General features: G+C 69.9%; 52 protein-coding genes (1 of these 52 only partly in view). 29 read left to right on the top strand and 23 right to left on the bottom strand.

Annotated features, from left to right (window positions below; all coding sequences use genetic code 11):
* On the bottom strand, nt 1-1,004 hold the 5' portion of the coding sequence (locus ACZ6ZP_RS33590) for an amino acid deaminase (RefSeq protein ID WP_469409547.1). Its footprint begins 304 nt before the window's first position; only the first 1,004 of its 1,308 coding nucleotides appear in the window; its start codon is at nt 1,002-1,004; its stop codon lies beyond the left edge, outside the window.
* A gap of 218 nt (nt 1,005-1,222) precedes the next feature.
* Between ACZ6ZP_RS33590 and ACZ6ZP_RS33595 the strand changes: the two genes are divergently transcribed.
* From ACZ6ZP_RS33595 to ACZ6ZP_RS33610, 4 genes are all read left to right on the top strand, one after another.
* Nucleotides 1,223-2,221 (top strand): sugar kinase, encoded by a 999-nt coding sequence (locus tag ACZ6ZP_RS33595; RefSeq protein ID WP_469409622.1) that lies wholly within the window; start codon nt 1,223-1,225, stop codon nt 2,219-2,221.
* Nucleotides 2,218-2,976 (top strand): IclR family transcriptional regulator, encoded by a 759-nt coding sequence (locus ACZ6ZP_RS33600; RefSeq protein ID WP_351170511.1) that lies wholly within the window; start codon nt 2,218-2,220, stop codon nt 2,974-2,976. Before ACZ6ZP_RS33595 ends, ACZ6ZP_RS33600 begins: the two co-directional genes overlap by 4 nt.
* 7 nt (nt 2,977-2,983) lie before the next feature.
* Nucleotides 2,984-3,403: a RidA family protein gene (locus ACZ6ZP_RS33605; protein ID WP_351170509.1), complete on the top strand. Its 420-nt coding sequence runs from the start codon at nt 2,984-2,986 to the stop codon at nt 3,401-3,403.
* Between the two features lie 129 nt (nt 3,404-3,532).
* Complete coding sequence (locus ACZ6ZP_RS33610; protein WP_351170506.1) at nt 3,533-5,023, top strand: GntP family permease; 1,491 nt, start codon at nt 3,533-3,535, stop codon at nt 5,021-5,023.
* A gap of 64 nt (nt 5,024-5,087) precedes the next feature.
* On the opposite strand, the gene ACZ6ZP_RS33615 is transcribed toward ACZ6ZP_RS33610, so the two are convergent.
* On the bottom strand, nt 5,088-6,434 hold the full coding sequence (locus ACZ6ZP_RS33615) for a M14 family metallopeptidase (protein WP_469409549.1): 1,347 nt from the start codon (nt 6,432-6,434) through the stop codon (nt 5,088-5,090).
* Nucleotides 6,435-6,582: 148 nt separating this feature from the next.
* Between ACZ6ZP_RS33615 and ACZ6ZP_RS33620 the strand changes: the two genes are divergently transcribed.
* The gene (locus tag ACZ6ZP_RS33620; RefSeq protein ID WP_469409550.1) at nt 6,583-7,914 is read left to right on the top strand and encodes an Nramp family divalent metal transporter; all 1,332 of its coding nucleotides are present in this window, start codon (nt 6,583-6,585) and stop codon (nt 7,912-7,914) included.
* 96 nt (nt 7,915-8,010) lie between these two features.
* Here ACZ6ZP_RS33620 and ACZ6ZP_RS33625 read toward each other — a convergent pair whose 3' ends face one another.
* A complete protein-coding gene (locus tag ACZ6ZP_RS33625; RefSeq protein WP_469409551.1) occupies nt 8,011-9,054 on the bottom strand; it encodes a chitinase in 1,044 nt (347 codons plus the stop codon).
* A 208-nt stretch (nt 9,055-9,262) separates the two neighbouring features.
* Between ACZ6ZP_RS33625 and ACZ6ZP_RS33630 the strand changes: the two genes are divergently transcribed.
* The 11 genes from ACZ6ZP_RS33630 to ACZ6ZP_RS33680 all read left to right on the top strand — a co-directional run bounded on the left by ACZ6ZP_RS33630 (nt 9,263) and on the right by ACZ6ZP_RS33680 (nt 19,875).
* Nucleotides 9,263-10,180 (top strand): hypothetical protein, encoded by a 918-nt coding sequence (locus tag ACZ6ZP_RS33630; RefSeq protein ID WP_351170497.1) that lies wholly within the window; start codon nt 9,263-9,265, stop codon nt 10,178-10,180.
* 111 nt (nt 10,181-10,291) lie between these two features.
* The gene (gene cpaB / locus ACZ6ZP_RS33635; protein WP_351170494.1) at nt 10,292-11,011 is read left to right on the top strand and encodes a Flp pilus assembly protein CpaB; all 720 of its coding nucleotides are present in this window, start codon (nt 10,292-10,294) and stop codon (nt 11,009-11,011) included.
* 331 nt (nt 11,012-11,342) lie between these two features.
* Nucleotides 11,343-12,956 (top strand): CpaE/TadZ family protein, encoded by a 1,614-nt coding sequence (locus ACZ6ZP_RS33640; RefSeq protein ID WP_351170491.1) that lies wholly within the window; start codon nt 11,343-11,345, stop codon nt 12,954-12,956.
* Between the two features lie 167 nt (nt 12,957-13,123).
* Nucleotides 13,124-13,453, top strand: coding sequence for a TadE/TadG family type IV pilus assembly protein (locus ACZ6ZP_RS33645; RefSeq protein ID WP_351170822.1), 330 nt, complete (start codon nt 13,124-13,126; stop codon nt 13,451-13,453).
* A gap of 10 nt (nt 13,454-13,463) precedes the next feature.
* Complete coding sequence (locus tag ACZ6ZP_RS33650) at nt 13,464-14,822, top strand: CpaF family protein (RefSeq protein WP_361471515.1); 1,359 nt, start codon at nt 13,464-13,466, stop codon at nt 14,820-14,822.
* Nucleotides 14,823-14,856: 34 nt separating this feature from the next.
* Complete coding sequence (locus ACZ6ZP_RS33655) at nt 14,857-15,801, top strand: type II secretion system F family protein (protein ID WP_469409553.1); 945 nt, start codon at nt 14,857-14,859, stop codon at nt 15,799-15,801.
* Nucleotides 15,802-15,814: 13 nt separating this feature from the next.
* Nucleotides 15,815-16,705, top strand: coding sequence for a DUF5936 domain-containing protein (locus ACZ6ZP_RS33660; RefSeq protein WP_351170482.1), 891 nt, complete (start codon nt 15,815-15,817; stop codon nt 16,703-16,705).
* A gap of 661 nt (nt 16,706-17,366) precedes the next feature.
* A complete protein-coding gene (locus ACZ6ZP_RS33665) occupies nt 17,367-17,978 on the top strand; it encodes a pilus assembly protein TadG-related protein (protein WP_469409556.1) in 612 nt (203 codons plus the stop codon).
* Nucleotides 17,979-18,010: 32 nt separating this feature from the next.
* The gene (locus ACZ6ZP_RS33670) at nt 18,011-18,604 is read left to right on the top strand and encodes a hypothetical protein (protein ID WP_469409558.1); all 594 of its coding nucleotides are present in this window, start codon (nt 18,011-18,013) and stop codon (nt 18,602-18,604) included.
* 2 nt (nt 18,605-18,606) lie between these two features.
* Entirely contained in the window at nt 18,607-19,278 is a 672-nt protein-coding gene (locus ACZ6ZP_RS33675) for an OmpA family protein (RefSeq protein WP_351170470.1), read from the top strand.
* A 240-nt stretch (nt 19,279-19,518) separates the two neighbouring features.
* Nucleotides 19,519-19,875: a hypothetical protein gene (locus ACZ6ZP_RS33680; protein WP_469409560.1), complete on the top strand. Its 357-nt coding sequence runs from the start codon at nt 19,519-19,521 to the stop codon at nt 19,873-19,875.
* A 501-nt stretch (nt 19,876-20,376) separates the two neighbouring features.
* Here ACZ6ZP_RS33680 and ACZ6ZP_RS33685 read toward each other — a convergent pair.
* From ACZ6ZP_RS33685 to ACZ6ZP_RS33695, 3 genes are all read right to left on the bottom strand, one after another.
* Nucleotides 20,377-20,823: a hypothetical protein gene (locus ACZ6ZP_RS33685; protein ID WP_469409562.1), complete on the bottom strand. Its 447-nt coding sequence runs from the start codon at nt 20,821-20,823 to the stop codon at nt 20,377-20,379.
* The gene (locus ACZ6ZP_RS33690; RefSeq protein ID WP_469409564.1) at nt 20,820-21,365 is read right to left on the bottom strand and encodes a hypothetical protein; all 546 of its coding nucleotides are present in this window, start codon (nt 21,363-21,365) and stop codon (nt 20,820-20,822) included. Before ACZ6ZP_RS33690 ends, ACZ6ZP_RS33685 begins: the two co-directional genes overlap by 4 nt.
* Nucleotides 21,366-21,508: 143 nt before the next feature.
* A complete protein-coding gene (locus ACZ6ZP_RS33695; protein ID WP_351173057.1) occupies nt 21,509-21,829 on the bottom strand; it encodes an antibiotic biosynthesis monooxygenase family protein in 321 nt (106 codons plus the stop codon).
* 215 nt (nt 21,830-22,044) lie between these two features.
* Here ACZ6ZP_RS33695 and ACZ6ZP_RS33700 point away from each other — a divergent pair, with 215 nt between their 5' ends.
* Nucleotides 22,045-22,800 carry a class I SAM-dependent methyltransferase gene (locus ACZ6ZP_RS33700; RefSeq protein WP_351173060.1) on the top strand — a complete coding sequence of 252 codons (756 nt, stop codon included), beginning with the start codon at nt 22,045-22,047 and terminating at the stop codon, nt 22,798-22,800.
* Nucleotides 22,801-22,948: 148 nt separating this feature from the next.
* On the opposite strand, the gene ACZ6ZP_RS33705 is transcribed toward ACZ6ZP_RS33700, so the two are convergent.
* Nucleotides 22,949-24,223: a winged helix DNA-binding domain-containing protein gene (locus tag ACZ6ZP_RS33705; RefSeq protein WP_469409566.1), complete on the bottom strand. Its 1,275-nt coding sequence runs from the start codon at nt 24,221-24,223 to the stop codon at nt 22,949-22,951.
* 71 nt (nt 24,224-24,294) lie between these two features.
* Here ACZ6ZP_RS33705 and ACZ6ZP_RS33710 point away from each other — a divergent pair, with 71 nt between their 5' ends.
* Nucleotides 24,295-24,795 carry a winged helix-turn-helix transcriptional regulator gene (locus tag ACZ6ZP_RS33710; protein WP_366462950.1) on the top strand — a complete coding sequence of 167 codons (501 nt, stop codon included), beginning with the start codon at nt 24,295-24,297 and terminating at the stop codon, nt 24,793-24,795.
* A gap of 313 nt (nt 24,796-25,108) precedes the next feature.
* Here the strand turns inward: ACZ6ZP_RS33710 and ACZ6ZP_RS33715 are convergent, their stop codons facing one another.
* Entirely contained in the window at nt 25,109-25,447 is a 339-nt protein-coding gene (locus tag ACZ6ZP_RS33715; protein ID WP_361471533.1) for a DUF192 domain-containing protein, read from the bottom strand.
* 346 nt (nt 25,448-25,793) lie between these two features.
* Here ACZ6ZP_RS33715 and ACZ6ZP_RS33720 point away from each other — a divergent pair, with 346 nt between their 5' ends.
* Entirely contained in the window at nt 25,794-26,261 is a 468-nt protein-coding gene (locus tag ACZ6ZP_RS33720; protein ID WP_351173072.1) for a hypothetical protein, read from the top strand.
* A 98-nt stretch (nt 26,262-26,359) separates the two neighbouring features.
* Here ACZ6ZP_RS33720 and mgrA read toward each other — a convergent pair whose 3' ends face one another.
* Nucleotides 26,360-27,397: an L-glyceraldehyde 3-phosphate reductase gene (gene mgrA / locus ACZ6ZP_RS33725; RefSeq protein ID WP_351173075.1), complete on the bottom strand. Its 1,038-nt coding sequence runs from the start codon at nt 27,395-27,397 to the stop codon at nt 26,360-26,362.
* Nucleotides 27,398-27,528: 131 nt separating this feature from the next.
* Between mgrA and ACZ6ZP_RS33730 the strand changes: the two genes are divergently transcribed.
* The 4 genes from ACZ6ZP_RS33730 to ACZ6ZP_RS33745 all read left to right on the top strand — a co-directional run bounded on the left by ACZ6ZP_RS33730 (nt 27,529) and on the right by ACZ6ZP_RS33745 (nt 32,541).
* Nucleotides 27,529-28,302 (top strand): isoprenyl transferase, encoded by a 774-nt coding sequence (locus ACZ6ZP_RS33730; protein WP_351173078.1) that lies wholly within the window; start codon nt 27,529-27,531, stop codon nt 28,300-28,302.
* 318 nt (nt 28,303-28,620) lie between these two features.
* Nucleotides 28,621-29,943 carry a PhoH family protein gene (locus tag ACZ6ZP_RS33735; RefSeq protein WP_351173081.1) on the top strand — a complete coding sequence of 441 codons (1,323 nt, stop codon included), beginning with the start codon at nt 28,621-28,623 and terminating at the stop codon, nt 29,941-29,943.
* 409 nt (nt 29,944-30,352) lie between these two features.
* Nucleotides 30,353-31,084, top strand: coding sequence for an aggregation-promoting factor C-terminal-like domain-containing protein (locus tag ACZ6ZP_RS33740; RefSeq protein ID WP_454429286.1), 732 nt, complete (start codon nt 30,353-30,355; stop codon nt 31,082-31,084).
* A gap of 125 nt (nt 31,085-31,209) precedes the next feature.
* A complete protein-coding gene (locus ACZ6ZP_RS33745; protein WP_351173087.1) occupies nt 31,210-32,541 on the top strand; it encodes an AI-2E family transporter in 1,332 nt (443 codons plus the stop codon).
* 63 nt (nt 32,542-32,604) lie between these two features.
* On the opposite strand, the gene ACZ6ZP_RS33750 is transcribed toward ACZ6ZP_RS33745, so the two are convergent.
* Nucleotides 32,605-33,135, bottom strand: coding sequence for an alkyl hydroperoxide reductase (locus tag ACZ6ZP_RS33750; RefSeq protein WP_190086364.1), 531 nt, complete (start codon nt 33,133-33,135; stop codon nt 32,605-32,607).
* 15 nt (nt 33,136-33,150) lie between these two features.
* Entirely contained in the window at nt 33,151-33,705 is a 555-nt protein-coding gene (locus ACZ6ZP_RS33755; protein ID WP_351173091.1) for a peroxiredoxin, read from the bottom strand.
* Nucleotides 33,706-33,891: 186 nt separating this feature from the next.
* On the opposite strand from ACZ6ZP_RS33755, the gene ACZ6ZP_RS33760 reads away from it, so the two are divergent.
* Nucleotides 33,892-34,848, top strand: a complete 957-nt coding sequence (locus ACZ6ZP_RS33760) for a LysR substrate-binding domain-containing protein (protein WP_351173094.1) — start codon at nt 33,892-33,894, stop codon at nt 34,846-34,848.
* Nucleotides 34,849-34,884: 36 nt separating this feature from the next.
* Here the strand turns inward: ACZ6ZP_RS33760 and ACZ6ZP_RS33765 are convergent, their stop codons facing one another.
* Genes ACZ6ZP_RS33765 through ACZ6ZP_RS33775 form a run of 3 tightly spaced genes read right to left on the bottom strand, consistent with a single transcriptional unit; the run spans nt 34,885 to nt 38,548 of the window.
* Nucleotides 34,885-37,341: an ABC transporter permease gene (locus ACZ6ZP_RS33765; protein WP_383826296.1), complete on the bottom strand. Its 2,457-nt coding sequence runs from the start codon at nt 37,339-37,341 to the stop codon at nt 34,885-34,887.
* Nucleotides 37,338-38,024 carry an ABC transporter ATP-binding protein gene (locus ACZ6ZP_RS33770; RefSeq protein WP_351173096.1) on the bottom strand — a complete coding sequence of 229 codons (687 nt, stop codon included), beginning with the start codon at nt 38,022-38,024 and terminating at the stop codon, nt 37,338-37,340. The genes ACZ6ZP_RS33765 and ACZ6ZP_RS33770 overlap by 4 nt, the downstream gene beginning before the upstream one ends.
* Nucleotides 38,021-38,548 (bottom strand): PadR family transcriptional regulator, encoded by a 528-nt coding sequence (locus ACZ6ZP_RS33775; protein WP_351173099.1) that lies wholly within the window; start codon nt 38,546-38,548, stop codon nt 38,021-38,023. The genes ACZ6ZP_RS33770 and ACZ6ZP_RS33775 overlap by 4 nt, the downstream gene beginning before the upstream one ends.
* Nucleotides 38,549-38,874: 326 nt before the next feature.
* Between ACZ6ZP_RS33775 and ACZ6ZP_RS33780 the strand changes: the two genes are divergently transcribed.
* Nucleotides 38,875-41,139, top strand: coding sequence for a transglycosylase domain-containing protein (locus ACZ6ZP_RS33780; protein ID WP_351173102.1), 2,265 nt, complete (start codon nt 38,875-38,877; stop codon nt 41,137-41,139).
* A 100-nt stretch (nt 41,140-41,239) separates the two neighbouring features.
* Here ACZ6ZP_RS33780 and ACZ6ZP_RS33785 read toward each other — a convergent pair whose 3' ends face one another.
* From ACZ6ZP_RS33785 to ACZ6ZP_RS33800, 4 genes are all read right to left on the bottom strand, one after another.
* Nucleotides 41,240-43,093, bottom strand: a complete 1,854-nt coding sequence (locus tag ACZ6ZP_RS33785) for a SpoIIE family protein phosphatase (RefSeq protein WP_469409577.1) — start codon at nt 43,091-43,093, stop codon at nt 41,240-41,242.
* 310 nt (nt 43,094-43,403) lie between these two features.
* A complete protein-coding gene (locus ACZ6ZP_RS33790; RefSeq protein WP_351173108.1) occupies nt 43,404-44,051 on the bottom strand; it encodes a class I SAM-dependent methyltransferase in 648 nt (215 codons plus the stop codon).
* Between the two features lie 172 nt (nt 44,052-44,223).
* Nucleotides 44,224-44,910 carry a cytidylyl-2-hydroxypropylphosphonate hydrolase gene (gene fomD / locus ACZ6ZP_RS33795; RefSeq protein ID WP_351173111.1) on the bottom strand — a complete coding sequence of 229 codons (687 nt, stop codon included), beginning with the start codon at nt 44,908-44,910 and terminating at the stop codon, nt 44,224-44,226.
* A gap of 66 nt (nt 44,911-44,976) precedes the next feature.
* Entirely contained in the window at nt 44,977-46,389 is a 1,413-nt protein-coding gene (locus tag ACZ6ZP_RS33800; RefSeq protein ID WP_383820552.1) for a class II fumarate hydratase, read from the bottom strand.
* Nucleotides 46,390-46,511: 122 nt separating this feature from the next.
* Between ACZ6ZP_RS33800 and ACZ6ZP_RS33805 the strand changes: the two genes are divergently transcribed.
* Nucleotides 46,512-48,053, top strand: coding sequence for a ricin-type beta-trefoil lectin domain protein (locus tag ACZ6ZP_RS33805; protein WP_469409582.1), 1,542 nt, complete (start codon nt 46,512-46,514; stop codon nt 48,051-48,053).
* Nucleotides 48,054-48,123: 70 nt separating this feature from the next.
* Here ACZ6ZP_RS33805 and ACZ6ZP_RS33810 read toward each other — a convergent pair whose 3' ends face one another.
* Complete coding sequence (locus ACZ6ZP_RS33810; RefSeq protein ID WP_351173120.1) at nt 48,124-49,791, bottom strand: fumarate hydratase; 1,668 nt, start codon at nt 49,789-49,791, stop codon at nt 48,124-48,126.
* A gap of 178 nt (nt 49,792-49,969) precedes the next feature.
* Here ACZ6ZP_RS33810 and ACZ6ZP_RS33815 point away from each other — a divergent pair, with 178 nt between their 5' ends.
* Both ACZ6ZP_RS33815 and ACZ6ZP_RS33820 read left to right on the top strand, forming a co-directional pair.
* A complete protein-coding gene (locus tag ACZ6ZP_RS33815) occupies nt 49,970-50,650 on the top strand; it encodes a DUF1707 SHOCT-like domain-containing protein (protein ID WP_351173123.1) in 681 nt (226 codons plus the stop codon).
* Between the two features lie 137 nt (nt 50,651-50,787).
* Nucleotides 50,788-51,165: a WhiB family transcriptional regulator gene (locus ACZ6ZP_RS33820; RefSeq protein ID WP_351173126.1), complete on the top strand. Its 378-nt coding sequence runs from the start codon at nt 50,788-50,790 to the stop codon at nt 51,163-51,165.
* Between the two features lie 105 nt (nt 51,166-51,270).
* Here the strand turns inward: ACZ6ZP_RS33820 and glpX are convergent, their stop codons facing one another.
* Complete coding sequence (gene glpX / locus ACZ6ZP_RS33825; protein ID WP_351173129.1) at nt 51,271-52,302, bottom strand: class II fructose-bisphosphatase; 1,032 nt, start codon at nt 52,300-52,302, stop codon at nt 51,271-51,273.
* 162 nt (nt 52,303-52,464) lie between these two features.
* On the opposite strand from glpX, the gene ACZ6ZP_RS33830 reads away from it, so the two are divergent.
* Nucleotides 52,465-52,983: a DUF4245 domain-containing protein gene (locus ACZ6ZP_RS33830; RefSeq protein WP_366462946.1), complete on the top strand. Its 519-nt coding sequence runs from the start codon at nt 52,465-52,467 to the stop codon at nt 52,981-52,983.
* 155 nt (nt 52,984-53,138) lie between these two features.
* Here the strand turns inward: ACZ6ZP_RS33830 and ACZ6ZP_RS33835 are convergent, their stop codons facing one another.
* From ACZ6ZP_RS33835 to xseA, 3 genes are all read right to left on the bottom strand, one after another.
* Nucleotides 53,139-53,729, bottom strand: a complete 591-nt coding sequence (locus ACZ6ZP_RS33835) for a malonic semialdehyde reductase (RefSeq protein ID WP_351173135.1) — start codon at nt 53,727-53,729, stop codon at nt 53,139-53,141.
* Between the two features lie 186 nt (nt 53,730-53,915).
* Nucleotides 53,916-54,176, bottom strand: a complete 261-nt coding sequence (locus ACZ6ZP_RS33840; RefSeq protein WP_383820564.1) for an exodeoxyribonuclease VII small subunit — start codon at nt 54,174-54,176, stop codon at nt 53,916-53,918.
* 10 nt (nt 54,177-54,186) lie between these two features.
* A complete protein-coding gene (xseA, locus tag ACZ6ZP_RS33845) occupies nt 54,187-55,395 on the bottom strand; it encodes an exodeoxyribonuclease VII large subunit (protein ID WP_351173141.1) in 1,209 nt (402 codons plus the stop codon).
* Nucleotides 55,396-55,775 lie beyond the last annotated feature (380 nt).

The following is a 55,775-nucleotide window of genomic DNA, read 5'->3' on the forward strand; positions in this document are numbered from 1 at the left end:
GACACCACCTGCGTCCAGAGGCGGAACGCCGGGTGCAGGGCGCCCTCGTCCGGGACACGGTTGAACGGGGTCAGGTGACGGTAGTGGCCGTCGTCATGGGAGACGTACGCGCCCGACCGGAGCAACTTCAGTACCGGCACCGACAGATCGGGGATCTCGGCGAACACGTCCGCCACCGCGTCGAACCACGCGCTGCCGCCCGCGCTGACGACGACCTCCTCCAGGTCCGCGAACCGGTTCGCCTTGTCGAACTCGACCGCGAGCGAGGTCAGACGCTCCAGCCAGGCCCGCACGCGCTCGGGCGTCGCGTCCGGCACCTCGCCCTCGTAACCGGCGACGCCCACCAGGCGCAGCGTGTCCGCAGCCGCGACCGCGTTGGCGATCTCGACGCACTCGGCCTCCGTGCGCACACCGGTCCGCGCGCCTTCACCCGCGCCGAGCTCCACCACGACGTCGACGGGACGCGTCGCGCCCGCCTCGCGCAGAGCGGCGTCCATCAGGGCGACGCCGGGCACGGAATCGACGTAACAGATGAAGCGGAACGCGGGGTCGGCGTCCAGCTCGCCCGCGATCCAGCGCAGTGCGGACGCGTCCACCAGCTCATTGGCGAGGAAGATCCGCTCCACCCCGAAGGCGCGCGCCACCCGCACCTGGTGCGGCACGGCAAGGGTGATGCCCCACGCGCCGTGCTCCATCTGACGCTCGAAGAGCTCCGGCGCCATGGACGTCTTGCCGTGCGGCGCGAAGGCGAGGCCGTGCCGCTCGGAGTACGTCTCCATCAGCGCGAGGTTGTGCTCCAGGCGCTCGGCGGAGAGGGCGAGGACGGGGGTGGTGAAACCGTCCGTGAAGAGGTTGCGGCGCTGGGCCGCCAGCTCGCCGACCGTCAGTCCCTCCGCGTCCGGCGGGAGGCCCTTGAAGCGGTGGTCGATCCGCTCTTCCGCGAGCCGGTCGAGCTCCTGGGCCCTGCGTCGGGCGGTGCGGTCGACTGCGTTGTCGGCGGCCATGGCGCCTCCTCGAAAAGGTGCGTTGCATGATATGCAACGGTCATTGCGTATGTCGCTTACTGCTGTCTAACATCCGAGCCAACGCCGGGTCAACGGATCCGGACAGTCGGTTGAGGGGCAGGAAGATCGTGACCGCAGAGGCCGCAAACGCCGCGGAGCCCGCGCAGGCAGCAGAGGCCGCGCAGGCAGCAGTGGACGTCGTGGCGCTCGGCGAGTCCATGGTCACGTTCCTGCCCTCCCGCGCGGGCCGCCTCGCCGACGTGCCCTCCTTCGATCGCGGGATCGGCGGCGCCGAGTCGAACGTCGCCTGCGCGCTCGCCGCGGCCGGGCACCGCACCCGCTGGGTCAGCCGCGTCGGCGCCGACGGCTTCGGGGACCACCTCGTCGAGGCGATCGCCCGCTACGGCGTGGACACCCGCTGCGTCGGCCGCGACCCGCACCGCCCCACCGGCATCTACTTCCGCACCGCCGACGACCGCGACACCGACGCCCACGAGGTCCTCTACTACCGCGCGGGCTCCGCCGCGTCGGCGATGGCACCCCGCAGCGTGGACCGCGATGCCCTGGACGCCGGCCGCATCCTGCACCTCTCCGGCATCACGGCCGCCCTCTCCGCGGACTGCCTCGCCCTCCTGCGCGAGCTGACCGCCCCCCGGCCAGGACGCCCCCTGGTGTCGTTCGACGTCAACTACCGCCCCGGCCTGTGGAGCGGGGCTGCGGTCGAGGGACCCCGCGTCCTGCTCGACCTGGCCCGAGGCGCCGACCTCGTCTTCGTCGGCGAGGACGAGGCCGCCGACGCGTGGGGCGTCACCGGCGGCCCCGACGCCATCCGCGCCGCGCTCCCCGAGCCCGCGACCCTGGTCGTCAAGCAGGGCAGCCGCGGCGCCACCATCCATACCCACGGGGAGCCCGCCGTCTTCCAGGCCGCGCTCAAGGTCGACGTCGTCGCCCCCGTCGGCGCCGGCGACGCCTTCGCCGCCGGATTCCTCTCCGCCACCCTGCGCGGCCTGACCGCCGAGCAGCGCCTGCGCCACGGGCACCTCATGGCCGCCGCCGCGCTCACCGTCCCCGGCGACCTCGCCACGCCGCCCGCCCGGGCGCACACCGATCGTCTTGCCGCACTGGACGCCCACGCCTGGGGGACACTTCGTCTCGGCCCCGGCTGGACGGACGGCGTCCCCAGGAACACTGAGGCCAAGGAGGAGGCACGTACATGAGCCAGACCGTCGACCGCGCCCTGTCCATCCTGCCGCTGCTCGCCGAAGGCCCCGCCGACCTCGGCCAGGTCGCCGAGCGCCTCGAAGTGCACAAGTCCACCGCCCTGCGGCTCCTGCGCACGCTCCACGAACACGGCCTGGTCTACCGCCAGTCCGACCAGCGCTACCGCCTTGGCGCCCGCCTCTTCGCGCTCGCCCAGGAAGCCGTCGAGAACCTCGACGTGCGCGAGATCGCGCACCCCCACCTCCTCGCGCTCAACGAGAAGTGCGGCCACACGGTCCACCTCGCGGTCTACGAGGAGCAGGAAGTCCTCTACATCGACAAGGTCGAGAGCCGCTACCCGGTGCGGATGTACTCGCGCATCGGCAAGCCGGTGGCGATCACGGTCGCCGCCGTCGCCAAGCTGCTGCTCTCCGACCTTCCCGAGGCCGAGCGCCGCGCCATCGCGGAGAAGCTCGACTACCCCACGTACACGTCCCGTTCGACGCCCAACGCCGCCGCGTTCCTCAAGGAGCTCGGCGCCGTGCGCGAACAGGGATGGGCCACCGACCTCGGTGGCCACGAGGAGTCCATCAACTGCATCGGGGCCCCCATCCGCGGTGCGGACGGCCGGGTCGTCGCCGCCATGTCGGTCTCAGCGCCGAATGTCGTCGTCACCGCCGACGAACTCCTCACGCTGCTCCCGCTGGTGCGCCGTACGGCGGACGCCATCAGCCGGGAGTACTCCGGCAAGTCACCCCTCAAGGAAGCCTGAACGACCGATGACCGAGAACACCGTAAAAACAGCGCTCACCCCGGCCACCCACACCACCCCGCCCGCGAAGTTCTCCCACGGCGTCAAGAAGGGCAACATCCTTCAGGTCGCCGGTCAGGTCGGCTTCCTGCCCGCCGAGGAGGGCAAGGCCCCCACCCCCGCGGGCCCCACCCTGCGCGAGCAGACCCTCCAGACCTTCGCCAACGTCAAGGCGATCCTCGAAGAGGGCGGCGCGACCTGGGACGACGTGATGATGATGCGCGTCTACCTCACGGACGTGGACCACTTCGCCGAGATGAACGAGATCTACAACGCCTACTTCGAGGAGCAGGGTCTCAAGGCCCCCGCCTCGGCCCGCACCACGGTCTACGTGGGCCTGCCCAAGGGGCTGCTCATCGAGATCGACGCGCTCGCCGTCCTGAGCTGACGCAGCCCGTCCCCTGAACCACCCCCCGCAAGCCGCAAGTCGTCACGGCGCGGTGCCCAACTCCCCCCTTCGGGCGCCGCGCCGTGATCCCCCCTGCCCCGAAAGCCCCATGCACTTACGAGGTCAAAGATGTCCCCGTCCCCCTTCGCCGCGCTCGCGGCCGCCGCCCCCGCCGAGGCACCACCTCACACGGGCGGAATCCTCACCCTGATCGACGGCACCGCCGGTCTGCTGACCGTCGCCGCGCTCGGCATCGTGCTTCTCCTCTTCCTGATCATCAAGATCAGGCTGCAGCCCTTCGTGGCGCTGCTCGCGGTCTCCATAGTCGTCGGCCTCTCGGCCGGCCTCTCCGTCACCGAACTCTTCGGCACGGTGCAGAAGTCCGACGCGGTCTCCGTCATCGAGTCCGGCATGGGCGGCATCCTCGGCCATGTGGCGATCATCATCGGCCTCGGCACGATGCTCGGCGCGATCCTCGAGGTCTCGGGCGGCGCGGAGGTGCTGGCATCGCGCCTCCTCGGTCTCTTCGGTGAGAAGCGGGCGCCCCTCGCGATGGGCCTCACGGGCCTGATCTTCGGCATCCCGGTCTTCTTCGACGTCGGCATCTTCGTCCTCGCGCCGATCGTGTACGCCGCCGCCAAGCGCAGCGGCAAGTCGATCCTGCTCTACTGCCTGCCCCTGCTCGCGGGCCTGTCGATGACCCATGCGTTCCTGCCCCCGCACCCGGGCCCGGTGGCCGCGGCCGGTCTGCTGAAGGTGGACCTCGGCTGGGTCATCCTGATGGGCATCGTCTGCGGCATCCCGGCCGTCATCGCCGCCTGGGTCTACTCGGCCTGGATCGGCAAGCGCATCTTCGTGCCCGTCCCGCAGGACATGGTCGAGGCCGCCGAAGAGGCGAAGGCGGCGGTCGTCGCCGAGCAGCGTGCGGCAGGCGTCGAGCCGCGCGAGAAGCCGGTGCCCCTTGGCATGGTGTTCGCGATCATCGGAACGCCGCTGTTCCTGATCCTCCTCGCGACCTTCTCGTCGATCGCCTTCGACCCCTCGACCCTCCGTTCGGTGATCGAGTTCTTCGGCAGCCCCTTCGTCGCCCTGACGATCGCCCTGCTGATGGCGTACTACCTGCTCGGCATCCGCCGCGGCTGGTCGCGCAAGTCCCTCGAAACGGTGTCGACCTCCTCCCTGAAGCCGGTCGGCAACATCCTCCTGGTGGTCGGCGCCGGCGGCATCTTCGGCGCGGTCCTCAAGGCGAGCGGCGTGGCCAAGGCCCTCTCGGACACCTTCCAGGACGTCGGCCTGCCGATCATCGTCCTCGCCTACCTGCTCTCCCTGGTCCTGCGCGTCGCCCAGGGCTCGGCGACGGTGGCGATCGTGACGACGGCGGGCATCGTGGCCCCCCTCCTCGCCGAGGGCGACCACTCGCAGGCGTTCGTCGCCCTGGTCATCATGGCGATCTCGGCGGGCTCGATCTTCGCCTCGCACGTCAACGACGGCGGCTTCTGGATGGTGGCGAAGTACTTCGGCATCTCGGAGCGGGACACGCTCAAGACGTGGACGGTCCTGGAGTCGGTGCTCTCCCTGGCCGGATTCGCGGTCGCGGCCGTGGTGAGCCTGTTCGTCTAGCGGGCTTGTACGTTCATGGGGGCGCCCGGCGGATCGCCGGGCGCCCCTTGTCCGTCGTGCGGGCTCAACCCGTGCAGTACTGCTGCTCCTTGCCGATGGACCGGTACATGCAGTCCGAGTTCTCCATGAGCTGGAGCACCGCGTCCCTGTTGCGGTTGGTCTCCCGCTCGATCACCTCGTCGGGCGGGTAGAAGCCGCCGCCGCCCGCGGACGACGGGTACATCTCGAAGGTGTAGCTGAAGATCTTCTGGTTGCCCCACAGCCAGTCGTTGATCGACCCGTCCGTGATGTAGAGGTCACTGGACTGCTGCGGCGTGTAGCCGTTGCTCGCGGCCATCTTCCGGCCGATGGCGGCGTGCGCGTCGCGGTCGTCCTGGGTGAGGCCGGGGCCCGTGTCGCTGTACGTGTAGCCGTAGGGCCACAGGACCAGTTCGCTGTACGTGTGGAAGTCGATGGAGGCCTTGATCTGCTGCTTGCCGCCGACGATGCGGCTGCGCACGAAGTTGGAGACGACCTTCACCTCGGGCGCCGACTCGGCGCTCGGACCGCGGTAGGTCTCGGAGCCCGTGGAGCCGGACGAGCCGCCGCAGCAGCCCCACCGGTAGGCCCAGTTGCGGTTCAGGTCGGTGCCGACGTTCGACGAACCGCTGTTGGGCTGGCGGTTCTTGCGCCAGCTGCGGTAGGAGCCGGTCGCGATGTCGTACTCGCCGCCGTCCGGGTTCAGGTCCGGCACGATCCAGATCTCGCGCTCGTCGACCATCTTCTTGATGCGCGCGTCCGTGCCGTAGTCGTCGCCGAGTTCGCGCAGCAGGTAGAGCGCCATCTCGACGGTCAAGTGCTCGCGGGCGTGCTGGTGGTGGGTGAAGAGGACCTCGGGCTCGGCCTCGTCGGTGCCCACGTTGTCGCTGATCTTGATGGCGACGATGTCCCGGCCCGAGTAGGACTTGCCGATGACCCTCTTGCTCATCAGGGTCGGATGGGCCGCGATGCGCTGGTCGATCTCCGCGTTCATCTCCGCGTAGTTGTGGTACCTCGCGTCGGCGGGCGGGAAGTCCTTGGCCTCCACCGGTTCGCCGTTCGTACGCTTCGGGGGTCCGGCCAGGGCCTTGAGCTCGTAGCCCGCCGCCCGGAGCTTCGCCGCCTCGCGGCCGTCGGCCGAGACGACCACCGCGCGGGCGTCGACCTCGTCGATGGCGACGCCGGTGCGGGCGAGCGCGGTGCGCGCCCCCTTGTCGTCGCCGAGGGGGATCTCGTACTGGCGCGTTTCCTCGTCGGCCGCGGCCGCGGCTGCGGCGCGCGCGGTCCGGTCGGTGCTGTCCGGTGAGGCATTGGCGGTGATGGGCGCCGCCACGGCGAGGGCGAGAAGGACCGCGAGAGCAGCGGATCTTCTGCCGCGTATGCGAAGTCGCATGAAGTCTCCTGGGGGTGGGGGGGTGGTTCAGTGCGACGCGTGCGGTGCGGGTTGCGCGGCCCCATCGTCGGGGCATGGCATGCTCCGGTCAACGCTGTCTTCGGCCAACCCCTTGTGCCACGAGCCGCCATGCGGTTTCTTGATCGGCATGGCTGAAACGACAGGCAGCGACGCTGCCATGGGAGATGCGGCTCCCCAGCCCCGCAAGTCCAGCTGGAAATACATCGGCCCCGGCATCGTCGTCGCCGCGACCGGCGTCGGCGCGGGTGACCTCGTCGCGACGCTCATCGCGGGCAGCAACTTCGGCTACACCCTGCTCTGGGCCGCCGTGATCGGCTGCGTCGTCAAGATCTCGCTCGCCGAGGCGGCCGGGCGCTGGCACCTGGCGACCGGACGCACCCTCTTCGACGGCTGGGCCAGCCTCGGCCGCTGGACGACGTGGTTCTTCGTCGTCTACGTGGTGATCTGGGGGTACGTCTACGGGGCCGCGGCCATGTCGTCGTCGGGACTCCCGCTCCAGGCCCTCTTCCCGGACGTCATGGAGCTCAAGTGGTGGGGGATGCTCACCGGCATCGTCGGCCTGGTCTTCGTCTGGTTCAACAAGTACGCCGTCTTCGAGAAGGTCATGACGGTGCTCGTCGGCATCATGTTCGTCGTCACCGTCTATCTCGCCATCCGCGTCACCCCGCACCTCGGCGACGCCTTCGCGGGCCTGCTGCCGGTGCTGCCCGACGAGAAGGACTCCATCCTCAACACGCTCGGCCTGATCGGCGGTGTCGGCGGCACCATCACCCTGGCCGCCTACGGCTACTGGGTCAACGCGAAGGGCTGGACGAACACGAGCTGGATGAAGGTGATGCGGCTCGACAACCGCGTCGCGTACATCACCACCGGCATCTTCGTCGTCTCCATGCTCTTCGTCGGCGCCGAGCTGCTGCACTCCGCGAACGTCGCGATCGCCAGCGGTGACCAGGGCCTGGTGCAGCTCTCCGGCATCCTGGAGAAGGAGTACGGCGACGCCACCGCCAAGCTGTTCCTGATCGGCTTCTTCGCCACGTCCTTCACCTCGCTGATCGGCGTCTGGCACGGCGTGAGCCTGATGTTCGCCGACTTCGTGGAGCGCTATCGCAAGCAGCGGGCGGGCGCCGACTCGAAGGCCCTGACCGGCGAGGAGGTGGCCTCGGGGGCGCGCGAGAAGTCGGTGCCCTTCCGCGCGTACCTGCTGTGGCTGACCTTCCCGCCGATGATCCTGCTCTTCCAGGGGCAGCCGTTCCGCCTCATCATCCTCTACGGCGTGCTCGGCGCCGCCTTCATGCCGTTCCTGGCGCTGACCCTGGTCTGGCTGCTCAACTCCGCCCGTACGCCCAGTGAATGGCGCAACGGCTGGCTCAGCAACGGCATGCTGGCGATCGCCGGCCTGCTGTTCCTGGTCCTGTGCGTCAAGCAGATCACGGACCAGGACTGGAGCAGCTTCTTCTAGCGGACCGGACACGCAGGCCGCAGCGCCGCCGGGGGAGCGGCGGCGCTGCAGGTGTGAGGGGTGGCTACCCGGCCGGTGCGAGCCGGGTGCCGCCGGTTACGGCAGGCCGTGCACGTGCGCGCCCACCGCCTTGGACCAGGAACTGCCGTCCGCGGCGTCCCAGTTCGTCGACCAGGTCATCGCGCCCCGGATGTCGGGGTACGTCTTGGCCGGCTTGAAGGAGCCGCAGCCGGTGCCCTTCGCCAGGCAGTCCAGGGCCTGGTTCACGACGGACGGCGAGACGTAGCCGCCGCCCGCGGCCTTCGCCGACGCCGGGACGCCTATGCCGACCTGCGACGGGGCGAGGCCGCCCTCCAGCTGGATGCAGGCGAGCGCGGTGAGGAAGTCGACCGAGCCCTGGCTGTAGACCTTGCCGTCACAGCCCAGCATCGAACCGCTGTTGTAGTACTGCATGTTGACGACCGTGAGGATGTCCTTCACGGCGAGCGCCGTCTTGAAGTACTCGTTCGACGTCGACTGCATGTCGATCGTCTGCGGCGCCATGGTCAGCACGAACCCCGAACCGGCCTTCCCGGCAAGGGACTTCAACGCCTGGGACATATACGTCGAGTCGAGCCCGTTCTCCAGGTCGATGTCGACGCCGTCGAAGCCGTACTCCTGCATGAGCTTGTACGCCGAGTCCGCGAAGGCGGTCGCGGACGCGGAGTCGTTCACCGACACCGCGCCCTTCTCGCCGCCGACCGAGAGGATCACGGACTTCCCCGCCGCCTGCTTCGCCTTGATGTCGGCCTTGAACTGGTCGACGGTGTACCCGCCGAGCCCGGCCGAGTCGAGGATGAACGCCAGCTCGCCCGGCGTGCCGGTCGCGTCCGCGAACGAGACCGCGATGATGTCGTACTCGTCCTGTACGTCGCCCAGCTTCTGGACCGTGGCGCCGTTGTCGAAGTTCTGCCAGTAGCCGGTGACCGCGTGCTCGGGCACCGCGCGGGTGTCGGCGTCGGCGCTGTCGGCGCCGCCGGTGAGCAGGCCGGTGAGCGCCAGGGCGAGTGCCGTTGTCAGACCGATGACGGGCCCTGCCTTCCTGCGTGTCCTGCCACGTGCGTGATCCACTTCTGCCTCCGGTGGGGGGAGTTGGGGCATGCGGAGAGCTCTCGCTTGGGGGGTGCGACCTGGTCCAGTGGTCGTACAAGTTGGTCCAGACCAATTCAGTTGTCAAGACCTCTGACATCCCCCGGACCCCGGCAGTCCGGCCAACCTCAATGTGAACAGTGGGAAGTTGGGTGTTGAGGTGGCGCTGACCTGGATATGGTGCTGAGGCAGAAGTGCACGAAGACCGGGGGGTGTACGCATGCCGACCGCCATAGCCGTCACCGGACCCGACCTGGTGCTGCCGTCGCCCGACCGGCACACCCCGTCGGCGGCCGTCCTCCAGAGCGCCGTCCAGTCGCCGCGGACGTACTCCCTGGACCAGGCGCTCACCGAGATGCACACCCTCATCGAGCACCACGGCTATGTGATCGTCCTCTGCCCGGCGTCGGCGCCGCCCGCCGTCGTCCAGCGCATGTACGCGATCCGCTCCATCCTGGAGAGCGACCGCATCGCGATCCTCCGCCCCGACCTGCCGCCGCTCGGCCTCGCCGTCCTGGCGCTCCAGCTCCGCCAGCTGTCGATCTGCGACTTCAGCCCCGGCGTGCTCGCGTCGGCGGCCCGCCTCCTCTCCCACTACATCTACGCGGGCGCGCTGCTCGGCTCGGTGGCCAAGCTCGACCGGGTCCCTGTCACCCTCCAGTCGCACGCCAAGTCATGGGTGCCGGGCGCGCAGTTCGCCGTCCTCGCGACACCGCGACCCGAGCTGATCAAGGTGACGGGGGAAGCGACGCTCCCCGGCCCTGGATTCGGCACGAAGCTGCTGTACGCCACCGGGCAGCTGACGTCCGACTGGGTCACCGAGACGCTCGCTCCCGCGTGGCGCACCCAGGGGGTGGCTCAGGCGCGCCTGCCGGGGGAGTCCGCGCGGTGGTGGGCGACGGGCAAGCTGGTCGAGTTCGCCGCTGCGATCCCCGACATCTCCGTGCTCTACCAACTGGTCTCGTCCGTCCGGCGGGACGACTGCCACTGGTGCGGCCTCGAACTCATCGGCGACCGCTGCGGCTTCTGCGCCGCGCCGCTGCCGCCGCCCCCCGATCGCCCGGCGCCGGCCTCCACCGGCCGTGCTCCCGCCGGTCGCGCCTCCGCCGTACGCGCGCTGCCGCGAGGCGCGACGTAGGACCGGGCCCCACCGCGTACGACCCGTACGACCCGTATGACCCCGAACCGAACGCGCACGACACCGCTCACTGTCCGTAGCCATCCGCACTCGATCGAGGTACTCCGGTCCATGAACTCACGCCAGCGCCGCGGCGTCATCCTGCTGGTCCTGTCGGTCCTGGCCGCGTTCGGCGCGTTCGCGGGAGTGCTCTCGGTGATCCGGGACGTGAACTCGAAGGTGGGGCCCGAGGTGGCCGCGTACAAGCTCAAGGGGGACATCGCCCCCTACAAGGAGCTGAGCGCGGACCAGTTCGAGAAGGTGGAGATGCCGGAGCGGTGGCTCTCGAAGAACGCGGTCACCGATCTGCGCCAGGTCCGCGGGAAGATCGCGGTGACGGAGCTGCGGAAGGGCTCGCTGCTCCAGACGGACATGATCGTGAACCGGCCCGAACTGGAGCCGGGGCAGCAGGAGATCGCCATCATGATCGACGCGGCGACGGGCGTCGCGGGCAAGATCACGCCGGGCTCGACGGTGAACATCTACGCCACCTTCAAGGGCGAGACCGACAACGCCAAGGACCAGTCGAAGGTCATCGTCGAGTCCGCGAAGGTGATCGACGTCGGCAAGCTGACCGCCCTCGACCCGGACCAGGACGACCGCGCGGGCAGCAGCCGGCGTACGGCGACGGAGGCGGTGCCGATCACGTTCGCCCTGGACACGGCGGACGCGCAGCGCGTGGCGTACGCGGAGTCGTTCGCCACGCACGTCCGCCTGGCCCTGGTGGGCCAGGGCGGGGAGAGCGCCATCCCGCGGGGCGACCGGACGTACACACTCGACGAGGACAAGTAGGGGGCCTGCGGATGTGCTGCACGTCTGAACCGCCGCTTCTCGCTCCCGCTGCGGGCAGCTGTCGTAGGCCGCCGCTGCGCGGCGGATCGCTCGATCCGGTGGGTGCATGTTCTGAGCCGCCGCTGCGGGGCGGATCTCTCCCGCCCACCCACCCGTTCGCCCCGCGGTGCGGGGTGGGGCGGGAGGTGCTCTTGGGCTGGTCGCCGACGCGGGGCAATCGGGCGGGTGGGCGGGAAATGCCTGTTCGCCGACGCCCGCTGCGGGCTGCCGACGCACGGAACGTCCACTCCGCCGCCCGCGGCACCGCCCCCCTGCCGGGAGGCGATCGCGCATGACGACCCGCATCCTGCCCGCCGTAGGGGACATGGACGCAGCCCGCGCGCTCTCGACGCTCGTCGGGCAGTTGCCGGACGCCGAACCCGCCCTTCCCGTCGCCGACTCCACCGCCCTGCTCGACACCCTGGCGCGCCTCGCCGCCGAGTCCATCGACGAGCTGCCCGAAGTCGTCCTCATCCATGAGCGCATCGGGCCCGTCCCCGCCCTCGACCTGATCCGCGACCTCGTCCTGCGCTTCCCGGCGGTCGGCGTCGTCCTCATCACCGCCGACACCAGCCCCGCCCTCCTCACCGCCGCGATGGACTCCGGCGCGCGCGGCATCGTCGGCTTCCCGCTCGCCTACGACGCCCTCGCCGAGCGCGTGCACGCGGCGGCGGCATGGTCCGCCGGGATGCGCAGGCACCTGGGCAGCGCGGGCATCGAGCTCTACGCCGGGACGGGGGAGACCCCCGGCGGCGGGCACGTCGTCGCGGTGAGCGGGGCCAAGGGAGGCGTGGGGACCACCCTCGCCACCGTCCAACTCGCCCTCGCCGCCCGCGCCTCCGGCCGCAGCGTCGCCCTCCTCGACCTGGACCTGCAGTCCGGGGACGTCTCCTCCTACCTGGACGTCCAGTTCCGCCGCTCCATCGCCGACCTCGCGGCGATCACCGACATCACGCCCCGCGTACTCCAGGACGCCGTCTACACCCACGAGACCGGCATCGGCCTCCTCCTCGCCCCCGGCGAGGGCGAGCGCGGCGAGGAGATCACCGACCGGGTGGCCCGCCAGACGCTCGGCGCCCTGCGCAGCCGCTACGACGTCGTGCTCGTCGACTGCGGGACGTACGTCACCGGGGCGAGCGCCGCAGCCATCGAACTCGCCGACCAGGCGCTCCTCCTCGTCACCCCGGACGTCGTCTCCGTACGCGCCGCCAAGCGCATGGTGCGCCTGTGGGACCGCCTCCAGATCCGCAAGGCCGAGGAGACGCTGACGGTCGTCAACCGCAACGGCAAGGGCGCGGAGATCCAGCCCTCCCTGGTGGAGAGGGTGACGGGGACCCGGGTGGCCCGCACCACCGTGCCCGCCAACTTCAAGGAGCTTCAGGGCGCCGTCGACGCGGGCCGCATGCAGGACCTGGACAGCAAGTCGACGGTGAAGCAGGCCCTGTGGGCGCTCGCGGGCGAGCTGGGCCTGGTCGACCCGGAGGCGGCCGGGGCGAGCAAGCGGGGCGGCGCGCTGACGCTCCGGAAGCGGGTCGGCGGCGACCGGGGCGCGGTCACCCTGGAGTTCGCCGGGATGTTCCCCCTGCTGCTCGCCGTGATGGGCCTTCTGTGGCAGTGCGCGCTGTACGGCTACACGTTCTCCCTCGCGGGGAACGCCGCCGACGAGGCGGCGCGGGCCGCGACGGCCGCGTACGCGGTGGGCGAGGGCGGCGCGGCGGCGTGCGAGGCCGCGGCCAAGGAGCATCTGCCGTCGGCGTGGCAGGGCGCGGAGGTGTCCTGCACGGACGACGGGGCGGTGTGGAAGGCCCACGTGGACGCGGACGTCCCGCTCTTCTTCCCCGGGATCGACGCGGGGTGGAGTGTGAGCGGGGAGGCGGGCGCGGCGAAGGAGGGTGAGGACCAGTGACAGGGCTGACGGTCCAGCCCGCGACGGACGGCGCGCGTCGGTTCCGGCGAAGGAACCCTCGCCGGAGCGACCGCCGGAGCGACCGCTGGAGCGACCGCTGGAGCGACCGCTGGAGCGACCGCCGGAGCGTCCGCTGGAACCGTCGCCGGGACGACCGCGGCGTATCCATGCTCGAATTCGCCGGCTTCCTCCCCATCCTGCTCCTCATCGGTCTCGCCGCCATCCAGCTCGGCCTCGTCGGCTACGCCGTCAACCAAGCCGGTTCCGGCGCCCGCGCGGCAGCGCGCGTCGCATCCCAGGGGGAGGGCGGCGAAGCCGCGGGCCTGGCGGCGATGGACGGCAGCCTCGACGCCCAGGTCGCCCTCAGCGGGGGCGGCGACACGACGACGGCGGAGGTCACCGTCCAAGTCCCCACGCTCCTGCCGTTCGTGGACGCCGGCTGGTCCGTCACGAAGTCGGCCACCATGCCCAACGACGAAGACGAAGACGGGAGCTGAGAGAGAAAAGATGAGCCTCCGCGACCGCATAGCGACCCCGCACGACCACGGCGAGGGCAGCGGACCCAGCCGCGACGACAGCCTCGTGGCCGTCTACCGCGCCAAGCTCCTGGAAGAGATCGACCTCGCCGAGATGTCGTCCCTCACGACGGCGGACCGCCGCGTGCGCCTCGAACGCGTCATGGGCCACATCATCAGCCGCGAGGGCCCCGTCCTGTCGACCTCGGAGCGCTCCCAGCTCATCCGCCGCGTCGTGGACGAGGCCCTGGGACTCGGCGTACTCGAACCGCTCCTCGCCGACGCCTCCATCACGGAGATCATGGTCAACGGCCCCGACTCGATCTTCGTCGAGCGCGCGGGCCGCGTCGAACAGCTCCCCCTGCGCTTCGCGTCGAACGACCAGCTCATGCAGACCATCGAGCGCATCGTCTCGACGGTCAACCGCCGCGTGGACGAGTCGAACCCGATGGTCGACGCGCGCCTGCCCACCGGCGAGCGCGTGAACGTGATCATTCCACCCCTGGCCCTCACCGGCGCGACCCTCACCATCCGCCGCTTCCCCCGCGCGTACACGCTGCACGAGCTCATCGGCCTGGGCTCGCTCGACGAGCACATGCTGCTCCTGCTCTCCGCCTTCGTGCGCGCCCGCTTCAACATCATCGTCTCGGGCGGCACGGGCTCCGGAAAGACGACCCTGCTCAACGCCCTCTCCGGCCTGCTCCCCTCCCACGAACGCATCATCACCATCGAGGACTCGGCCGAGCTCCAGCTCCAGCAGGACCACGTGATCCGCCTCGAATCCCGCCCCGCGAACGTCGAGGGCAAGGGCCAGATCACCATCCGCGACCTGGTCCGCAACAGCCTCCGCATGCGCCCGGACCGCATCATCGTCGGCGAGGTCCGAGGCGGCGAGACGCTCGACATGCTCCAGGCGATGTCGACGGGCCACGACGGCTCCCTCGCCACGGTCCACGCGAACACGGCGGAGGACGCCCTGATGCGCCTGCAGACCCTGGGCTCGATGTCCGAGGTCCAGATCCCCTTCGAGGCGCTGAAGGACCAGATCAACTCGGCGGTGGACGTGGTCGTCCAGCTGGCCCGGCACGCGGACGGCTCCCGCAAGATCGCCGAGATCGTCCTGCTCGTCTCGCACGGTCGCGAACAGTTCCGCATCGCCCCGGTGACCCGCTTCGTCCCGCGCCAGCCGGGCGGCAACGGCCTGGACCGCCGCGTGCACGGCTACTTCGAGCACCTGCCGCTGCCGCGCTCCGTCGCCGAACGGCTGTACGTCGCGGGCGAGCCGGTGCCGCCCGGCTTCGGCGTGGCCCAGGCCATAGACGTACTGAACACACGAGAGGCGATCGGATGAGCACGAGGGCGCGTACGAGAGAGGCCACGGGCTGATGGAGAACCAGGCCGCCCTGCTGGCCCTCGGCGCCACCATCCTGACCGGCACGCTCGCCGTCGCCGGAATCCACGCGTACGCCTCGGGGCGCGCCCAGCGCCAGGCACTGGTCGACCGCCTGTCGATCGGCCCCGGCACGGCCGACACCGGCGGCAGGGGCCGCCGCTTCTCGGCCGTGGACCGCCGCCTGCGCCGCACGCGCCTGGGGCGCTCCATCCACCTGCGCCTCTCGGCGACAGGCCTGGACCTGACGGCGGGCGAGTTCTTCGTCTACGTCGTGGCGGTCGTCGCCGCGCTCTGGCTGATGGCGGCGGCGACGCTGGCCCCGTTCTTCGGCCCGATCGCGGGCATCGTGGCGGTCTGGAGCGCGGTCGTCTTCCTCAACTGGCAACGCCAGAAGCGCATCGAGGCCTTCATCAACCAACTCCCGGACGTGGCGCGCATCCTGGCGAACGCGACGGCAGCAGGCCTGGCCCTACGTACATCACTGGCAATGGCGGCGGAAGAACTGGAAGCCCCAGCTGGCGAGGAACTCTCCATGGTGGCGGACCAGTTGTCCCTGGGCCGCTCGATCGACGACACCCTGGGCGAGCTCGCGGAGCGCCTCCCGTCCCGAGAGCTGATAGTGCTGGTCACCACCCTGATCCTCTCCAACAAGGCGGGCGGCTCGGTGGTGAATTCGCTCCGGAACCTCACCCAGACCCTGGAGGACCGCAAGGAGACCCGCCGCGAGGTCCGCACGATGCTGTCGGAGGTCCACGCGACGGCGTTCACGGTCCCGCTCCTGGGCCTTGGCTCCCTGCTCCTCATCAACTCTTCCAATGAGGGAGCACTGGCGAGGGTGACGGGTTCACCGGTGGGCCAGACGCTGATCCTGATCGCCCTTGGCCTGTACGCGGTGGGCTTCTTCGTGATCAGACGTCTCGGCAAGATCGAAGTTTGAGGGGGGAGTTACGTTGCTGGCACTGGCTCTGGCAGTGGTGATGGGACTCGCCGTGGCGGGCGCCTGCCAAGGCGTGCGCATGTACCGCGCGGAGGCGAAGCTCCCCACGGACCTGGCGATCGCCCTGGAGATCGGCGCCACCCGCGTCTCGACGGCGGGCTCGGCGGTGGACCGCCTCGGCATGCGCTTCGCCCCCCTCGTCCTGCGCCTGATGGGCCCGAAACGGGTGGACGCCAAGCGCCGCAAGATCGACATGGCGGGCAACCCCGGCGGCCTGACGATCGACCGCTACGCGGCCCGCCGGGCGGTCTACGGCGCATTCGGCCTGGTGATGGGCCTGGTCTTCCTCACCAACGGCTCATCGCTCTTCGGCCTCCTCACCTTCGCCTTCGGCGTGACGGCGGCGGACGCACTGATCTGGCAGGCGATACGGGAACGCCGCGAGGTCATCGACCGCACACTGCCGGACTTCCTGGACGTACTGGCGGTGGTGGTCTCGGCGGGCCTCGGCTTCCGCCAGGCGCTCGACCGCGTGGCGGAACGCTACGAGGGCCCCTGGGCGGACGAACTGCGCATAACGCTCCGCCAGATGGACATGGGCGTGAGCCGCCGCCAGGCGTTCGACGAACTGCGCCGCAGGAACGCCTCGGAGCAGGTCTCGCAGTTCGTCTCGGCGCTCCAGCAGGGCGAGGAACTGGGCTCGCCCATCGCGGACACGCTCATCCAACTGGCCACGGACATGCGGCGCACGGACGCGCAGAACTCCCGCCGCAGGGCGGCCAAGACGATCCCCAAGGCAACGATGGTGACGCTGGTCTTCATGCTTCCGGCCACGATGATCCTGATCGCGGCGGGCATGTTCCTGGGCTCGGGTTCGGACTTCGGCTCGATTCTGGGGAAGTGAGGGTGACGATGAACGGTGCGGTGGGCTCCGCCCCGGAAGCCGGTATCAAGCCAGTAATCGAAACCTCTTCGCGGCTGCAACCAAATATGGGACAGTCGCCCCGAGAGCAGGAAGGGCACACAGCCCCCGGAGGCGGCCCCCGCCGGGGCCTGCCACCCCAACTGGCCTTTGCAAAAGACGTGTTCACGGTATTCGCGGGAGGGGAAGTCGTGGAACGCATCGAGTCGCCCACGGTCCGGTCACGAACCTCCGACGCACGCCCCCGGGGTGCGTGATGACCTCACCGCCGGGGAAGGGAACTCGCCAACTTGCGAGTCTCAAACGGCATTGGTTGCGGAGAGTGGCTGATGGGTCACATGATCTCGCGTACGTTGCCTATGACGACAGCGACGTCGGAATTGGCTGCGCCAGCGGTACGTGTACTGGGTGGGAGAGAAGGGGCCGTCGTGCTGAAAGATCGCGTACTCAGAGTCTGGGTCGACTGGACCGTAACCGTGACTTCCCGGGTTCGGGGGAGGGAGCGGGATGCGGGGGCTGGGTTTGTGGAGTATGCGGGGCTGATGATTTTGATCGCGGGGATCTATACGTTGATCGACGGCCTCGCCCTGGACAACAAGATCTCCACGGCGATCGGAAACGCGGTGGGCGACGTCATCGGTGGGTGACAGCACGGCCCTCTCTGCGAAGCGACAAAGGGCAGACTCTCCCGATCTACATCTGGATGACGGGGATTCTGCTTTTCGTTGCGTTCGCCTTCTTTGCGTTTGCCCAGGCGGCATCCGCGCGTAACGGCGCGCAATCAGCGGCGGATGCCGCAGCGTTGGCCGCTGCGCAGGACTCCAGGGAAGAGCTGGTCGATGGGTTGGGTCAGTCCATCGGCGATGGTGACACTTGGCTCGACTGGCTGGACGGTGACAACTTCACCGGTGACGGAGCCCGGGGCGCGGCTGATGCGCTGGCCGCCGATAACGACTCCTCCGTGACCGGCTTCGGTCCGGAGGAAGTGAATGGATACCCGGGGTATCGAGTAGAGATCGAGACCAACTACACCGTTGGCGACTCGATCATTCCTGGCACGGAGTCCCAGCACGCCAAGGCGGGGGCAACTGCCATCATCAAGCCGCGCTGCGGCATCACCTCCTCTTCCGATCCGGAGAAGGAAGTGGAGTTCGATTGTGATGGTGGCGATTCGTTTGAGATCGATCCGGATGACTTCGATCTGGAGGATCTTCCGGACGCATCTGTCCTCTTCTCTGTGCATCTGGCCGACTGATGAGTGATCGACGAAAGAAGGAAGCCGTAGCGATGAACATTCGGCGCACCATGAAGACTCGCAGGGCAATGACCGCTGTGGCGATCACGACTGGGCTGGTCCTCACGGTTGCTGGCTGCGGTGGCGGTGGGGACGATGACAAGCCCGACAAGGACTCCAAGCCTTCCGCGTCAGCAAAGGGTGACGATGGGGGTGATGAGAAGGAGTCGCAGCCGCCTGCCGCCGATCAGACTTTGGCCGAGTCCAAGGGGGACGGAGTGACTCTGGTCATCAACTCGGCCAAGCGTGATGAGGGGGGCTTCCTTACCGTTTCAGGCAAGGTGACCAACACCTCAGATGGCCTTTGGACCGGGGGGCAATGGCGCGGAGATGAAAGGGAACTGCAGAAGAACGGCGGCTCCATTGCCGGTGCAAGCCTTGTGGATGAACAGGGGAAGAAGCGGTACTTGGTCCTGCGCGACACCACCGGACGTTGCCTCTGCACCAAGTTCGAGGGTGGCATCGACTCGGGGAACACGGCCGACTGGTTCGCGCAGTTCCCCGCTCCACCGGAGGAGACGAACAAGGTCACGTTCCAAGTAGGCGGGATGCCCCCGGCGGCCATCGAACTTGCCGAGGGTGAGTGACCATGTCCCACCCCCGACCACGCCCCCGAACCCTCGCCACAGCAACGGCCGCCACCCTCACGGCCCTGGTCCTCCTGACAGGCACCCCCGCCTTCGCGGACGACGAAGACCCCAGCGCACCCCCCGGCAGTACGACCACCACCCCGCCCCAGGAGGTCGACTCCAACAGCCCCGGACTGAAGCTGGCCGACGGAGCGACCCTGGCCCCGGCGAAGGTCCTGGACATCAAGTCCGTGGTCGAAGACCTCGGTGGCGAGGAGCGCCGTGAGGACACGAACACGGACGTGAAGTTCGCGCTGCAGGCGGAGGTGCTGTTCCCCAAGGACAGCCCCAAGCTGAACCCGGAGGCGAACGCGCGGATCAAGGCGATCGCCGAAGAGGCCAAGGCCCAAAAGGCCACAAACGTCCGGGTGTTCGGCTTCACGGACGACCTAGGCTCGTACAGCCACGGCAAGAAGCTGTCCCGCGAACGCGCCGAGGCCGTACACGACAAGATGGCCGCCTATCTGGGCCCCGAGGTCACCTACTCCGTACGCGGATACAGCGAGGACTACCCGATCGCGGACAACGGCTCCGAGGAGGGCCGCAAGAAGAACCGCCGAGTCGAGGTCTCCTTCCCCCGGGGCTCGGGCGGGGCGGACACGGGAACAGCGCCCTCCGGGAGCCAGGACTGACCGTTGCCTCCCAGACGGCCCCACCCGACCCGAAGGCTCAGGCTCTCCCTCAGCAGCATCGGCGCCACGGCACTGCTGATGACCGCATGCGGCAGCAGCACGCATGAGCCCTCCGCCGCGCCCACCGAGTCCCGGGGCGGGCAAGCGGGAATGATGTGCTTCTGGCCAGGCACCGCACCGCCGCCGAGCCGGACGTCCGCAGGCTGCCCGGAACAGACTTCGCCCAGCCCCCTGCCCACGGTGACCATGGCCCCGGAGAAGGACGCGAAGTGGGGTTGGCTCAAACCCAGTTGCTCGCCGGACAAGCGGGGCAGGACGGGCGTGACCCGCCACGGGACGCGGCTGTGGTGCGAGGAGACCAAGGGCCGGTGGCGCTGGACCTGGCACAGCCCTCCCGAGGCGAAGGAGCCCTGCGTGGACGAGGGCGCCTGGCACCTCAAGGACACCATCCGCTCCTACGTCTGCCGAGACGGAACCTGGCGAGCGGAGAGGCCGAAGGACTGGCGCACCCCGTCCCCGACAGACTGGCCCAGCCAGGGCCCCGGCAAGATCCCCAACCCAAGGGGACTCGCACCCGACGCGGTTCCCGGCCACTGACCGGACGCTGCCAGAGTCCCGGCACCTTCCTTCTCCCGAGAGGGCGCATGGCACAACACGCGCGCCCCATCCCTGTCAGAACACAACTTTGCAAAGTAGGTGCGCCACCCGCCGGTCCGGTGGTCAGCCGCTTGACGAGACCGGCACCGATCCCCGGGGCGACCGCGCACCCCTGCCCGTGACGGCCACCCCGGAAGATCCGGTCCGCACCCGGCAGTGAGACCCCACGGCCCTGCGGGAGTGGTCGAGAGTCCCGCCCTTCGGGCCGTCCGGTCGTCTTCCCTCGCGCGGTGGAGGGACGGGTGTCAAGGGTGGAGCGCAGCGCAATCGGCGCAGCCGACGCGACGAAGGAGCGCCCTTGACTCCCGTCCCGGAACCGCCAACCTAGGGACAACCGGGCGGCCCCGGCACCCAGCAAGGCCGCAGGCCCCCCGAAGCTCCGCCGGCCGGGGGGAGAGAGGGGGCCCAGCCCCCAGCCCCCAGCCCTCGGCCGACAAGCTGCTACTTCCCGCACTCCCCCAAGTACCGATCGAAGACCCCATCCTTGGCCTTCCGCGCAACGGCATCCGTATACGCATCCGCCCGCAGCACACCGGCCGCCAGATGGGTGTCGTCCTCAAGGTTCTTCGTATCGGCGCACGCCACCACCACGATCCAATCGGCGTGCGTCCCCTTGTCCTTGGCGGTGCCGTACGTCGCCTCGGCGCCGGTGACCGGCTTGGACAGGTCGTACGACACCATCGACGAGGCGGCCGGCAGCCCTCCCTCAACCTGGGCCACGGTCTGCCCGACGAACGAGGAGACCGGCACATGACCGGTCTCGCCCGAGCCACCGCCGACACCGCCACCGCCGGCACCGCACCCGCTCAGCAGTACGGCGACGACCCCGGCGAAAAGCACGGCGACGCCCCGCGCGGCACGCGCATCAGCATCAGAAGAGCCACTCACTTGACCTTGCAACTCACCTTCGCGGGCGCCGGGTTGAAGGCATGCTTCCACCCGCTCCTGCCGGCCTTGTAGTCGAGAGGCGTCGTGATGTGCTTCTCGATCTTGTACTTGTACCGGGTGCCGATCGGGTAGGCGACGAGCGAGTGGCCCTTCTTCACCGGCGAGCTGCACGTCACGGCGACGGACTGGGTCTTGGCCTGGCTGATGTTCAGGCTGCCCGCGACGGCGCCACGGCTGAGACCGAACCCCGCGTCGATGGTGCGCGTCGCCGACGCCGTCTTGTTGATCATGCAGGTCATGCCCTGGGTCTGGGCCGTGCAGCGGGCGATCTCGTCCTTGCTGTTCGTGTAGTTGCTCTGCTTCGACTTGTTGATGAGCTTGCTGTACTTGCCGACCGCACCCCTGGTCGAAACGCCGGACTTCGCGGTGGGCGAGGCCTCTTCGTTTGCGGGTGCGGCGTTCGCGTGGGCGGCGGTGGCCACCAGCGTGGCGGACAGGGCGAGTACGGCTCCGGCGATGCGAGTCGTCGAGCTAAGGCGCATGCGTTCCCCCATGTTCAATCTTGGTCGCCAAAGATCGTACTCGACGACTCAGCGACTCTGACCTGCGCATTCATGAGGGCGGCAACAGAGAGGGAACGGCTGCGGGAGCCCGCGCCGGCGCACCGCCGACGCGGGCGCGCGCGTCAGGGGAACGTGACGATGGTGTCGTAAAGCCCCGGGTTCGCCGTCACCGGAGTCTCCTTCGAGTCCCGCGCGGCGTTCGCCCGGTTCGCGAACGCGGGGTCGGCCCCGGCCGCCTCCCACGCCTCCCGGCTCTCCCAGTGGGCCACGTTCACGAGCTGGAAGCGCCCGTCGGCGGCCTGGGCCCGATGCAGCCGGGTGTCGATGAAGCCTGGCTTCTCGCTCATGATCGCGGCCCGCTGCTCCCACTTCTCGGCGAAGGCGTCGACGTCCTCGGGGGCGATCTCGAAGATGTTGATGAAGGTGACGTTCTCGGTAGCCATGATCGGACCCTAAGGGTGCCCTAATTAAGCCGAGATAAGCGGGAGTTGCCCAGACACAAGGAGCCAGACGCAAGGAGTCAGACGCAAGGAGCCAGACGCAAGGAGACAGACGCAAGGAGACAGACGCAAGGAAGCAGAGAGACCCGTCGCCGTGAAGCCCGCCTCTCCGCAGAAATGGGCGTGAGCCCCGGCCCACGCGATGCGAAGATCACTGCATGAGCAGTTTCGACGCACTTGTGGCGGAAGCGGAGTCGGCCCCGACCGAGGGCTGGGACTTCTCCTGGTTCGAGGGGAGGGCCACCGAGGAGCGGCCCTCCTGGCGGTACGCCCACGCCATGGGGGAGAGGTTGGGGCACGCCACCGCCTCCCTCGACATCCAGACCGGCGGCGGCGAAGTCCTCGCATCCGCGCCCGCGCTGCCCCCGCTCGCCGTCGCCACGGAGGGGTGGCCGCCGAACGTCGCCAAGGCCACCGCCCTGCTGCATCCGCGCGGCGCGGTGGTCGTGGCCTCGCCGGAGGACGCGCCGCTGCCGTTCGCGGCGGAGGCGTTCGACCTGGTCACCAGCCGGCATCCGGTGAAGGCACACTTCGACGAGATCGCCCGCGTGCTGCGCCCCGGCGGGACCTACTTCGCCCAGCACGTGGGCCCCGCCAGCGTCTTCGAGGTCGTCGAGTACTTCCTCGGGCGCCAGCCCGACGCGGTACGGAACGGCCGCCACCCCGACGGCGAGCGGGCCGAGGCGGAGGCGGCGGGCCTGGAGATCGTCGACCTGCGGTCCGAACGGCTCCGGATCGAGTTCCACGACATCGGGGCAGTCGTCCACTTCCTGCGCAAGGTGGTGTGGATGGTGCCGGACTTCTCGGTGGAGAGGTATCGCCCACAGCTGCGGGAGCTGCACGAGCAGATCGAAGCGGAGGGCCCGTTCGTGGCGCACAGCACGCGGCATCTCTTCGACGCCCGTAAGCGCTGAGGCTGGCCTCGCCCCCCGGACTCCCCCTGACTCGCCCCTGCCTCGCTCCCCTCCTGACTCGCCCCCCTGACGAGACATCCCGGGGCCGGGCGGACCCAGTTCCCCCCTACGCGTGTCGCCCTACGTGTGTCCCCCTACGCGTATCCCCCTACGCGTGGGCGCCCACACTCACCGGCCCCACCACCAACTCCGCCTGCCCCTCCAACACTTCCCCCACCCGCTCGACCTGCCCCTCCAACTCCCGCCGCTGGCCCGCGGTCAAACGCCCCAGCGGTTCCACCGTGACCGTCACCCGGCGCCCCGAGCGCCGCTGGTGCCAGACCCCGGCCACGACCCCGTCGATCAGGAGCACGGGGAAGTTGCCGGCCTGGCCCCCGGCCAGCGCCCGCTCGTAGGCCCGACCGGGGAAGAGCCGCTCGCGCGGGTGCGAGGCAATCACGTACGCGTCGAAGTACGGCAGCAACCGCACACCGCGCAGGCCCTGCACATCCCCCACACCCTGCACATCCCGCACGCCCTGCAAGTCCCGTCCACCCCGCACGCCCCGCACATCCCGCCCACCCTGCGCGCCCCGCACACCCCCCGCCGCCTCCCGCGGAAACTCCGTGTCGCCCGCGACCACCCACACCGGAGACACCCCGTCCATATCCACCGCCTCGATCTCCCCCTCGGAAGCCATCGACGCGAAGACATCCCCCGCCCAACCACCAGGCGCCGCCGCCCACTTGGCGAACTCGCGCGGCGTCGCGGGCCCGTACGCGTACAAGAAGCGCCGCACCAGAGCCGCCGTAGCCTCCTCCGCGGCCACCGGCGCCCCGAAGTCCGGCGGGCGCGTGTACGTCACCTTGCGCCCCCGGTTCGGCCCGAAGCACAGCACCCCCCGGTGGCCCGCCACATGCATGACCGCGCGCCAGCGCGGCCACATCCCCTGGAAGGCCGGCATCACCAGCTCGCCCGCCCAGGGCCCCGTACGCGCCACCACCTCCTCGCCGAGCTCGTCGACGGTCAGCCGGGCCCCGTCAAGGGCGTCGCCGATCGCGGCCACGATCTCGTCCGTCTGGGACGGAGTCAGGCGATCGCCCGCCTTGAAGGGGCTCGGGACACCCGGGATCGCGGATAACGCACCCGTCCAGAGGGGGAGTCGCGCCGTCGGCAGGAAGTGGATCGTGCCGCGCGGTCCGTACGTCTTGACCAGGCTCGGCTCATCGCCCCACAGCGCGTCGCGTACGTCCTGCCGGGTCGCCCCGTCCATCCGCAGCCCCACCGACAGCTCGGCGGCGGACAGCACCTGCGCCTGCGCGGCGAGCATCGCGTCGACCACCTCGCCGGGGCCAGCCTCGCCCGGCTTGGCCGGACTCAGCAGGAACTGCCGCTCCATGCGCCGGGCGTTGGCGGCGCTCCACGAAATAGCGGCGAGGGTCATCAGTGTTCCCCTTCAGTACTGTCGATCCAGTAAGTGGCTCTGCGAGTTCAGCGGATCAAGAGGAGTGGACCATGCCGAAGAGCGGCACGGAGGGCAATTCGGAGAGCGGCAAGGAGACCAAGACGCTGTACGCGTGCGGCCTCGACGCCGCCGTGGACGTCGTCGGCGGCAAGTGGAAGCCGATGATCCTCTGGGCGCTGTACGCGGGCACGACGCTGCGCTTCGGCGAGCTCCGGCGGCACATCACCGGCATCAGCGAGAAGGTGCTGATCCAGCAGCTGCGCGAGCTGGAGTCCGACGGCATCGTGCACCGCGAGGTGTACCGCGAGGTCCCGCCGAAGGTCGAGTACTCGCTGACCCCCCTCGGCCAGTCCCTGAACGAGGCGCTGATCCCGCTCGGCGTGTGGGGCGACGAGCACATGCAGCAGCTGGTGGCCAACCGGGACTGCGACAAGGTCGGCACGCGGGGCGGCGGCCGCCAGGATCGCCTGGACGAGAGCAAGGGCGAGGGCAAGGGCGACGGCAAGGACGAGAGCAAGGCCGGGAGCAAGGGCGACGGCAAAGCCGCCTGACGCGGAAACGGCACGGAAGGTTGCCTCGCACGCCGATCGTTAACCAAGTGATCCCGAAACAGGTGGCGTTGATTCCGCATCGTTATCGGGACCGGCTCGATCTGAGCCCCGGAATCACGTAAGTTCAGACCAAGGCGAATTCGCGTGAGCAAAGCCACGTGTGCGGTGCCGCGCGGCGGAGGGGGCTGCGCGGCTCCGCGCGCCCTCATCTCCCGGCGAACATCTCGCGGCGGACGTTCCCCGACGAACCTCCCGGCGGACGTTCCCCGACGAACCTCCCGGCGGACATTCCCCGGCGGACATCTCCCGGCGATCAGTCGCCGCCGGACCGCACCTCGACCCGCGTACCCCGGCGCACGCCCCACCGGGCCATCGCCCCGGCCTCCGCCTCCAGGACGTGCCGGGCCCGCAGCCGGGGCCGCCCGATCCGCCAGGGCCGCATCGTCCGCACGGACAGCACCCGCAGCTCCCGGTCCAGATACGCCACGTCCACGGCGAACCGCATCCGCACCGTGTGCACACCGCTCGCCGGGGTCAGCAGCAGCGCCCCGCTCACCCCGTCCCGCCCGAGCAGCCCGCGCCGCCGCGCACCGGCGGAGTCCGCGATCTCCAGGGGGAGTGGCTGTCCGGTCGGGAGCAGAAGCGTCGCCATGCGAGCCGAAGCTAGCGGCCCGCACGCCCGCCGCGTCAAGCGCGTGCCCCACCCCTGTCCCTCCTATGGGCTATCGCCAGGAGGGGCCTGAATCTGCCGACGGGGCCGAAATCCGGTGGGAGAACGGGGTCACGGAGTTGTCGGCCGATTTCGGAGAGTAGTTGTGGCACGCCGATGCGCGCGACTTCCCTCACGAAGGGTTATGGTGGAAACCCCCCCTCGGGCCGGTCCGTCTCCCCCCCCCACGGACCGGCCCGATTTTTTGTGCCCGGACGCCGGAGCCCGTACCGCCCGCGCCGCAGGCCGCCCGATCACGGAGTCAGAGCCTCCGACTATGGTCAGGGACATGTCGAACCAGTTCCCCCCGCCGTACGAGAACCCGCAGGCAGGCCTGCCCACTTACACGGGTCCCGCGCATGACCCTGCGTACGGGTACGGACCGGTCCCGCCGCAGACGATGCCGGGCGGCGTCCGCGCCGCACAGGTGATCATCTGGGTGCTCTCCGGGATGTGCCTGCTCGGCTCCGTCATCGCCGGCGCGATGTACGGGCCCCAGGCCGCGGGCGCGGTCCTCGGGGCCAACTTCCTCCTGATACCGCTGTGCGTCCTGGCCTTCCGCTTCGACCTGCCCGGTCACGGAAAGCGTGTGGCCTCGATCGTGCTCAGCAGCGTGCAGATCCTGGTCGGGCTCGGCGCCCTCGGCCGGAACGCGGGGCCGGGCGCCCTCCTCCTGGTCGGCTGCTCGATCGCGCTCGTGATCCTGCTCAGCCAGGGTGCCGCGGGCGCCTGGTTCAAGCGCCCGCGGACCTTCTAGACGTACCTCGACCGGACGTACCTCGACTGGACGTACCTCGACCAGGCGTACCCCGACTGGGTGTACCCGACTGGACGTACCCCGAGAAAGGGGAGCCGTCAGCCGCGACCGGCCCAGATGTTGGTGCCGGGCGTGGAGACCGCGTACGTGTCGATCTCGGTCAGCTCCGCGTCCGTGAGCTTCGGACCGGCCAGCGCCGCCACGTTCTCCTCCAGCTGCTTCACGCTGGAGGCGCCGATGAGCGCGGAGGTCATCCGCTCGTCGCGCAGGACCCAGTTGAGCGCCAGTTGCGCGAGCGACTGGTCGCGGCGGGCCGCGATGTCGTTCAGGCCGTTGAGCCGGCGCACGACCTCGTCGCTCAGGAGGTCGGGGTCGAGCGACTTGCCCTGCGTGGCACGCGAACCCTCCGGGATGCCCTTGAGGTACTTGTTCGTGAGCAGGCCCTGCGCCAGCGGCACGAAGGAGATGCAGCCCATCCCCGCGTCCTCGAGGGTGTCGAGCAGGCCGTCGTCCTCGGTCCAGCGGTTGATCATCGAGTACGAGGGCTGGTGGATGAGGGCGGGAACGCCCATCTCCCGCAGCAGCCGCGCCGCTTCGGCGGTCTGCTCGCTGTTGTAGGAGGAGACACCCACGTACAGCGCCTTGCCCTGCCGCACGGCGGACGCGAGCGCGCCCATCGTCTCCTCGAGCGGGGTCTCCGGGTCGAAGCGGTGCGAGTAGAAGATGTCGACGTAGTCGACGCCCATCCGCTTCAGCGACGCGTCCAGGGACGACATCAGGTACTTGCGCGAACCCCACTCGCCGTACGGGCCGGGGTGCATGAGGTAGCCCGCCTTGGTCGAAATGACCAATTCATCGCGGTACGGGGCGAAGTCCTGGGCGAAGAGCTTGCCGAAGTTGAGCTCGGCCGAACCGGCGGGCGGTCCGTAGTTGTTCGCCAGGTCGAAGTGCGTGACGCCCAGGTCGAAGGCGCGGCGCAGGATCGCGCGCTGGCTCTCGAGGGACTTGTCGTCACCGAAGTTGTGCCACAGGCCCAGCGAGACGGCGGGCAGCTTCAGGCCGCTGCGGCCCGTGCGCCGGTACTCCATGGTGCTGTAACGGTCCGTTGCCGCTCGGTACAGAGACGTGTCGTTCATGGGTACGAAGCTACTTCAGCCGGGGATCTTCCGGGGCCCGGCGCCGGATCACCCGAGGGCGGAGGCACGCCCTCACAGCGGTAGGCTTTCGCCTTCGGGGACTGCCGTCTGCACGGAGGGGCTGAAAGACCGTGAACCTGCGGGACAGGCTGCGCGGCCTGCTGGTCGGGCTGTACGCACGCCGGGTGGAAGGTCATCTGGACCATGACCAGGTGCCCAAGCACATCGGGGTCATCATGGATGGCAACCGCCGCTGGGCCAAGGCCGCCGGGTCCACCACCGTCCAGGGCCATCAGGCGGGGGCGGACAACATCGGGGAGTTCCTCGGCTGGTGCAGCGAGACGGACGTCAGGGTCGTCACGCTGTGGCTGCTCTCGACGGACAACTTCGACCGGCCCCAGGACGAACTGGGTCCGCTCCTCAGCATCATCGAGGACACCGTCCGCTCGCTGGGCCGCGACGGCCGCTGGCGCGTCCATCACGTCGGCGCCACCGACATCCTGCCCTCGGGCATGCGCAATGTCCTCAAGGAGGCGGAAGAGGCCACGGCCCACGTCGACGGGATAGTGGTCAACGTCGCCATCGGCTACGGCGGCCGCCAGGAGATCGCCGACGCCGTCCGCTCGATGCTGCTCGACGCCGCCGACAAGGGGCAGTCGCTCGAGGAGGTGGCCGACAAGGTCGACGTCGATCTCATCGGCAAGCACCTCTACACCAGGGCCCAGCCCGACCCGGACCTGGTGATCCGAACGAGTGGGGAGCAGCGCCTGTCCGGCTTCATGCTCTGGCAGACGGCCCACTCCGAGTACTACTTCTGTGAAGTCTTCTGGCCCGCGTTCCGCAAGGTGGACTTCCTGCGAGCGCTGCGCGATTACGCGGCCCGGCACCGGCGTTACGGGGGCTGACCCCGCGAGGTGCTCATGTCGGTGAGGTGTGAGTAACCCAGAGTTCACGGATGCGCCGTCATATGCCCTGGCATGGCGGCGCTTGTTCGAGGGAATAAGCCTTCCAGGTCGACATCCGATTCACGGATGTCGTATCTCAGCGGGCGGCATGGGGCCGTCCGCCCGGGAGGCCCTTTGCACCAGGACGACCGTGCGGTGAGTACGGGCGAAGTGGAGGGCCGGAGCTCGGCCCGCGCACTGCGGTCCCGAGACCGGTCCGGATTCTCCCGGCATCCTTCCCGTCGCTCCCCGACCTCATCCGAGGGGGTACGTCCTTCCGTGGTGACCAGCACAAAGCGCCGCATGCCCGACAGGCGCACCTATGTTCTCGACACCAGCGTTCTGCTCGCAGACCCGAACTCCATGTACCGCTTCGACGAGCACGAAGTCGTGCTGCCCGTCGTCGTGGTCACGGAGCTGGAGGCGAAGCGGCACCATCCCGAGCTCGGCTACTTCGCCCGGCAGGCCCTGCGCCTGCTGGACGACTGCCGGGTCCGGCACGGTCGCCTGGACGCGCCGATCCCGATCGGCGATCTGGGCGGCACGCTGCGCGTCGAGCTCAACCACTCCGATCCCGGCGTGCTTCCGGCCGGCTACCGGTTGGGGGACAACGACTCACGGATTCTCGCCGTAGCGCGCAACCTCCAGGCAGAGGGGTACGACGTCACCGTCGTCTCCAAGGATCTGCCTCTGAGGATCAAGGCGTCCTCGGTCGGCCTCCTCGCGGAGGAGTACCGCGCCGAGCTCGCCATCACGGACTCCGGCTGGACCGGAATGTCCGAACTGACCCTCTCCGGCGAACAGGTGGACCTCCTCTTCGAGGAAGACACCCTGTACGTACCCGAGGCGGCCGACCTGCCCGTCCACACGGGCCTCACCATCCAGTCCGAGAAGGGCAAGGCCCTGGGCCGCGTCACGGCCGAGGGCAACGTCCGTCTCGTACGCGGCGATCGTGAGGCCTTCGGCATCAAGGGGAGGAGTGCGGAGCAGCGCATCGCGCTGGACCTGCTGCTCGATCCGGACATCGGCATCGTGTCGATGGGCGGCCGGGCGGGCACCGGCAAGTCGGCTCTCGCGCTCTGCGCGGGTCTTGAGGCCGTCCTGGAGCGCCGCCAGCACCAGAAGGTGATGGTCTTCCGGCCGCTGTACGCGGTGGGCGGACAGGAGCTCGGCTACCTGCCCGGCACCGAGGCCGAGAAGATGGGCCCCTGGGCCCAGGCGGTCTTCGACACGCTCGGCTCGGTGGCGGGCAAGGCGGTCATCGAGGAGGTGACGGCGCGCGGCATGCTCGAAGTGCTCCCGCTCACCCATATCCGCGGGCGCTCGCTGCACGACGCGTTCGTGATCGTCGACGAGGCCCAATCCTTGGAGAGGAACGTTCTTCTGACCGTTCTGTCCAGGATCGGGGCGAACTCCCGAGTCGTCCTCACGCACGACGTCGCCCAGCGCGACAACCTCCGAGTGGGGCGGTACGACGGTGTAGTTGCCGTGGTCGAGAAGCTGAAGGGCCATCCGCTCTTCGCCCACGTCACCCTCACCCGATCGGAGCGTTCGCAGATCGCGGCGCTGGTGACCGAAATGCTGGAGGACGGTCAGATCTGAACCAGTTCACCCTGGTTACGCAGCAGTTGGCGCCGCCCGGCGAAGCGAAGGAGCTTAGCCGGGCGGCGTCGTGGCGTTCGCCCTTTTCCGAAAAACTCCTGGGGCAAACGAGGTGTGAGCTTTCACACGGCACGGAGAATTGCCTTGCGACGTCCGGCTGGGGCAGAGTCTGGGTCCTGTCAGGCCCCGCATGCGACACACCTGTACCCCCAGCGGTACCGCAACCCGGAAACACCAGAACTTCATAGTGGCCGTCGCATGCCGCCCGAAGCACCACGCGACGCTCCCGTCACGGGAGTTGTCCACCGGGTCCGTGCCTCCCGTGACCGAGAACCAAGCGGAGGCCAGTGCCAGGGGCACGATTGCGTCCGCGAGGTCACCTATGCGGGCGATGCTGGAAGGAAACCGTGTGAGCCGGATTTCGGTCCGGGGATTCGCCGTGGCATCCGCCACCGCGGTCACCACTGTTGGCGCTGTCGTCGGTGTCGCCTCGGGCAGCACCCCGGGCGCCTCGAATGACAACGACTTCGAGGCGGCGGCAAGCGACGCGACTCTCCTCGCAGACATTCCCGCGGGCCAGCAGGCCCAGGTGCAGACCGCGTCCCTGACGCAGCAGGCCGACGCACAGGCCATGGCTGCCGACACGGCCGCGAAGAAGTCGGCGGCGGAAGCAGCGCGCAAGCAGGCCGCCGAGTCGGCGATCGCGAAGCAGAAGGCCGCCGAGAAGGAGGCCGCAGCCGAGAAGGCCGAGAAGGCCGCGGCCAAGAAGGAGCGTGAGGCGGAGGCGGAGACCAAGGCCAGCCGTTCCTCCGCACGCGACGCCTCGGACTTCGCCCCGCAGTCCTCGTACTCCGTCTCGCAGGTCCAGGCGATGGCACGGCAGATGGTCCCCGGTGACCAGTTCCAGTGCTTCAGCAACATCGTCAACCACGAGTCCACCTGGAACTACAAGGCCAGCAACCCCTCTTCGGGTGCGTACGGCCTCGTCCAGGCGCTCCCTGGCTCCAAGATGTCCTCGGCCGGAGCCGACTGGCAGACGAACCCCGCCACGCAGATCAAGTGGGGCCTCGGCTACATGAACGACCGCTATGGAAGCCCCTGCGGAGCGTGGGACTTCTGGCAGGCGAACAACTGGTACTGAGCCGCGGTTCGCTCAACCTTTTGCAGACCCCTCACCGTCCTTCGGTGGGGGGTCTTGCCGTGTACGGTCAGTCCGACAACTTCCAGGGGGGAGTGGTGCGGAGAGACGGGGGAAGAGGACGGATCATGGCGCGAGTACCGGAGTGGATCGGCCGGCTGGGAGCCGGACTGTCTGAGATGGGCGAGCGGAGGAGCAGGCGGGCGGAGTCGGACGACGACTTCGGGGACGACGTCCGGTCTTCGCGGCAGTCGGCGGCGGATGAAGCCGACGGTTCGGACACCGTGGTGCCCGCGCCGCCCGCCTACGCGCCGGACATAGCGGCACGGCCCGACCCCGTCGACGCGGTGCCGTGGGGCATGCGCGTCGCGGCCGAGGCCGGCTGGCGTCTTCTCGTACTCGCGGGCACGCTCTGGGTGTTGATGAAGGTCATCAGCGCCGTGCAGCTGGTCATCTTCGCCTTCGTCGCGGCGCTGCTCATCACCGCGATGCTCCAGCCGACGGTGGCCCGGCTCCGGCGGCTCGGCCTGCCGAGGGGCCTTGCGACCGTCCTCACCGCCGTACTCGGCTTCGTCGTCATCGGGCTCGTCGGCTGGTTCGTCGTCTGGCAGGTCATGGAGAACGCGGACACGCTCTCCAGCCAGCTCCAGGACGGCATCGACGACTTGCGTAACTGGCTGCTCAACAGCCCGTTCCATGTGACCGAGGACCAGATCAACGACATCGCCAAGAGCCTGCGGGACGCGGTCGGGGCGAACACGGAGGAGCTGACGTCGGCGGGGCTCGAAGGGGTCACCGTGATCGTGGAGACCATGACCGGCATGCTGCTGGCGATGTTCTCGACGCTGTTCCTGCTGTACGACGGCAAGCGCATCTGGCAGTGGGTCCTCAAGCTCGTCCCGGCGCCCGCGCGGCCCGGCATCGCGGGCGCGGGGCCGCGTGCCTGGCGCACGCTGACGGCCTATGTGCGCGGCACGGTGATAGTGGCTCTGATCGACGCGATCTTCATCGGGCTCGGGATCTACTTCCTCGGGGTGCCGATGGCGGTGCCGCTGGCCGTCTTCATCTTCCTCTTCGCCTTCATCCCGCTGGTGGGCGCGGTGATCTCGGGCGCGCTCGCCGTGGTGGTGGGTCTGGTGACCCAGGGCGTCTTCACCGGTGTGATGACCCTGGTCGTGGTCCTGGCCGTGCAGCAGATCGAGGGGCACATCCTCCAGCCGTTCATCCTGGGACGGGCCGTGCGGGTGCATCCGCTGGCCGTCGTGCTGTCCGTGGCCGCGGGTGGGCTCGTCGCCGGGATCGGCGGCGCCGTGGTGGCCGTGCCGCTGGTCGCCGTGACGAACACGGTGGTGGGCTACCTGCGGGCGCACTCCCGGGAGGCCGCCCTGAAGCAGTCGCCGCAGCCGCGGGGCGCGACGGCGGCCGACATCGCTCCGGTGGATCCACCGCCTTCGGCCTGAATCGCGGAAAGGCCCCCGCTCAGCAGCTGCTGAGCGGGGGCCTTTCCGTTGTGCCGGGAGGCGTTACGCCAGGGACTCCTCGGAGTCCAGCGTGACGCCGACCGCCTGGATCACGGCGGCGATCTTGAAGGCTTCCTGGATCGTCTCGCGATCCACGCCGGCCTTCCGCAGCACCTGCTCGTGCGAGTCGAGGCACTGGCCACAGCCGTTGATCGCGGAAACCGCGAGCGACCACAGCTCGAAGTCGACCTTCTCCACGCCCGGGTTGCCGATGACGTTCATCCGCAGGCCGGCCCGCATCGTCCCGTACTCCGGGTCCGAGAGCAGGTGGCGCGTGCGGTAGAAGACGTTGTTCATCGCCATGACGGCCGCGGCCGACTTGGCGGCGGTGTACGCCTCGGGGGAGAGGTTCGCCTTCGCCTCGGGCTCCAGCTCGCGCAGCACCTTGGGGGAGCGGGAGGCGATCGCGCAGGCGAGCACCGTGCCCCACAGCTGCTGCTTCGGCAGGTCCGAGTTGCCGATGACCGAGCCGAGGTTCAGCTTCAGGTCCTTGGCGTAGTCCGGTACGGCGGACTTCAGTTCGTCGAGTGCCATGTCAGTAGGCTCCGTTCACTCGCCCGAGAGGAGCGCGACCGGGTCCAGGGTCTCGTCGCCCTTGCTCCAGTTGCACGGGCAGAGCTCGTCCGTCTGGAGCGCGTCGAGGACCCGGAGGACCTCCTTGGGGTTACGGCCGACGGAACCGGCGGTCACCATCGTGAACTGGATCTCGTTGTTCTGGTCGACGATGAAGACGGCGCGCTGGGCGAAGCCGTCCTCGCCCTCGATGCCGAGGTCACGCATGAGCTCGTGCTTCGAGTCGGCCAGCATCGGGAAGGGCAGGTCCGTCAGGTCCGGGTGGTCCTTGCGCCAGGCGTGGTGCACGAACTCGGAGTCACCGGAGAAGCCGAGGACCTGGGCGTCACGGTCGGCGAACTCGTCGTTCAGCTTGCCGAAAGCGGCGATCTCGGTCGGGCACACGAAGGTGAAGTCCTTGGGCCACGCGAAGACGATCTTCCACTTGCCCTCGTAGGTCTTGTGGTCGATCTGCTGGAACTCGGAACCCTGCTCCAGCGAGACACAGGCAGTCAGATCGAACTGGGGGAACTTGTCACCGACAGTGAGCACGCGCTCTCCTTGCTGCAAAGAAAATCCCTTTTGGGGAGTTTCCTGGGGGGTTGGACTGATGTTGATGGTGGCACAGGGTGCATTGATTAGGGAAATAGCTAGAGTGGGTCGTGTTGATCGGACCTGGCTATCAGTGCCAGTAGTAAGAGGACACCGGAATCGACACCGGAATCAAGGAGGAGTGCCGTGGCCACCAGCGCCAAGCCCGCGGCCAAACGCGGCGCCCGCCAGCCCAGCCTCGCCCAGCTGCGTGCCTTCGCCGCCGTCGCCGAGCATCTGCACTTCCGGGATGCCGCCGCCGCGATCGGCATGAGTCAGCCCGCGCTCTCCGGCGCCGTCTCGGCCCTGGAGGAGACACTCGGTGTCACCCTGCTCGAGCGTACGACCCGCAAGGTGCTGCTCTCGTCGGCGGGCGAGCGCCTCGCGGTGCGGGCCAGGGCCGTCCTCGAGGAGGTCGGGGCGCTGATGGAGGAGGCCGACGCGGTGCGCGCGCCGTTCACCGGGGCGCTGCGGCTCGGCGTGATCCCGACGGTGGCGCCCTATCTGCTGCCCACGCTCATCGGGCTCGTCCACGAGAAGTACCCGGACCTCGATCTCCAGGTGCACGAGGAGCAGACCTCGTCGCTGATCGAGGGCCTGGGCGCGGGACGCCTCGACCTGCTGCTGCTCGCCGTGCCGCTCGGCGTGCCCGGCGTCACCGAACTACCCCTGTTCGACGAGGACTTCGTGCTCGTCACCCCGCTGGACCACTGGCTCGGCGGGCGCGAGGGCATCCCGCGCGACGCCCTGCGCGAGCTGAACCTGCTGCTGCTCGACGAGGGGCACTGCCTGCGCGACCAGGCCCTGGACATCTGCCGGGAGGCCGGGCGCGCGGACGCCCCGGTGACCACGACGGCCGCCGGGCTCTCCACCCTCGTACAGCTGGTGGCCGGCGGGCTCGGTGTGACGCTGCTTCCGCGCACCGCCGTCCGCGTCGAGACCAGCCGCAGCAACCAGCTGCTCACGGGGTACTTCGCGGACCCGGCGCCGACCCGGCGCATCGCCCTCGCGATGCGTACGGGGGCCGCGCGGGCCGCCGAGTACGAGGTGCTCGCCGCCGCCCTGAGGGGGGCCGTAAAGCCGTTGCCGGTGCGGGTGTTGTGACCCCGCACCGGCAACGATCCGCCCCCGCTGGGGCAGTTACTCCGTACGCAGGCCGTCCGGGCGCATCATGCGCCACAGCGGCGGCAGGCTGAGCAGCGTCACGACCGCGACGAGGGCGGCGCCGGCCGCCGTCAGGGGGACGAAGAGCCACCAGTCGGTGACCGACTTCTGGATCATGCGGACCATGACCCAGCCGAGGCCGAGGCCGCCCGCGACGGCGAGCACCAGGCCGATCACGACCGGAATCGCGGTCTGCCACAGGATCGACCACGCCATCGACGCGCGGCGCGTGCCGAACGCGGTGAGGGCCGCGAGCAGGCGCTTGCGCTCCCGCAGTTGCTCGGTCATCGAGACCAGCATGGACGCCGCGATCAGGCCCATCGTCGCCATCGCGCCGATCCGCAGGCCGTTCTGGATGGTGGCGTACTGCTTGTCGCGCTCGACCGCGCGCAGCGTCGTCACGTCGAGGAACGGGTCGACGTGGGCCGCGGTGTTGCGGATGTACTCCTCGGAGTCCCGGACGTCCGGGTCGACCTGGATCATCGCCGTCGTCGTGGCGTCGGCCATCTTGGACATGTCGATCGCGCCGGGTGTGGCGTAGATGCCGTCGTGCAGGTCGCCGCCCGGGTCGGGGCGCGCCGTGACCGTGCGCGAGTCGGCGGGCAGCGTCCACGGGACGTGCCGGTGGCCGGCCTCGTCCCAGCTGATGGCGTTCAGGTCGATGGGCTTGCCCGGCCTTGCCGACTGGTCGACCCAGTCGTTCATCTCGGTGTCGCCGGTGTGCACGACGAAGGTGTCGCCGTCCGTGCAGCTGCCGATGCGGGCGAGCTCGCGCAGGTTCGCGCAGGTGCCGACCGTCAGCTCCGTGGTGGGCCGCAGGGCGTCGGGGTCCTTCAGCTTGCCCGGCTTCACGACGTACGTGGAGACCGTGCCGATGACGTTCTTGACGCCCTTGGTCGTGCGGAACTTGTCGATCATCCGGTCGGCGAGGCCGCCGTCGCCGACGTCCGCCCTGACCACCAGCTTGGCGCGGCCCGGGTCGCTGCCGGTCATCCGGTTGAAGTCGTCGTTCATCGCGACGAACAGCATCTGCAGGGCGATCGCGCCCGCCACCGCGACGGTGATGCCGCTGACCGCGCGGGCCGCCGTACCGCTGCTCAACTGGAGCCTGCGGGTGGCCAGCTGCCAGGGCACGGGGCCGCCGCCGCGCAGCCGGGCCACGCTCGCCTCGACGAGCCAGGGCAGCAGCGCGGCCAGGCCCACCAGGGTGAGCGTCGCGCCCACACCGATGGAGACGACCGGCGCCCCCACGTCGCCCCCGACGTAGCCGTTGACCACGTCGCCCCCGACCTGGCCCGAGGCGAAGAGGATTCCGAGGCCCAGGAGCGGCATCACGACGCGCCACCAGACGCGGCGCTTGCGGGGCCTGGTGCTGCGCACGACGCCCAGCGGTTCGATGGAGACGGCCCGCAGCGAGATCAGCGTGACCACGACGGCGGTGACGGGCACGGCGAGCAGGATCAGCGCGGCGAGGCCGGGCACCGGCACCACGTCGGAGGGGAACGCGCTGATCTTCCACCCGTCGAGGGTGCCGATCACCTCGCGCACGCCCAGGAAGAACAGCCCGCCCAGGGCGAGGCCGAGCAGCGCGCCGCACAGGGCCTCGCCCGCCGCGATCCGCCGCACGCTGTGCGCGTCCGCGCCGACCAGGCGCAGCGCGGCGAGCCGCCGGTCGCGCCGGTCGCCGCCGAAGCGGACCGCCGTGCCGATGAAGATGATCACCGGGGTCAGCAGCACCACGCAGATCAGGACCACCAGGACGATCAGCAGCGGGTCCATGGGTTCCGCGGGCTCTTCGTACCCGAAGGCCGCCACGCGGTGGCCGCCCTTGGCCTGGGTCAGGGCGTCGGAACCGGCGTAGTAGTAGAGCTCCTTGGGGTTGGTCAGGCCCGCGTCGCCGATGGTGTCCGTGATCCGGTACTCGCCGAACCGCTCCTTCAGGAGGGCGCCGTCGGAGCTGTCCAGGAGCTCGCGCAGTGCGGGCGACACGGCCATCTCGCCGTCCGCCGGGAGCTTTTTCAGGCCCGGCGGCAGGGTCGGGTTGCTGCCCTCGGCGCGCAGCACGCGGCCGCTGACCGTCGCGTCGCGGAAGTCGGTGGGGACGTCGCGCTGGAGGACCGTGGAGTCGGAGCGCTCGACCTTCTCGGCGGTGAACTGGTCGTTGGCCGAGCGGGCCACCGAGCGGTCCTCGCGCTCCTTGAGCAGATTGGGCACGGACGAGGCGCCGAGCAGCAGCGCCACACCGAGGCCCACGCCGACCGCCGTGAGCAGGGTGCGGGTCCAGCCCTCACGGCCGCCGCCGACGGCGAAACGTATGCCCATCACGAGGTCGCGGGCGAAGGCGCGGGGTCCCCCCGTGGACACGGTCGCGGTGCCGTCGGCGAGCGGCGGCCGGGAGGCCGCACGGGCCCTGGAACGCGTGTCGAGACTCATATCGCCCGCTCCATGTCCCGTGACCTGCCGTCGCGCACGACGATCTCGCGGTCGGAGTAGGCCGCGACCCGCGTCTCGTGCGTGACCAGGACCACGGCGGCGTTCGTCGAGCGCGCGGCGTCGGTGAGCAGCTCCATCACGCGCTCGCCGTTGAGCGAGTCGAGCGCGCCGGTCGGTTCGTCGGCGAAGACCACACGCGGGCTCGTGGCGAGCGCGCGGGCCACGGCGACGCGCTGCCCCTGGCCGCCGGAGACCTCGCCGGGCCGCTTGGCGGCGACGTCCTCGACCTCCAGGCGCTCCATCCAGGTACGGGCGGTCGCCTCGGCCTCCTTGCGCTTCGCGCCGTTGAGCCGCAGCGGAAGCGCCACGTTCTCCACGCAGGTCAGCTCCGGGACCAGCTGGCCGAACTGGAAGACGAACCCGAACTCGCTGCGGCGCAGGGCGCTCAGCGCGGCGTCCGGCAGGCCCACGAGCTCGCGGCCGTTGTACGTGATGGAGCCCGAGTCGGGCTTGACGATCCCCGCGAGGCAGTGCAGGAGCGTGGACTTGCCGGAGCCGGACGGGCCCATGACGGCGACGACCTCTCCGGGGTGGATGGAGAAGCCCGCGTCGTCGAGCGCGGTCGTCGGACCGTACGTCTTGCGAAGACCGGAGGCGGTGAGAAGGGAACCGGCGGGGGTCATGCGGAGCGCACCTCCTGGGCGAGCCTGCCGAGGCGTGCGGCGGCCAGTTCGAGCCAGCGCAGATCGGCTTCGAGGTGGAAGAGCGCGTGGTCGCAGATCAGCTGGTCGGCGAGGTCACCCTTGCGCTTGCGGTCGGTGAGTATGCGCATCAGGCGCAGGTGCTCGGCCCGCTGGGCGTCGAGCATCTCCGAGGCGTCGCGCTCGGTGAGGAGCGCGAGGACGACCTTCGTGTAGAGGGTCGACTGGAGGTAGGGCTCGGGCTTCTCCGGGGTGGCGAGCCACCGCTCGACATCGGTGATGCCGGCTTCGGTGATCGCGTACCGCTTGCGCTCGGGTCCGCCGCCCGCCTCTATGCCGTCGACCTCCACGAGGCCGTTCTTCAGGAGGCGGGACATGGTCGAGTAGACCTGCCCGTAGTGCAGTGGCTTGTCGTGACCGAACTTCTCGTCGAAGGTGCGCTTGAGGTCGTAGCCGTGGCGCGGGCCCGACTCAAGAAGGCCGAGGAGGGTGTGACCGATGGACATGCGGAGCACTCTACACGGCGTGTATACGTGCCGTGTATACCCCTGGTGCAGAGCTGGGCGAGGGCTGATCGAGGTCTGACCAAGGGCTCACAGGTTCGAAATCCGGGCAACCTTCTGGGCCCCGAAACCGTCGATTTACTCGGGGCAATCACCGGTTCCGGTGGGGCGGGTGCTGATTGTCACGTCCGGAAAAGGCCGGATCGGCAGTCCTTTGTCCCTAGGTGCGGTGTTAGCTTCTTGAGCTGACTTGACGGTCATCTGTACGGACGACACCGCACGACGACGTACGGACAAGCGAACGAGACGGAAGCGGAGCACTCAGACTCATGGGCCGAGCGGAAGAGCGACAAGCGCGGCAGCGCGGCGCGCGCCGGGCGTCGCGCGGGCGCACCGCCGGTGGCGGCAAACCCAAGCGCACGGGCATACGCCGCTTCTTCACGCTGAAGAAGATCCTGGGTACGTTCTTCGGGCTCTGCCTGCTCGGCATGCTCTCCTTCGTCGTCCTCTACATGGTGGTCGACGTGCCCGAGGGCAACGCGGCGGCCAAGCTCCAGAGCAACGTCTACAAGTACAAGAACGGCGACGTCATCGCCAGGACCGGCGAGCTGAACCGCGAGGTCGTCGACCTGGACAAGGTGCCCAAGAAGGTGCAGCGCACCTTCGTGGCCGCCGAGAACAAGTCCTTCTACAAGGACAAGGGCGTCGACTTCAAGGGCACGGCCCGCGGCGTGATCAACACCGTCTCCGGCAAGGGCAAGCAGGGTGGCTCGACGATCACCCAGCAGTACGTCAAGAACTACTACTTGACGTCGGACCAGACGGTGACCCGCAAGCTCAAGGAACTGGTCATCTCGCTGAAGGTGGACCAGAACAAGAGCAAGGACTACATCCTCGCCGGGTACATCAACACCAGCTACTACGGCCGCGGCGCCTACGGCATCCAGGCCGCGGCCCAGGCCTACTACGGCGTCGACGCCGAGGAGCTGAACGTCTCGCAGGGCGCCTATCTCGCCGCCCTCCTCCAGGCCCCGAGCCAGTACGACTGGACCTCCGCCACGGACGCCAGCAGGAAGCTGGTCGAGGCGCGCTGGAACTACGTGCTCGACAACATGGTCGAGGAGAACTGGCTGCCCGCGAGCGAGCGCGAGCAACTGAAGTTCGACAAGCCGGACCCGCCCAAGGCCGCGCCCGGCCTGGAGGGCCAGGCCGGTTACCTCGTGAGGGAGGCCAAGGCCGAGGTCATGAAGGCCGGTCACCTCAGCGAGGAGCAGTTCGACGCGGGCGGCTACACGATCACGCTCAACATCGACAAGAAGAAGCAGAAGCAGCTCGAGAAGGCCGTCGACAAGAAGCTGAACGACCAGCTCGACCCCGACAAGCGCAAGGCCGACGCCCGGGTGCAGGCCGGTGCCGCGTCCGTCGACCCCAAGACCGGCAAGGTCTTGGCGATGTACGGCGGCGAGGACTACGTCAAGCACTACACGAACAACGCCACCCGGCGTGACTACCAGCCGGCGTCGACCTTCAAGCCGCTGATCCTGGCGGCCGCCCTGGAGAACGGCGCCAGGACGCAGTCCGGCCAGCCGATCACGGCGAACACCGTCTACGACGGCACCAGCAAGCGCCCGGTCAAGGGCAGCGACGTCGCCTTCGCGCCGCCGAACGAGGACGACAAGAGCTACGGCCCGGTCACCGTCCAGAAGGCGATGAACAAGTCCATCAACTCCGTCTTCGCGCAGATGGGCGTGGACGTCGGCATGGACGACGTCCTGGAGACCGCGGGCAAGCTCGGCATGGACGTCGACGACCTGCCCGCCGTGCCCGCGCAGACCCTGGGCACCATGGGCGCGAGCCCGCTGGAGATGGCGGGTGTCTACGCGACGCTCGACAACCACGGCAAGAAGGTCACCCCCACGATCGTGGCCTCCGTCGAGCACAAGGACCGCACGATCGAGCTGCCGGACGCGATCGGCGAGCGGGTGGTCGAGCGCGGCACCGCGGACTCGCTCACCTCGGTCCTGACCGGTGTGGTCGACGACGGCACGGGCCGCGCGGTGCGCAGCCCCGTCCAGGACGTGGCGGGCAAGACCGGTACGTCCGACGACAACAAGTCGGCCTGGTTCGTCGGCTACACGCCCAAGCTGGTCACCTCCGTGGGCCTGTTCGGCGAGGGCGCGGCCGGCACGGCCGAGCAGAGCAAGCAGGTCTCCATGAAGGGCGCCGGCGGTCTGCCGCGCGTGGACGGCGGCAGCTTCCCGGCGCAGATCTGGGCGGCGTACACCTTCGACGCGATGGGCTCGCCCAGCAAGTTCGACCTGGACACGTCCATGGGCGCGGCCATCGCGCCGCCCCCGGACCCGACGACGCAGGCTCCCGAGGAGCCGACGGAGGAGCCGTCGGAGACGGAGAAGCCGACGACGAAGCCGCCGACGGACGACCCGACGACGGAGAAGCCGACGGAGACCCCGACGACCGAGCCGCCGACGGACGACCCGACCACGGAGCCGCCGACGGGCGACCCGGAGGAGCCGGACCCGACGGACTCCATCGAGATCCCGGAGAACCCGAACGGGCGGCCGGGCAGGGACTGACGGCTACACGGCACGTCGCACGGCACGGTACGGCGAAGGCGCCCGGAAGCAACTGCTTCCGGGCGCCTTCGCCGTACCGTGCCCCGCGATCAGGCCCGGTTCAGGTGTGGTTCAGCTCGAACCACACCACCTTGCCGGTGCTCAGGCGCGTCGCGCCCCACCGCCGGGCCAGCTTGTTGACCAGATAGAGGCCGCGCCCGCCCTCGTCCATGGCCCGCGCCTGCCGCAGCCGCGGCAGCTGCGGCACGTCGTCGCCGACCTCGCAGCGCAGCACGTCCGTACGCAGCAGACGCAGGGTCACCGGGCGCGACGCGTACCGCACGGCGTTCGTCACGACCTCGCTGACCAGGAGCTCCAGGGAGTCGGTCAGCTCCTGGAGGCCCCAGCGCTCCAGGGCGCTGCGGGCCAGGCGCCGGGCGCGGGCGGGCGTGGCGTCCTCCGGCTCCAGGTACCAGTACGCGACGTCGCTCGGCGCGATCCCGTCGAAGCGGGCGGCGAGCAGCGCGATGTCGTCGTCCCGGTCGCCGGGGCCGAGCATGTCGAGCACGTCGTCGCAGAGGGCTTCCAGGGGCGGCGGATGGTCGGGGCCCGTCAACTGCGCGGTGGCGGCGAGACGTTCGCGCAGCTGCTCTATCCCGGTCCACACGTCCCGCAGCCGGGACTCCACCAGGCCGTCCGTGTACAGGAGCAGCGTGGCGCCCGCGGGTGCGTCCAGCTCCACGGCCTCGAAGTCCACGCCGCCCACGCCGATGGGCGCGCCCGGCGGGACCCGCAGGACCTCGGCGCGGCCGCCCAGGTGCAGCAGGACGGGCGGCGGGTGACCGGCGTTGGCGATCGTGATGCGGTGCGCGACCGGGTCGTAGACCGCGTAGAGGCAGGTCGCCATGCGGTCCGAGCCGAGCCGCTGGGCCTGCTCGTCCAGGTGGTGCAGGACCTCCTGGGGCGGCAGGTCGAGCCCGGCCAGGGTCTGGGCCGTCGTACGCAGCTGGCCCATGATCGCGGCCGAGGTCATGGAGTGCCCCATGACGTCGCCCACCACGAGCGCGACCCGGCTGCCGGGCAGCGGGATCGCGTCGTACCAGTCACCGCCCACGCGGGCCGTCTCGGCGGCCGGGAGATACCGGGACGCCAGGCGGACGCCGGTGGGGCGCGGCAGGGTCTCGGGCAGCATCGTGCGCTGGAGCTCGTCGGCGATGTACGCCTCGCGGCCGTACAGCACGGCCTTGTCGATGCCGAGCGCGCTGTGCGTGGCCAGCTGGGCGGCGACCAGGAGGTCGTCGGCCTCGAACGCGGGCCGGTCGGGGCGGCGCAGGAACACCGCGGCGCCGATCACCCGGCGCCTGCCCCGCAGCGGGGCGAGGATCGTGCGCTGCCCCGAGGGCGCCGTGCGGCCGTCGCCGAGCAGTTCGGGCAGCGCGGCGCGGGCCGCCGGGGCGTCGGCGAAGACCGGGCGCACGCCGCGCAGGACCTCGGCGAGGGCGCCGCCGGGCTGCACCTCGCACAGCTCGGCGGTCGCCACGAGGTCGGTCTGCACCTGCAGGGCGGGCATGGCGCCGCCTTCGGTGTCGGGCTCCTCCGCCCCTTCCTCGATGGAGCGCAGCCGGTCGGTGCGGCGCAGGCGCAGTACGAGGGCGCCGCTGGGCCGCTCCTCGCCGACCGGCAGCGGGTCGCGCAGGTAGACGAGGATCGCGTCCGAGAAGGTCGGCACCGTGGCCCGGCACAGGCCCATCACGATCTCGTCCAGGTCGATGCCGCGGGCGATGCGCCGGGTGGCCGCGCCCACGAAGCGCAGGCGGTCGCCGTCGCGCCGCATCGCCGCCGGGCCGGAGCCCGGCGGCCGCGGCTGTCCCGTGCGCCGCTCCTCACCGTCCGGGGAGCCCGTGGGGGCGCCGTCGGGGAAGTCGGGGCCGCCGCCCTGCCCGGACCCCTGGGCGGGGTCGGGCCGCGGCGGCACGCCTTCGGGGGCGGGGCGCGGCCGGTGCGGGTCGGGCTGCTGGCCCGAGTGCCCCGACGACTGGGAGTGCTCGTCGCTGGGGCTCGCGGTGCAGTCGCCCGCCCTGGCCTGGGGCTGTGCGGGTAAAGCTGCCGCGCCCGGGTTGTTCCGTGCCTTCGGGGCACGCGCCTGCGCCCCGCGGGGATCCGCGGGGGCGGCGGGCCGGGCAGCTCGGGGCTGTCGGCCCTCGTCGGGGATGGAGTGCTCCGTCACGCGTTTCGAATCCGTCCGTCCGGGGCTGCGCCTTGGTGTCCGGTGGTGGCTACTTTGGTCAGCCGCGTCGGCAGTGCAGGAAGAGCTGGTGCTCGGGTGGTACGTCGGTACTCGCCGGGGCGTAGGAGTACGTGTCCTCGTCGACGATGTCGAAGCCCGCGTCCCGTACGACCTGGCGCAGTTCGTCTCGCAGGTAACCGGATACCCGGATTGTGTGCCCCAGGAACGGAATTCCCGCGTCATCCAGGTCGGCCTCGACCATGGCGAGCGCGAGCAGGCCGCCGGGGCGCAGCAGTCCGTGCAGCAGCCGCAGAGCGTACGGGATCTCGTCGCGCGGCAACATCAAGAGCGCGAAGAACGCCGCGATCCCGTCGAATTGCCCGACGCCACCCGGCCCTTCGGCCCGCAGCGCCGCCAGGTCGAGCTGCCGGAACTCGGCGTTCTGCGCAGGCACGTTCTTCCTGGCGAGGTCGAGCATGCCGGCGGAGAGATCGACGCCGAGGACGAAGTGCCCGGCGTCCGCGAGCTGGCGGGCGGTCGGCAGACCCGTGCCGCACCCCACGTCGAGCACCCTCGACCCGGGCGGCAGCGCGTCGGCGAGCCTGCGCCCGGCGGCCAGCTGGCCGTCCTTGTGCGGGAAGGCGTCGTCGTAGTGCTGTCCGATCGCGTCGAAGGCCTCGGCCTGTCCCGTCCGGTCGGGGAGCATGCCGGATGGCCCCCCGTACCTGTCGAACCCGCTCGCCTCGCTCACGTTCTGCCGCCCTTCGATGACACCCTGTCAGGCAACGCGCAAGCTCAGGGAGTTGCTGCTGAGTTGCTGCTGTGCGCCCTTGCGGAGGACGATCCTACGTTTGAACCATGGGGGCGCATCAAGGGTCTCATGACGTCACATGCGTGGGCGTGCGGTCCCAGTCATCCGGAAGGGGCGGAATCGTCCAGTCCGGATCGGGGCGCCAGTGCTGCCAGTTGTCCGAAAAGGGCAGTCCCCACGCGTGGATCACATCGATGACGGCATGCCCGGCGGCCCGCACCTCCCGCGCTTTTCCCGCCTCCATGAGGCCGGCGCGCTGAGCCTGGACGAATTCGTCCTCGTCGTGCCACTGCCACGTCCGGTCCGGCCGCACGGAGATGTCCAGAAAGTGATCCTCGGAATCGATGCCTCCGGCCCAACGGGCGCGCGGCTCCTCGAGATTCACGTACCAGTTCTTGAACTGCCATCCCGGGTCCCAGAACAGCCACACCGACCACGGCTCCCGGGGCCGGGCCAACTTCAGCACGCCGGTGCCGAACCAGTGGTCCTTGAGGAGGGCGCGCGGCTTGGTGTAGCGGGTGGCGAGTGGCTCGTGGTGCACCGGTGTCCCGTCCGCGAGCACGGGCTTCACGCATTCGGTCCCGGGGGCCATCCACACGGCGAGCAGCTCTTCGGTGTCCTGCACGACCGTGACGGGCCGGCAGATGTGGATCCGATTCCCGGCGTTCTCCTTGTACCGCCACAGCACATGGGAGCCGGGGGCCCAGCGTGCTGTCTCGCTGCTCGTCGTTGGCGGCGTGGTGAGGTCTGTCATGCAGAGATATTAGTCGGCGCCCGGGCAAGCTCTTCGGAACGTGCCCGGGCGTCAAGGTGAACAGCCCTACGGGTGCGTCATCCGCAGGACGTCCAGCGCCTCGTCCAACTGCGTCAAGGAGAGCTCGCCCCGCTCGACGTATCCGCCTTCGAGCACGACCTCACGGATGGTCTTCCGTTCGGCCAGCGACTTCTTGGCGACCTTCGCCGCCTCCTCGTACCCGATGTACTTGTTCAGCGGAGTGACGACGGAGGGCGACGACTCGGCGTACTCACGGGCCCGTTCGGCGTTCGCGGTGATTCCGTCCACCGTCCGGTCGGCGAGCAGCCGCGACACATTGGCGAGGAGCCGCACGGACTCCAGGACGTTCTTCCCGATGACCGGCAGCATCACGTTCAGCTCGAAGTTCCCCGCGGCCCCCGCGGCGGCAACTGTCGCGTCATTGCCGGTGACTTGCGCGGCGACCATCAGGACCGCCTCCGGAATGACCGGGTTCACCTTTCCCGGCATGATCGACGAACCGGGCTGGAGGTCGGGCAGGTTGATCTCGGCGAGACCGGTCCGCGGGCCGGACGCCATCCAGCGCAGATCGTTGGCGATCTTCGTGAGGCCGACGCCGATCGTCCGCAGCTGGCCGCTGGTCTCGACGATCCCGTCCCGCGCGCCCTGGGCCTCGAAGTGGTTGCGGGCCTCGGTCAGCGGAAGCCCCGTGGACCGCGCCACCTCGTCGATGACGGCCGCCGAGAAGCCGGGCGGGGTGTTGATGCCGGTGCCCACCGCCGTGCCGCCCAGCGGCAGTTCGGCCAGGCGCGGCAGCGAGGCCGTGAGGCGCTCCACGCCGTGGCGCACCTGCGCCGCGTAGCCGCCGAACTCCTGGCCCAGGGTCACCGGCGTCGCGTCCATCAGGTGCGTGCGGCCGGACTTCACCACGTCGGCGAACTCCGCCGACTTCCGCTCCAGGGCGGTCGCCAGGTGTTCGAGCGCCGGGATCAGGTCCTGCGTCACGGCGCCCGTGGCCGCGATGTGGATCGAGGACGGGAAGACGTCGTTCGAGGACTGGGAGGCGTTCACGTGGTCGTTCGGGTGGACGTCCTTGCCCAGGCGCTCCGTCGCGAGCGTCGCGATCACTTCGTTCGTGTTCATGTTGGACGACGTGCCGGAGCCGGTCTGGAAGACGTCCACGGGGAAGTGCTCGTCCCAGCGGCCCTCGGCCACCTCGCCCGCGGCGTCCGCGATCGCCTCCGCGACGTCCTTGTCGAGCACCCCGAGGTCCGCGTTCACCTTCGCCGCGGCCGCCTTGATCCGGGCAAGCGCGGCGATGTGCGCGCGCTCCAGGCGCTGTCCGGAGACGGGGAAGTTCTCCACCGCCCGCTGCGTCTGCGCCCGCCACTTGGCGTGCGCGGGGACCCGCACCTCGCCCATGGAGTCGTGTTCGATCCGGTACTCACCGCTGTCGCTCGCGCTGGCGTCGCTGGTCATGCCTCGAACCTACCTCTCCGTCAAACCTCGCTGAAAAGTTGAGCACTTGTCTTGTTCTAGGTATTCCCAAGGCTCTTACTCACCAGTAAAAACCGTGGGTAACACCAAACCGGGGAGGCGCAATGAAGCGCATCAGACGCGACCGCCAGAGCAGGCTGCGATGTACGTTCGCGGCGGCCGTGGCGATGGCGGCGGTGCTCGGCACGGCAGCCGCCGTGCCGGCCCAGGCCGCCGAGGGCGGGAACAGGGCGGCGTCGTCCACGCCCCTGCCGCCCGAGCTCGAGAAGATCCGGGCGGCCGAGGCCACCAAGCTCTACGGCGACCCGGCCGAGCGCCCGCTCGCCGACCGCAGGACCGGGCTCATCTCGCTCGGCGACAGCGAGATCTCGGGGGAGGGCGTCGGAACGTACGAACCCGGCACGGACGGCCCCGACAACTGGTGCCACCGCTCCCCGGACGCCGCGATCCACCGCACCGGCATCCCCGCCGACGTGACGTACAACGTCGCCTGCTCGGGGGCGCAGACCGTCAACATCAAGATCGGCGGGCAGAAGCAGTACCCCGACGAGCTGGTGCAGAGCGACAATCTCGCCGTCAAGGCGCGCAACACCAAGATCAAGGCCATCATGCTCGTCATCGGGGCCAACGACGACCTCGAGTTCGCGCCGGTGATGACCGACTGCGTCACGCGCTTCCTGCTCAGCCAGGGCGCCTGCGCGGGCAAGTACACGGCGGGCTGGCAGGCGCGGGTCGACGCGCTGGTGCCCAAGGTCGAGCAGTCCATCCGCGACCTGAAGACCGTCATGAAGGACGCCGGTTACGCGGGCGGCGACTACAAGCTGGTCGTCATGGGCTACCCGAGCCCGATCGGCCCGGACTTCCGGGACAACCCCCAGTTCCCGGGCAAACTGGTCTGCGGCGGTCTCGGCTACGACTCCGACACCGAGTGGGGCCGCAACTACGCCGTCCCCACCTTCGAGACCGGCATGCGCAAGGCGGTCAGGGCCGCGGGCGCGACCTACCTCGACAACTCACGCCTCTTCCACGGCCATGAGGTCTGCATGGAGGACACCTGGGCGCGCGGTCTCTACGTGGACCTCTCCAACCCGTTCCCGCCGGACTCCAACTCGGTCCGCCAGTCCTTCCACCCCAACGCCCGCGGCCACGCGGCCTTCGCCTCCTGCCTGACGCAGCTCTACGACTCCGGCTGGAGCGAGGGCGGCTGCGCGGACCCGGCGAGCACCGGCAGCCCGAAGCTCTACCAGGGCGCCTGGGGCGACGCGTACAAGCCGCTCAAGAACGAGGGCACGGGTACGTGCGTGGACGTGGACGCCTCGAAGAGCCGCAACGGCACCAAGGTCCAGGGCTGGGACTGCACCGGCAACCGCAACCAGACCTGGTGGTACGACGGCGGCCCCGACGGCCGGCGGTCCGTGCACACCGGCCTGACCCAGGACCGGTGCCTGGACGTCCCGGGCGCCGCGAAGGAAGGCACCGCCGTCACGCTGTGGAACTGCCACGGCGGCGCCAACCAGAAGTTCGCCCGCGAGGCCGGGACCCTGCGCCCGACCGCCGACACCGGGCTCTGCCTGACCCTGGCGGGCGCCAAGGAGCCGCTGCGGCTCCAGAAGTGCACGGGGGCGGCGAACCAGCGGTTCGCCTGACCTGACCCCCGGGACACAGAAGGGCCCTCTCCGCATCCCGCGCGGAGAGGGCCCTCTTTCCTGTGCGTCGTTACGCCAGGCCGGGTCCGCGGACCGGGATGGACGTGAACGTCGGCTCCGGAGCCGGGTTCTGGAAGAAGTCGTTGCCCTTGTCGTCGACCACGACGAAGGCCGGGAAGTCCTCGACCTCGATCTTCCACACCGCTTCCATGCCGAGCTCCTCGTACTCGACGACCTCGACCTTCTTGATGCAGTCCTGGGCCAGCCGCGCGGCGGGGCCGCCGATCGAGCCCAGGTAGAAGCCGCCGTGCGCGTCGCAGGCGTCGGTGACCTGCTTGGAGCGGTTGCCCTTGGCGAGCATGACCTTGGAGCCGCCCGCCGCCTGGAACTGCTCCACGTAGGAGTCCATGCGGCCGGCCGTCGTCGGGCCGAAGGAGCCGGAGGCGTAGCCCTCGGGGGTCTTGGCGGGACCGGCGTAGTAGACCGGGTGGTCCTTCAGGTACTGCGGCATCTCCTCGCCCGCGTCGAGCCGCTCCTTGATCTTGGCGTGCGCGATGTCGCGGGCCACGACGAGGGGGCCGGTCAGCGAGAGGCGGGTCTTCACCGGGTGCTTGGTGAGCTCGGCGAGGATCTCGTCCATGGGCTGGTTCAGGTCGATCTTGACGACGTCCGCGGAGTCGTCGAGGTGCTCGTCCGTGGTGTCCGGCAGGAACCGCGCCGGGTCCGTCTCCAGCTGCTCCAGGAAGACGCCATCGGCGGTGATCTTCGCGGTGGCCTGGCGGTCGGCCGAGCAGGAGACGGCGATCGCGACGGGCAGCGAGGCGCCGTGGCGCGGCAGGCGCACCACACGGACGTCGTGGCAGAAGTACTTGCCGCCGAACTGCGCGCCGATGCCGATCTTCTGCGTCAGCTCGAAGACCTTCTCCTCCAGCTCCTTGTCCCGGAAGCCGTGGCCGGTCGGCGAACCTGAGGCGGGCAGCTCGTCCAGGTAGTGCGCGGAGGCGTACTTCGCGGTCTTCAGGGCGAACTCGGCGCTGGTGCCGCCGACGACGATCGCCAGGTGGTACGGCGGGCAGGCGGCCGTACCCAGCGAGCGGATCTTCTCCTCCAGGAACTTCATCATGGAGGCCTCGTTCAGGACGGCCTTCGTCTCCTGGTAGAGGAACGACTTGTTGGCCGAGCCGCCGCCCTTGGCCATGAAGAGGAACTTGTAGGCGCCGCCGTCGGTCGCGTACAGCTCGATCTGGGCCGGGAGGTTGGAGCCGGTGTTCTTCTCCTCCCACATGTTCAGCGGGGCCATCTGCGAGTAGCGCAGGTTCAGCTTCGTGTACGCGTCGTAGATGCCGTGCGAGAGCGCCTTCTCGTCCTCACCTTCGGTGAGGACGTTCTGACCGCGCTTGCCCATCACGATGGCCGTGCCGGTGTCCTGGCACATGGGGAGCACGCCCGCCGCCGCGATGTTCGCGTTCTTCAGCAGGTCGAGCGCCACGAACTTGTCGTTGCCCGACGCCTCCGGGTCGTCGACGATGCGCCGCAGCTGGGCCAGGTGCGCGGGCCGCAGGTAGTGCTGGATGTCGTGGATCGCCTCGGCGGCGAGCGTGCGCAGCGCCTCGGGATCGACCTTGAGGAACGTCCGCCCGTCGGCCTCGAAAGTGGAGACGCCCTCGGAGGTCACCAGCCGGTACGGCGTGGTGTCCTCTCCCAGGGGGAGCAGATCGGAGTACTCGAACTCTGGCATTACGGCCATTCCTCACTCGGCAGACAGCGGCGCGGCCTCCATTGGCGACGCGCCAACCAGCGTAGAGCGCGCGCGATGGGCCGAGCCTGTGAGGTAAGGCTCAGTAAGGCGGCTTCAGGCCCAGTAAGGCGGTTTGAGGGGTAGTCGCGATCTATCGCGTCTGGGTACGCTGAGTGGTGTGGACCTAGAGAAGCGCCCTCAGCAGACCCACCCGGAACCGCAGCCCGCAGCGCTGCGCGCGTCGGACGCCGACCGGGATCGCACGGCGGACATCCTCCGCGAGGCCCTCGCCGAGGGCAGGCTGACCGCCGAGGAGCACGGCGAGCGGATCGACGGGGTCTATCGCGCCAAGACCATGGGTGAACTGGAGCCGCTGGTCAGCGACTTGCCCGCGGCGGGCGGCGCGGCGTATCCGGCGGGGACGCCCGAGCCCGCGCCCTCCCGCCCATCGGACGGCGTGGTGCCCCCGGTCGCCGACGAGAACCTGGTCGCGGTCTTCAGCAGCTCCGTCCGCAAGGGCCGCTGGCGCGTGGGCCGCCGCACGCACGCGTACGCGATCTTCGGCAACGTGGAGATCGACCTCAGCGAGGCGATCTTCGAGCAGCGGCAGGTCGTCATCAAGGCGGTCGCCATCTTCGGGAACGTGGAGATCCGCGTCCCGGAGAACGTCTCGCTGCGCGGCAGCGGCGCCGGCGTCCTCGGCAACTTCGAGGTGGACACGCTCGATTCGGTCGAGCAGGACGCCCCGGTCGTCTTCGTCGACGGGTACGCGGTCCTGGGCAACATCGAGGCGAAGCCCAAGCGGGGCAAGCTCGTCCGGGACCTGCACAAGCAGCTGCGCAAGCACCTCGGCCACTGATCGGCCACGGGGGCGCGGATCCGGCCACTGGCGGCGCGAACTTCCGTACATCGGAACTCAGTGCATAGGAGCATGCACAGCGGGTAGAGCTTGCTGCATCGTCTCTCGCTCGCGAAGCCGTCGTCAGGAGTAGACCCGTGCTGCAGCCGTCGCATCAGTCCCTGCAGGTCGCCGCTGTTCCGGCCCAGCGGGTGCCAGTGCGCGATCATCAAGACGCCCCATGGCACACCGAGGCGGTGTGCCGACGAGACGAGGCCGGGCTGTTCTTCGCCCCGTCCAAGGAGCCGACCGCCTCACGCCTGTCCCGGGAGGAGGCCGCCAAGCGCGTCTGCGGCCGCTGTCCCGTGATGGTCGAGTGCAGGGAACACGCCCTGCTCCAGCCCGAGCCGTACGGCGTCTGGGGCGGCCTCACGGCCGCGGAGCGCCGCGTGGTGCTCGCCAGGCGGCGCCGGCGCGAGGTGGAGCTCAAGAAGGCCGTGCACACGACCGCGGGCCCGATCGCCGCCGCCGGCTAGACCGGACGGCTCTTCCGTACGCCGAAGGGGGCGTCCCCCGCACGGGGCGCCCCCTCCGGTGTGCGCAACTCGCGCCCTGTAAAGCCTACTTGGCTCTGCCTGACGCTACTTGGCGCGGTCGAAGTCGATGGCGCTGTACGCGCGCAGCTTCGCGAGCCGGTGGTCCGAGTCGATCTTGCGGATCGTGCCCGACTTGGAGCGCATCACCAGGGACGAGGTCGAGGCCGTCTCCGCGGCGTACCGCACGCCCTGGAGCAGCTCGCCGTCCGTGATGCCGGTCGCGACGAAGAAGACGTTGTCCCCGCGGACCAGGTCGGTCGTCGACAGGGTGCGGTCCAGGTCGTGGCCCGCGTCCAGCGCGCGCTGGCGCTCCGCGTCGTCCTTCGGCCACAGCTTGCCCTGGATCACGCCGCCCAGGCACTTGATCGCGCAGGCCGAGATGATGCCTTCCGGGGTGCCGCCGATGCCCATGAGCATGTCGACGCCGGTGCCCTCGCGCACGGCCATGATCGAACCGGCGACGTCGCCGTCCGAGATGAACTTGATGCGCGCGCCGGTCTCGCGGATCTCCTTGACGATGCCCTGGTGGCGGGGGCGGTCGAGGATCATGACCGTGACGTCCTCGGGCGAACGGCCCTTGGCCTTGGCCACGCGGCGGATGTTCACGGAGGCGGGGGCGTTGATGTCGACGTAGTCCGCGGCCTCCGGGCCCGTGACCAGCTTGTCCATGTAGAAGACCGCGGAAGGGTCGAACATGGCGCCGCGGTCGGCGGCGGCCAGCACGGCGATGGCGTTCGGCATCCCCTTCGCGCAGAGGGTCGTGCCGTCGATCGGGTCGACGGCGATGTCGACCTCGGCGCCGGTGCTGTCACCGATGCGCTCGCCGTTGAAGAGCATCGGGGCCTCGTCCTTCTCGCCCTCCCCGATGACGACGACGCCGTTCATCGAGACGGTGGAGACGAGGGTCCGCATGGCCCTGACGGCGGCGCCGTCGGCGCCGATCTTGTCGCCGCGGCCGACCCAGCGGCCCGCGGCCATGGCGGCGGCCTCGGTGACCCGGACGAGCTCCAGGGCGAGGTTGCGGTCGGGAGCCTCGGGAGAGACTTCGAGCTCGGAGGGGAGATGATGCTCGGTCATCGGAGCGCACCTTTCTGCTGATACGACGACGGCCGGATGAGGGTGTGGCACGACTCTATCCGTAGGTCGACAAAATGAGCAGAGGGCCCCACGCATGAGCGGATCGGGCGCTTTGGGTGCACCGGGGGAAGAGCCTCGTCCGGGGCCTGAGAACATGGGCACGTGGCAGGCAGACAAGGCAAGCAGACCGTACGGAACATGCTGTGGTCGATGGCGGTGATCGCCCTCGTCGCCGGCTCGATCTACATCTTCATCCCGCACGACGACTCCAAGAGCCCCGTCAAGCGCGTCGACTACCGGGTGGAGCTGCTGACCGCGCGGCGGGCGGCGGCATATCCGGTGGTGGCCCCCGAGGGCCTGGCCAAGACGTGGAAGCCGACGTCGGTGCGGTTCGACGCCTCCAAGGGCGACAGCTGGCACCTGGGCTACCTCGACCCGTCGGGTGAGTACGTCGCGGTGAAGCAGTCCACGGCGAAGCCGGTGAAGTTCATCGAGGAGGCCACGCAGCGGGCCGTGCGCACGAAGGCGACCGAGAAGATCGGCGGCCAGACGTGGCACCGCTACGAGGGGCAGACGTACGACGCCCTGGTGCGCGAGGACAAGGGCGCGACGACGGTGGTCGCGGGGACGGCGTCGTTCGGGCAGCTGACGGAGATGGCGCAGGCGCTGAAGGCGTCCTGACGCTCCTGGTGACGAAACGAGTCACCTGGTGACGAACGAGTGAGGGCCCCGGCGCTGCCGCCGGGGCCCTCACTCGTGCTTGTACTGCTTGGCTCGTGCCGCTTGGCTCGTGCCGCTTGGCTCGTGCCGCTTGGCTCAGGCTGTGTGGCTCAGCCTCAGACGGTCTCGATGACCTGGTCGAACTCAAGGCGCGGGGAGCGCGGGAACCAGGCGTTCTCGGCCGGCTTGCCGATGTTGACGACCATCAGCGGGGTGTGGTCGCCGTCCAGGAACTCCTTCTGGACGGCGGCGGCGTCGAAGCCGGTCATCGGGCCCGCGGCCAGGCCGGCGGCGCGCACGCCGATGATGAAGTAGGCGGCCTGCAGCGCGGCGTTGAGGTGCGCGGCACCTTCGCGGGCCGGGCGCTCCGAGAAGAACACGTCCTTGGCCTGCGGGAAGTGCGGGAACAGCGCCGGCAGCTCCTGGTGGAACTCGTTGTCCGCGGAGAGGATCGCGACGAGCGGGGCGGACGAGGTCTTCGGCTGGTTGCCCTCGGCCATGTGCTGGACCAGGCGCTCGCGGGCCTCGGGGGAGCGGACCAGCGTGATGCGCAGCGACGACAGGTTGAAGGCGGTCGGGCCGAACTTGACCAGGTCGTAGATCGCCTGCACCTGCTCGTCGGTGACCGGCTCATCGGTGAAGGAGTTCGCGGTGCGGGCCTCGCGGAAGAGCAGGTCCTGTGCGGCGGGGTCAAGGACGAGAGACATGGATCAACCTTCTCGGTGCGTGCGTGGTGCGTACATGGTTCAGCTTGCGAGTCCGACCGTACGGCGTTGCGGTTTAAGTTTCAACCAAATCGGCCGCTTGGTGATCCGCTTCACAACGCACCAGGTCAGGGGCACCTTCACCCGATCAGGGATGGGCCCAGGCCGCGGGCCCCCGTCCGCCCCGCCTCAGGCGTCGTCGTCGCCCGCCGCCGCATCGCCGTCCCCGTCGGGCCCCGCCAGGGCCGCGTCCAGGCGGGCGCGGGCGCCGTCCAGCCAGCGGCGGCACACCTTGGCCAGCTCCTCGCCGCGCTCCCACAGGGCGAGCGACTCCTCGAGCGTGGTGCCGCCCGTCTCCAGGCGGCGTACGACCTCGATGAGCTCGTCCCGTGCCTGCTCGTAGCCGAGTGCGTCCGCCGGGCCCGTGGCCTCGTCCGTCTTGCTGGTCATGTGCCCCACCCTAAATGTCGGTTCGTACAGTGAACTCGCCCTCGGCGACCCGGGCCCGCAGCTGCTCGCCCGCGGTGACCTCGTCGGGGGCCCGCACCACGGCGCCGTCCTCCTTCTGCAGCACCGCGTACCCCCGCTGGAGCGTCGCGGCGGGGGAGAGGCCCACCACGCGCGCGTGGGTGTGCGTGAGCTCCGACTCGGCGCGGTCCAGGAGGTGCCCGAGCGTGCGGCGGCTGCGGTCGACGAGCGCCGAGACCTGCTCCTCGCGCTCCTCGATCATGCGGTGCGGATTCTCCATGGAGGGACGGCCCAGGGCGTGCGCGAGGCCGCGGTCCTCGCGGTCGAGGAAGGCGTCCATGCAGCGCCGGGCCCGGTCGCGCAGCCAGCGCACGCGCTCGTACTCCTCGCCGACGTCCGGCACGACCTTCTTGGCGGCGTCGGTGGGGGTGGAGGCGCGCAGGTCCGCCACGTAGTCGAGGAGGGGGTTGTCCGGCTCGTGCCCGATCGCGGAGACCACCGGCGTACGGCAGGAGGCGACGGCGCGCACGAGCTGCTCGTCCGAGAACGGCAGCAGGTCCTCCACGCTGCCGCCGCCGCGCGCCACGATGATCACGTCCACGGCGTCGAGCGCGTCGAGCTCCTTCACGGCCTGTACGACCTGCGGCACGGCGTGCACGCCCTGGACGGGGACGTTGCGCACCTCGAAGCGGACGGCGGGCCAGCGGTGCCGGGCGTTCTCCAGGACGTCCCGCTCGGCGGCGGACGCGCGGCCGGTGACGAGCCCGATGAGCTGCGGCAGGAAGGGCAGCGCCTTCTTCCGGTCGGCCGCGAAGAGCCCCTCCCCGGCGAGGCTCTTCTTCAACTGCTCGATGCGCGCGAGCAGTTCTCCCACGCCGACGGGCCTTATCTCGACGGCCCGCAGGGACAGCTGGCCCCGCGGCGCGTACCACTCGGGCTTGGCGTGGACGACGACTCGGGCGCCCTCGGAGACGACGTCCGCGACGGCGTCGAACACCTGGCGGTAGCAGGTGACGCTGACGGAGATGTCGTGCGAGGGGTCGCGCAGCGTCATGAAGACCACGCCGGCGCCGGGCCTGCGGGACAGCTGGGTGATCTGCCCCTCGACCCACACGGCACCGAGCCGGTCGATCCACCCACCGATGAGCCGCGACACCTCGCCGACGGGCAGCGGGGCATCAGCGGACGTGTTCAAAGCCATACCCCGAGCGTATCGGCAGGGTCCGACAGGACGGGGTTTCCCGTTTCGGGGCGGTGGGGTCGCCCACCGCATCACGGCCGAGTTTCCGTTTCGGGGTGTGGGTGTTGTCCTTCCCGCCTCGGCCGGGTTTCCGTTTCGGGGTGTGGGTGTTGTCCTTCCCGCCTCGATCGGGTTTCCGTTTCGGGGTGCGGGTGTTGTCCTTCCCGCCTCGGCCGGGTTTCCGTTTCGGGGCGCGGGTGTTGCCCATCCCGCCTCGGCCGCGCTCCCGCTTCAGGGCGCGGGAGCCGCCCACCCCGCTCTGCTCCCGCGCTCCGGGCTTGCTTCCCGCGCCTGCGCTCCCTGCTCCCGCACCCCTCCGCCCCCGCCCGCCCGCCCCCACC

The sequence above is a fragment of the Streptomyces sp. NPDC054047 genome (assembly GCF_055585065.1).

Bases quoted from the DNA above. Each gene is read 5' to 3' on its own strand.
- ACZ6ZP_RS33595 (WP_469409622.1), top strand. From the start codon at position 1,223: ATGGTCACGTTCCTGCCCTCCCGCGCGGGCCGCCTCGCCGACGTGCCC.
- ACZ6ZP_RS33600 (WP_351170511.1), top strand. From the start codon at position 2,218: ATGAGCCAGACCGTCGACCGCGCCCTGTCCATCCTGCCGCTGCTCGCC.
- ACZ6ZP_RS33605 (WP_351170509.1), top strand. From the start codon at position 2,984: ATGACCGAGAACACCGTAAAAACAGCGCTCACCCCGGCCACCCACACC.
- ACZ6ZP_RS33610 (WP_351170506.1), top strand. From the start codon at position 3,533: ATGTCCCCGTCCCCCTTCGCCGCGCTCGCGGCCGCCGCCCCCGCCGAG.
- ACZ6ZP_RS33615 (WP_469409549.1), bottom strand. From the start codon at position 6,434: ATGCGACTTCGCATACGCGGCAGAAGATCCGCTGCTCTCGCGGTCCTT.
- ACZ6ZP_RS33620 (WP_469409550.1), top strand. From the start codon at position 6,583: ATGGCTGAAACGACAGGCAGCGACGCTGCCATGGGAGATGCGGCTCCC.
- ACZ6ZP_RS33625 (WP_469409551.1), bottom strand. From the start codon at position 9,054: ATGCCCCAACTCCCCCCACCGGAGGCAGAAGTGGATCACGCACGTGGC.
- ACZ6ZP_RS33630 (WP_351170497.1), top strand. From the start codon at position 9,263: ATGCCGACCGCCATAGCCGTCACCGGACCCGACCTGGTGCTGCCGTCG.
- cpaB (WP_351170494.1), top strand. From the start codon at position 10,292: ATGAACTCACGCCAGCGCCGCGGCGTCATCCTGCTGGTCCTGTCGGTC.
- ACZ6ZP_RS33640 (WP_351170491.1), top strand. From the start codon at position 11,343: ATGACGACCCGCATCCTGCCCGCCGTAGGGGACATGGACGCAGCCCGC.
- ACZ6ZP_RS33645 (WP_351170822.1), top strand. From the start codon at position 13,124: ATGCTCGAATTCGCCGGCTTCCTCCCCATCCTGCTCCTCATCGGTCTC.
- ACZ6ZP_RS33650 (WP_361471515.1), top strand. From the start codon at position 13,464: ATGAGCCTCCGCGACCGCATAGCGACCCCGCACGACCACGGCGAGGGC.
- ACZ6ZP_RS33655 (WP_469409553.1), top strand. From the start codon at position 14,857: ATGGAGAACCAGGCCGCCCTGCTGGCCCTCGGCGCCACCATCCTGACC.
- ACZ6ZP_RS33670 (WP_469409558.1), top strand. From the start codon at position 18,011: ATGAACATTCGGCGCACCATGAAGACTCGCAGGGCAATGACCGCTGTG.
- ACZ6ZP_RS33675 (WP_351170470.1), top strand. From the start codon at position 18,607: ATGTCCCACCCCCGACCACGCCCCCGAACCCTCGCCACAGCAACGGCC.
- ACZ6ZP_RS33690 (WP_469409564.1), bottom strand. From the start codon at position 21,365: ATGCGCCTTAGCTCGACGACTCGCATCGCCGGAGCCGTACTCGCCCTG.
- ACZ6ZP_RS33695 (WP_351173057.1), bottom strand. From the start codon at position 21,829: ATGGCTACCGAGAACGTCACCTTCATCAACATCTTCGAGATCGCCCCC.
- ACZ6ZP_RS33700 (WP_351173060.1), top strand. From the start codon at position 22,045: ATGAGCAGTTTCGACGCACTTGTGGCGGAAGCGGAGTCGGCCCCGACC.
- ACZ6ZP_RS33705 (WP_469409566.1), bottom strand. From the start codon at position 24,223: ATGACCCTCGCCGCTATTTCGTGGAGCGCCGCCAACGCCCGGCGCATG.
- ACZ6ZP_RS33710 (WP_366462950.1), top strand. From the start codon at position 24,295: ATGCCGAAGAGCGGCACGGAGGGCAATTCGGAGAGCGGCAAGGAGACC.
- ACZ6ZP_RS33715 (WP_361471533.1), bottom strand. From the start codon at position 25,447: ATGGCGACGCTTCTGCTCCCGACCGGACAGCCACTCCCCCTGGAGATC.
- ACZ6ZP_RS33720 (WP_351173072.1), top strand. From the start codon at position 25,794: ATGTCGAACCAGTTCCCCCCGCCGTACGAGAACCCGCAGGCAGGCCTG.
- mgrA (WP_351173075.1), bottom strand. From the start codon at position 27,397: ATGAACGACACGTCTCTGTACCGAGCGGCAACGGACCGTTACAGCACC.
- ACZ6ZP_RS33745 (WP_351173087.1), top strand. From the start codon at position 31,210: ATGGCGCGAGTACCGGAGTGGATCGGCCGGCTGGGAGCCGGACTGTCT.
- ACZ6ZP_RS33750 (WP_190086364.1), bottom strand. From the start codon at position 33,135: ATGGCACTCGACGAACTGAAGTCCGCCGTACCGGACTACGCCAAGGAC.
- ACZ6ZP_RS33765 (WP_383826296.1), bottom strand. From the start codon at position 37,341: ATGAGTCTCGACACGCGTTCCAGGGCCCGTGCGGCCTCCCGGCCGCCG.
- ACZ6ZP_RS33770 (WP_351173096.1), bottom strand. From the start codon at position 38,024: ATGACCCCCGCCGGTTCCCTTCTCACCGCCTCCGGTCTTCGCAAGACG.
- ACZ6ZP_RS33775 (WP_351173099.1), bottom strand. From the start codon at position 38,548: ATGTCCATCGGTCACACCCTCCTCGGCCTTCTTGAGTCGGGCCCGCGC.
- ACZ6ZP_RS33780 (WP_351173102.1), top strand. From the start codon at position 38,875: ATGGGCCGAGCGGAAGAGCGACAAGCGCGGCAGCGCGGCGCGCGCCGG.
- ACZ6ZP_RS33790 (WP_351173108.1), bottom strand. From the start codon at position 44,051: ATGCTCCCCGACCGGACGGGACAGGCCGAGGCCTTCGACGCGATCGGA.
- fomD (WP_351173111.1), bottom strand. From the start codon at position 44,910: ATGACAGACCTCACCACGCCGCCAACGACGAGCAGCGAGACAGCACGC.
- ACZ6ZP_RS33800 (WP_383820552.1), bottom strand. From the start codon at position 46,389: ATGACCAGCGACGCCAGCGCGAGCGACAGCGGTGAGTACCGGATCGAA.
- ACZ6ZP_RS33805 (WP_469409582.1), top strand. From the start codon at position 46,512: ATGAAGCGCATCAGACGCGACCGCCAGAGCAGGCTGCGATGTACGTTC.
- ACZ6ZP_RS33810 (WP_351173120.1), bottom strand. From the start codon at position 49,791: ATGCCAGAGTTCGAGTACTCCGATCTGCTCCCCCTGGGAGAGGACACC.
- glpX (WP_351173129.1), bottom strand. From the start codon at position 52,302: ATGACCGAGCATCATCTCCCCTCCGAGCTCGAAGTCTCTCCCGAGGCT.
- ACZ6ZP_RS33835 (WP_351173135.1), bottom strand. From the start codon at position 53,729: ATGTCTCTCGTCCTTGACCCCGCCGCACAGGACCTGCTCTTCCGCGAG.
- ACZ6ZP_RS33840 (WP_383820564.1), bottom strand. From the start codon at position 54,176: ATGACCAGCAAGACGGACGAGGCCACGGGCCCGGCGGACGCACTCGGC.
- xseA (WP_351173141.1), bottom strand. From the start codon at position 55,395: ATGGCTTTGAACACGTCCGCTGATGCCCCGCTGCCCGTCGGCGAGGTG.